Genomic DNA, 57,671 nt, shown 5'->3' with positions numbered 1-57,671 from the left:
ACATTACTGTCTTTTAACCATTCAGTGTTAGGTATTAAGCCAATTTGCACAAATATACCGGCTAAGTTTAACTGTTTGTTCTCACCTGAGGTGCGGTCAGTATAGCTTAAGCCCGTCACTTTTTTACCATCACCGAGTACTTCTGTAGTCTGGGCATTCTTAATAATGGTGATATTCTCTAAGCTATTGGCTTTACGAATAAGGACGTCATCGGCGCGTAACGTATCTGCAAATTCAAGTACCGTAACGTGCTCAACAATATTAGCTAAATCAATTGCCGCTTCTATACCCGAATTACCACCACCAATAACGGCAACAGGTTTGCCTTTAAATAACGGTCCATCACAATGTGGACAATACGCTACACCATGACCACGGTATTGTTGTTCACCAGCTACGTTCATTTCACGCCAGCGAGCGCCCGTTGCCAGTACTAACGATTTAGTACTGAGCACAGCTCCGTTTTCAAGCGTGATTTCATAACCATTTTTATAACTAAGAGCGACGGCTCGTTGATTATGCATGACATCTACATCGTACTCTTTAACATGCTCTTCAAGCTGAGCTACGAGCTTAGGCCCCTCGGTTGCTTTAATAGATATAAAATTTTCGATTGCTAGCGTATCAGCTACTTGTCCACCAAACCGGTCAGCAACAATGCCCGTATTTAAGCCCTTACGTGCTGAATAAATTGCTGCAGATGCACCAGCAGGACCACCACCTACGACAAGCACATCAAATTGTGATTTTTCATTGAGAGAAGCGGCTTGGCGCTCTGCCCCTTTACTATCAACTTTATTTAAAATATCAGTTAAGCTCATCGCACCTTGGCTAAAGGGCTGGCCATTTAAGTACACCGCGGGTACTGCAAGTATATTTCGCTGCTCTACTTCATCTTGAAATAATGCCCCATCAATCATAGTTGCTTTGATGTTGCTATTATTAGCAGCCATTAAATTAAGCGCTTGTACGACTTGCGGGCATGTTTGGCAACTTAATGAAATATACACTTCAAACTCAAGTGGCTGAGTCAGTGACTTGATTTGGTCAAGATCTGCAGCCGACGCCTTACTCGGATGCCCGCCCGTATGTAACAACGCTAATACCAAACTGGTAAACTCATGCCCCATCGGCACACCAGCAAAGGTAATTTGGCTATCTCGAATAGGTGAAGATACCGTTATTGATGGACGGCGTACGCCACTATCTGGATTATCTCGCACCAAAAATTTGTCGCTCAACGACGCAATATCGTTGGCTAAATTGTCAATTTCTATTGATTTTTTGCTGTCATCCAAGGCGATAAGTAGCTCAACAGGATCAGCAATAGCTGCAAAGTGACTTTTTAATTGATTTTTAATGTTGGTATCTAACATGACTTACCCTTGTTTTAGCAAAAATGCCCATCATCACGCTAATGTGCTTAATAAAATTGTGATGATGAGCCTTCAAGCATATTAATGCTTTGTAATAGTAGATTTAAATTTTGCCAACTAAATCAAGCGATGGTGCTAATGTTTCTTCACCTGGCTGCCAAGAAGCCGGACATACTTCACCATCATGAGTCGCAATGTATTGTGCCGCTTGTACTTTACGTACTAGTTCTTTGGCACTACGGCCAATACCTAAATCATGTGTTTCAATGATTTTGATTTCGCCCTCAGGGTTCATTACAAACGTACCGCGAAGTGCTAGGCCTTCGTCTTCGATCATTACACCAAAGTTACGTGTAATACGTCCTGTTGGGTCACCGATCATAGGGTAAGTAATTTTACCAATAGTGTCTGATGTATCGTGCCATGCTTTGTGAGTAAAGTGAGTATCAGTCGATACGGAGTAAACCTCTACACCCATTTCTTGTAATTGCGCGTAGTGATCTGCAACATCACCCAGTTCCGTAGGACATACAAAGGTAAAATCAGCTGGGTAGAAAAAGAAAATAGACCACTTACCTAAAACATCTTGTTCTGATAGTTCAACAAAATCACCATTGTGGTAAGCCGTTGCATTGAAAGGTTGTAATTTAGTGTTAATTAATGAAGTGCTCATAGTATTCCTCATTTGTTTATTTAAAGTGTAAACAACGCAGGTTGCTGCGTTGGCTTGAGTAATACAATAAGGTGTAAATAAAAATTAATAAAATTGATTGTTTAGATTAATTCAATCGATTTTATTGACTGAAGCGGTCATTGTCATCTGGACAGATAGGGCTAAAGCTTTTTTTGCGTCTAATGTTACAATGCTCACTGAAAAATATCGCGAATACGTATTTTTAGTTAATTTTGGGGTAAGCCATGAATAAATTCATCAATCATATCCAGTTAGGCTATTTAGGCTTATTGCCCTTTTTAGCGTGTGTCGGTTGGCCGTTATTAGTCGGTAGTAATAACTTTAATATGCAGTTTTTTACTTTTTATAGTATTGCAATTTTGGCTTTTATGAGTGGTAACTTATGGCACGCTGGACAACAGAGTTATCGAGATGCGATTAAGGCTATACTACCGATTTTACCGCTTGGCTTTTTAGCTTTTTTACCACAACACATAACCTTGGCTTGGTTAGCGGTTAGTTTTTGGCTGGTATTACTATTTGAAAAAACCAGCCCGCAATGGCAAAGCTACCATGCTGATTATCAAAAAATGCGCTTTGTATTAACCTCAGTGGTGTTTGTTTGCCATATATTAGTAATAGGCATTAGTTTATACCCTAACTAGCTCGCCCTTTAAAACGGATTAATGTACCATCCGTGCACTGCTTTTTGAGGAACTAAAATGATAGACCAATTGCGCCAACAGCTTGATCAACTCGGTGAAAACTATGTTGAGAAAAGCGCTCATTTCAAAATTAAAGTGATCCCTTTTTTTTGTGCTATTCAAATCAAGAAAGATCATAAGAGTGAAGGCCGATTATCGTTTTATTCTAATCAATGGCTTGAAATTGCACTCGTGGTACTCTTTTTACTGTTTGGCTTAATGCTCTTCGATCCTGACGCAGGCTTTACTCATGGCCCTATTCATATTGCGTTTGCAGTATTAATCACGTTTAATTTAATTATCAAACAAATCGCGATTGAAGGACTAAAGACTCGCTTAGCGTTTTTACGTTTAATTGATCATGATGCTAAAAACACACCACTAGAATAATTGAATTAATGTATTTAAATCCTAATTGGCGGATCCTTACCGTTGGCGATGGCGACTTATCGTTTTCTCATGCTTTATCTACTGATCTAAAGCCGGCCAAGTTAGTTGCTTCTACCTATGATAGTGCAGCCACGATCACCTCCAAATATGCTGATAACGCACTAAATGCACTGCAAGATCATCACATTACGGTACTTGATAGTTTTGATGTGACTGACCCACAAGCCTGGCAACGCTTAAATGGCGAGCTATTTGATGTGGTGATTTTTCAATTTCCGCTTATTCCTGCTTTTGTCGGGGAGAGTGCTTATCGTGAAAACACCCAAACAACCAGTATGAACACCCTCAACCGGGCTTTGCTACACCAATATATTAAATATGCCACCAGCTATGCTCTTGATAACAATGGCCCAATGTTGTGCTACATCACCTCAAAAGATGTTAAACCATATCGTGAGTGGAATATTGAAGGCAGCTTAAATTATGGCTTAGCATCACGCTATATCGGCCAAATGCCATTTGATATCAGTCCTTTCCCTGGCTATAAAATCCGTAATGTTGATCGTGACAAACACGTAAAAGACACCAGTGGCACCACTTATGTATTCAGCCCCAAAGAAACGACTGAACTCCATAATCGATTAACTATACCAAGCTACTTAGCAGTTGATAGCTGTTCGCTGTGCCGAGTAGGTCCATTTCAAGCCAGTGAAGATAAACAAAAACACCTATTAGCTAAAAAGCACCAACAAATGTTAGGCTTTGAGGCAGACTGGCAAGCTTGGCTTGCACAATTCAACAATCAGGAGTGACCATGAATTTTGTGATAGTCGGCACTAATTTTATTAGCGATACTTTACTTGCAGCGGCTAAAACAGTCAGTGAGTTTTCATTATATGGCGTATGTTCGCGAGCCGAACAAAGCGGTCATGCATTTTTAGCTAAGCACGCTATAAAAAATGCAAAAGTATTTACGACTATTGAGCAAGTATGCAGCGACGACAGTGTAGACGCTGTATATATAGCAGCCCCCAATAGTTTGCATAAAAGCTATGCTGTGGCCTGTTTAAATGCAGGAAAACACGTGTTAGGTGAAAAACCTGCAGCAGCAAATAGCCAAGAATTAGCCGCGATAGTGGACGCAGCAAAACAAAATAATCGCCTTTATATGGAAGCGATGATGACCACTCACTTGCCTAACTTTGCCGTTTTACAACAAGCCATTGCCAAAATTGGGACGCCACGTAAATACATAGGTCAGTATAGTCAATATTCATCACGCTATGATAAATACAAAAATGGTGAGCGCCCTAACACCTTTTTGCCAGCATTCGCTAATGGTGCGCTCGTCGATTTAGGGGTTTATCCGCTATATATCTTGATTGCACTTTGGGGTGCACCAAACACGGTAAAAGCCAGTGGAGTATTACTTGAAACAGGGGTAGATGGTGCTGGTGATGTATTACTAAATTATAGTGATAAGCAAGCAGTGATCAGTTATTCAAAAATATCTCAAGGTGATAATTTTACAGAAATCCAAGGTGAGCTGGGCCGTATCAGAATTGAAGCCGTTTCGTTATTAAAACAGATACAATTTATTGCTAATGATGGCAGTGTTGAAGAATTATCACAGCCATTTGATGAACACTTTATGCGCCACGAAGTTGCCCATTTCATTACAATTGCCAACGCAGGACAACTCGAATCACCTATCAATACCCATCAACTAAGTATCAATGTGATGGCTGTACTTGATAAAGCAAGACAGCAACTTGGTGTTATTTATCCAGCCGACCAACTATAAGCTACAAAATATTATTCACGCAAAACAACGCCTCAATGCTTTGAGGCTTGTCAATGTTGTTGTCACTTTTATCATACTCTTGCAATCTGCTCACTAATTTAATGCGTATCCAAATCTTCCTAGTTTGCAAATAAAATTCATGAATTCTTTAGTTAATTGAAATTATATTCTATAGTTATTTAGCATTATTATTAAATCGCATCAGAGGCAATTTTGACAATAAGATTAATGCTAAGAACTGTTTTTGCTCTAGCAATCACAATTGCAGCAGGGCTACTCATTATCATATTACTGTTAAAAACAGGATTATCTGATAGTCAACAATCAGCTCAGCAACGCTATCAGCTAAGTCATTTTGCTAAGCTGTCGGCCTCCAACTCTATCGAGCTAACAGAACTCGCCCGACAATATGTTGTCACCCTACAACCTAGCTATAAAAAACAATACTATGAACTTGTAAATCAAATTGAAGGAACTGAACCCTGGTTAGACGGTCGTAAAAAATCTTATATTGATCGCTTAAAAGAATTTAATGTAAATGAACAAGAACTTGCTTTGCTAAATAAATCTAACTCGCTCTCTTTGCAGTTAGTCAACACTGAAGAACAAGCTTTTCAATTGGTAAGTAGTTTTGCTGGGCAATCACCATCATTATTAAATACGAGCGAATCAAAACAGTGGGTACAGGCAATAGGACTGCTAACCGATAAGGGATATATGGATGAAGTAGCTAAAATACAGACACCGGTGCAAGAATTTTTAGCTGCGGTAGAAAACAGCAGCTTGCAAGAAGTAATGAATAATAACAATCGTGTTGCTAATTTAAGCCTTATTAGTATTGTGATGGTATTAGTTATAATCACTATTTTAATTTTATGCTACTTACAGCTTGAGAAGCGCGTAATAAAGACAACCACGCTATTAGTCAATGAAGCACAACGAATCGCCAATGGTGATTTAACGCATAAAATTGCTCACTCCGGTAACGATGAAATTGCAGAGTTATCAGCCAGTTTTAATATTATGATCGATAAACTATCTACCTTACTGTCAGAAATTAACTCGCAATCCCAACAAGCCCAAATTGCTGCAAACGAGCTAGATTCTATTGCACAGCAGGCAAGACTGCTTAATGACGAGCAGAGTCAAGCAATTGAGGTGATCTCAAGTTCAGTATATGAAAACTCCACCGCCGTCAAAGAAGTATCAAAAAACTGCTCTGAAGCGGCTCAAAACGCAGGAGATGCAGATGCTAAAACACAAGCAGGGATCGATGTCGTTAATCAGAGTATTCATTCTGTCGAATCGGTTGCTGAAATATTAACCGAGTCAATTAATGATTTAAATGATCTCGAATCTTCAGTTAACGAAGTAGCGGTGATCTTAAATGTGATCAGCAATATTGCTGAACAAACTAATCTATTAGCACTTAATGCTGCAATTGAGGCCGCACGAGCTGGCGAACAAGGTCGAGGTTTTGCCGTCGTTGCCGACGAGGTAAGGACATTAGCGAGCAGAACACAAAGCTCAACAGTTGAGATACAACAAAAAATCAATAGCTTACAGTCTGCAAGTAACGCTGTAACCGAACGGATCCGTAGCAGTGATACGCGGGTTAAAGACGCAGTATCAAACTCAGAAAAAGTGGGCTCAATGCTCAAAGAAATAAGCACCCAAGTGCGCTTAATTTCAGATGCAAACCGAACCATTGCAGCTGCATCCGAGCAACAAGCACAAGTAACCGAAGATATAGCTGAACGCTTAACTGGTATTCAAGATGCCAGTATGCAGTCGAAGTCGCAAACCGCACAAATTTCGTCTTCGTCTAGTGAACTCGCGCAAGTTGCGATTAATTTAAATACACAAATAAATAAGTTTAAATTAAGTTAACGGATCTCTGGATTAAAAACCTCAGGCTTTTATACAGCAACAGCCTAAGGTTTTAGAGTAGCTAAAAACGATAAGTAACTGAAGCACCTAATGTTTGTGGGCTAACAACAGAGACATAACCAGTTGGATACCTGCCACTTACAGGCTCTACACTGGTATAACCTTGTTCATCAAAGGCATTATTAATATAAGCGCTAATTAACCAATTCATTGTGTCATAGCTTATTGTAGCGCGAGTAATAGTGTAATCACCTGCCATGCGCTCTTCACTGTTAGTAAGATCACCGTAATACTCATCGACATAATTTGCACTGACATTGATTTTAAGGTTGTCAGTAAACCAATGAGACAGACCTAAACTGGCTGTAAATGAAGGGGCTGAATTAAGTTCGTTACCAACCGCTTCAGAATACGTTGTAGATGCGTCAATTTTTGTTTTTAACAATCCTAGACCAGCATGTAACTGCCATTGCTCACCTAACATACTGTAAGCCTCAAGCTCTAAACCATAACTATGAGCGTCATCGATATTAGTAATTCTACGATCTGAACTTAATGCCTGATAACCGTCAAAGTTATTGTAAAAGACATTTGCACTGATATTAATGTCGCCGTTATTTAATACACTACGTGTGCCTACCTCATAGGTATTAACAGTTTCTTCATCATAGTAATAATAATCTTCAGCATTAAAGTCGAGTGCACCACCGCCGGAATTATAACCACGCCGCGCACTGGCTGATAAAGTAGTTGCCTCGGTAACTTTGTATTGAATAGCTAAGGTAGGTAATTTAATAGTATTAGAATCATCTAGCTGTTCAGCTAAGGTATCGCCTCTAAATGCCATGTTAAAGTTACGAAGTTGACTTTCATGTTCAACCCGCAAGCCACCTGTTACTATTAACTTATCTGTTAGGTTGAAGCTTGCCTCTGAGTAAATAGCTATCGAATCACTGCTATCATCACCAAAATAATCTGTTGCTCCAGTACTGTCGAAATCTTGATCTCGATCGAAATAAGCTAAGCCAATAAAACCTGAGTAAAAATCACTACTAAGACCGAAGTTTAATTTACCATCAATGGTAATATTTTTTTCATCCATAGTAACATCAGATTCTGCTGTTGCTAGCGGCTCATAAGCATCAAACGCCCAATGATAATCCATATATGCCACCAGCAGATCCACAGAGAAGTTCTCATCAATCTTATATTCAAAATCGATTTGTGTTGTATCTGAATCTGTATCCATTATACGTTGAAACAGTGGTATATAATCAGATGGGTTGTCACCTTCATAATAATGACGACCAGAATTTCCTTTTTCACTGTAGTTTGAATAACTTAGTTGAATTGATAGATCATCAAATGGAGTATAAAGTAATTTTGCTCGGGTGCTTGAGGTGTTTAATTTATTTAGATCGCGATCTGTCGGATTTGTTTCATAGACAGTTGGGTTACTGTAAGTTTCACCATCAACATATTGAGTCGATAACCTAAAAGCAAGTAGATCTTCAACTAATGCACCGGAAACAACGGCTGCGGTGTCAAGGTAGCTATCTTGATTGCGGTAACCGACTCGCACTGCGCCTTCAAAGTCTTGAGTCGGTGCTTTGGTTGTCATATAAACAGCGCCAGCAATGCTATTACGACCATTACTTGTTGATTGTGGACCTCGATACACTGCTATTTGCTCCATATCCCACAAACCAGTATCACCGGTTAAATCAGCGACAAACGGCTGACCTACACCGTCAACTAACGTTGATACTCGCGCTTTAGAGCCACCACTAAACGAATTAAACCCTGTTGCTCCACCGTTACCTGACACACCACGCATATCAGGAACTGACCCCGTTAACACCACTACATTCGCCATTTCTGCAAGCGCTTCTGAAACAGATGCTAGCTGACCATTTTCTAATAACGACTTATCGACGACCGCAACTGAGGTAATAGTGTCTTTAAGTGATTTTGCTATTTTTTCACCCGTAACAACGATAGTATCGATTGATTCGCGATTACCCTCATCATCTGCTAATACCTGAGCTTGAGTAAATAACAGCGCGCTGGCAATAAGCAGTGAAAGCTTATTGCGTTTAAATAAAGCAGCCAAAATAATTTCCTTTTTTTGAGACATTTTAAATTGCGCGAAAAAATACCATATCAACTACAGTATTGCAATTGAGTTTACTTATCATTTAGAATGGCATTAAAAATAAACTATTATTGCTCTTATGTCTCAATTTACCGTTATTGTTATCTTACTCATTGCTATAACTGTGCTCTACTGCAGTAATCGCCATCAAAGATTACTTACTAAACCTATTTCTAAACACTGGCGTACACTTGCGCTAATGCTGTTTATAACTGCAATTATCATTTCTTTTTCTACACTGTCTAAATTAGCAGCAAGCTTCTTTATTATTTTAATACTGATGCTCGCTTTAATGGTCATGCCATTTGCAAGCTTAATTAAAGTGAAAGGGCTAAGAAATGACATCTGAGCAAAGACAAAAAATTCAACCAACTTGGCTTGGTAAAAGTTTAGCTGGTGTATTGCTGGGTTTAGCGCTGGCTTATATTCTGATTGCTTTTTTTGCTTGGTACGGCCCAGGCGGAATTGATGCCCAAGACAAGGTTCAATTTAATATGTGGATGATCCCGATTTTATGGCTCACGCTCTTTAGTTTTACTTATTTATTTAATTCAGCGAGGCAAGCTTGGCTCATACTCGGTGGAGCAAATGTTATCTTGTATAGTTTATTTTTGCTGTTAAGGGGTGGATTATGAAAGTAAGAGCCGATATTTTACGCACCTACCAAGGTGTGCATACATGGACGGGGATCATTGCAGGTTTAGTACTTTTCATCGGCTTTTATGCTGGTAGTTTGACCATGTTTAAACATGAAATCCAACAATGGGCAGAGCCAACTACTGCACCACTTACCGATCCCACTACTACAAACTATCAAAGCTTAGTCGACAAAGCCATCACTGTTTATCCTGAGCAAATGGCAAAAGGTTTTGAACTCGACCTTTTAACAACAGCTGCGCCACTGTCGTGGTATACACAAGGTCAAGCTCGTGGCATGCACCTAGATAATCAACAGCAAACAGCATATCTTGATGAAGATCAAAAGCTGATAATTGCTGATCAAGCAGAACATAAACTTGCTGATTTAATCGATTACCTACACCGTACCGCAGGCTTTATTGGTGAAATTGGCCACGACCAATCTGGCGTTTACATTCTTGGTATTGCTGCAGGACTGTATTTTTTAGCCTTGGTGTCCGGTGTAATTATCCTTTTACCAACACTGGTAAAAACATTTTTTGCGCTGCGAAAAGAAAAAGGCCCGAGTCGCTTTTGGTTAGATAGCCATAACCTTATTGGCGTTGCGAGTTTGCCCTTTCATTTGATCATTGCGTTTACTGTTATTGTATTTGCTTTTCACGACTTAATTTATGATGGTTTGGCCCAGTTTTATGGTGACAAACCACTATTTGAGCGTCCCCCAACCGCAACACACGCTTATAACATCAGCGAACTGAAACGTATTGATACACAAATACTAGCGGCTAAGGGCTATGCTACAGGCTATGAGCCAATACATATTAGCTACAGTCGATTGAATTTAGCGTCCCCTTCCGCTGTATTTAAAATGAGTAATGATTCTGCAGTGGTACGTGGACCTGATACGGATTATTTATTTATGAACCCGTATACTTTAGAGATCAGCGGATCAACTTACCCACAGGGTGAAGAAAGCTTCTGGGGCAATTTTGTCGCGAGTATCTTTTCACTGCATTTTGGAACATATGGCGGTGAGTGGGGTCGCTGGGCTTACTTTATAATGGGACTATTCGGCGCATTGCTTTTTTATTCAGGCAACTTATTATGGATAGACAAACGAATGAAAAAAGATGCAAATAAAACCGGCACACATATTATGGCAAAGTTAACGATTGGCGTGTGTTTAGGATCCATGCTCGCTGTTGTTGCAGTATTATTGTTAGCAAAATGGAGTAACATACTGATAAATAACATTAATCACCATTATATGCAGTGTTATTATGTTGTTTTTTTTATTTCCTTAGCCTACTGCTTTACACTAGGCGCTAATAAAGCAAGCTATACTGGCTTAATAACATTATCGATTTTAACCGTATGTTTACCCATCTCGAGTGTTATTCAAGGCCTGAATAATTTAGCTCTGCTCCCCTATTACGAAAGCTATTCTGTTGATTTTATAGCCACACTTTTCTCAGTTATGTTTTTCTTTATCGCTAAACGCTTAAAGCAAAAACCCATTAAAGATAAAGTAATTCTGGATCACAAAACAATAGAGTTCATAAGGTAAATAAAGGCTCACGCATTGTTTAATACGTGAGCCTGCATCACTTAATGGCTGCTATTTATCGCAAATATATTAAATTGTTACATTAATCTGTACACTCTGCAGATAATTTCCTTTTTCATTTTTTATACGTTATGTCTCGAGTTATTTCTCCTTTTTTCATTGCTGTTATATGTGTATTACTTGCCATGGTGACTATTCAGTCAGGCGCTTCAATTGCTAAGCAACTATTTCCATTAATTGGCCCTGAAGGGACAACCGCACTTCGTTTAGGTTTTTCAGCAACGATATTGTGCTTAGTGTTTAAACCTTGGCGCGCCTTTCCGCCACTGGGTCAACGCATGCCAATTATTGTTTATGGCTTATGCTTAGGCGGTATGAACATTTTTTTTTACTACGCCATTGCGCGTATTCCATTGGGGATTGCGGTCGCCCTTGAATTTACCGGCCCGTTAGCGGTAGCGCTGCTATCATCGCGACGTAAGCGAGATTTATTTTGGGTCGCCTGTGCTATATCGGGGATCGTAATGTTGCTCCCGGATATGAAAGGTGAAGAAAGTCTCGATCTACTGGGCGTGATTCTGGCACTGGGAGCTGGTGCGTGTTGGGCTGGCTATATCTTATTTGGCAAAAAAACGGGTAATCAAAGCTCTGGCGGGATGACTGTTGCCCTTGGTATGAGTGTCGCGGCGCTTATATTAGTGCCTTATGGTGCTATTTCTCAAGGTGGTGCACTACTAAGCTGGGAAGTGATCCCTTTAGGTTTATTGGTTGCTATTATGTCAAGTGCCCTACCTTATACGCTGGAAATGGTTGCACTGCGTAATATGCCTGCACAAGGGTTTAGTATTATGATGAGCTTAGAGCCCGCTATTGCGGCACTTGCTGGCTTTATAATTTTAGGCGAGTTATTAACTCTTTGGCAATGGTTAGCCATTCTTTTGGTGATAGTTGCATCGGTTGGCAGTTCAATGTCTACAAGTAAAGACAGCAACTAACAAACCAAAAAAGACGTAAAAATATTAGTTATAAAGCTAAATGTTGATTTTGATCAAAGGGGAGTAACGTGTTTAGACAATACGATTACCCCCTGCATTTTTTGCAACATACATTGCTTGATCTGCATGTTGAATAAGTTGTTGTTCATTCTCGCCCATTTCAGGATAACTGGCGATACCGATACTGACTGAAAGCTGTAATGAATGTTCATCTATCACAAAAGCTTGTTCGCACTCTTTGCGGATTTTTTCAGCTGTTTTATGTACGTCTGAGCGTAAGCTAATCCCATGAAGTAAGACTAAAAATTCGTCGCCACCTAAACGCCCAACAGTATCAGATCCTCGAATACACCCTTGCAGCCGAGCAGCAATGGCTTGTAATAATCGATCACCACATTGATGCCCATATGAATCATTAACTTCTTTAAAACCATCAAAATCTATAAATAGTAGCGATAATTCAACTTGCTGTCGGTCAGCTTTCGTTAATGTTGATTGAATTCGGTCAAGTAACAGCATGCGATTGGGCAACCCAGTTAACTGATCATGTCCCACCATATGTTGTAATTGCTTTTCAAATTTTTTGCGCTCGGTGATATCATGAGCAACAGCAATTCTGAACTGATGTGAATCAGACCAGCGGACAGACCATAATATATGCACCACTCGCCCGTCTTTTCTCACCCAACGATTTTCAAAGCGCGGTTTAGAGCCCCCAGATAATAACGTATTTACTGCGTCAAGCGTGATCTCAATATCTTCTTTATAAACAAAGTCGAGCATTGGTTTACCAATTACTTCGCAAGGCTCGTAACCAAAAATGTCTTTAAAAGCCGCGCTCACAAAAACAAATACCCCTTGCTTGTCAACCACGCAAACAGCGTCAAGCATCAGTTCAAGTACATCCGAGAGACAAATCACACCACTATTTTTCATTCAACTCCATGCCTCAAACAGTAAAAATACAGTCTTTATTATTTATTTACAGTACCCATCAGTTAAGCAATCAATCATTGCGTAATAGTGTATAACGTATCTTAGGATACGGTTCATTGCTGTTGAGAGCTATAAAGAAATAATAATATATTGCGATAATAAAACTAATCATAGTGCGTTTTATCAAATACCACATTAAAAAACATACAAATATTAGGCCACGTTATGTTTCTCTGTTAATAAACTAGCTTATTTCTTTAGTTTTGTTCTTTCCTACAGCATTAACTACCGCTTCCTCAATCGAATGTAGTTTAAAAGGCTTTGAAATAAACATATCCATGCCAGCTTCTTTGCACGCAACTTTATCGGTAGATGATGTATTTGCAGTTAATGCCACTATTAAGGTATCTGCATAAGGACAAATATGTTGTGCTCGCAAAATTTTAGTGGCCTCAAGTCCATCCAGCTGCGGCATCACGCAATCCATAAAAATAAGATCGTATTTTTTTTGCTTACACTTTAAAATTGCGTCTTCGCCATCAACTGCAAAATCGGCTTTAATATTTAATTTTTCAAGCGAAGCGTCCAGTACCAATCGGTTTATTTGGTTATCATCAACAACTAAAACCGATAAATTAGTTGCCGCTATGACAACGTTTACCCGAGGATTATTTTCGATTTGTACTGCGCCGACTGCAAGTGGGATATCCACGATAAATGTCGTACCCTGATTAAAAGTACTATCAACCGTTATTGTCCCCCCCATAAAATCAATCAATTCTTTTACGATTGCCAAGCCTAAGCCGGAACCACCTTTACTCTTTTTGGCGTCTATTTCTTGTGTAAAAGGTGAGAACAATGAATCTAAAAATGAGTTAGTCATCCCCCTTCCGCTGTCACACACTTCAAGATGCAAGGCTAATTTATCACCGACTACATTCACATCAGCATTAAATTTTACCAAGCCTTCGTCAGTGAATTTTAACGCGTTACTTAATAAGTTTGACGCAATTTGGCTCAGCCGAGCATTATCGCAATAAGCCCAACAGTCATCTGCTATCGTTATATTTGTTTGAAAATCAACCTTACTATCTCTAAACAATGGAATGTACAACGAAGCAAGATCAACAAAAATTGTTTTTAATAAAAAATGATTTGGTTCGAGTTTTAACTCACCGTGGTTTATTTTTGAAAAGTCGAGCACTTCGTTAATTATACTCAGTAAAATATCCGCGCTACGCAAAGCTATCTTTAGTTTTTCAACTCTCTTATCTTCACGGCGCTCACCTAATAGCGTAGTTAACATTCCGGTTATGCCGTTCAATGGTGTCCTGAGTTCGTGACTTATTTTAGCTAGTAGCATGCTTCTATCTTCTAACATACGCTCTGCTTCTGCTTTTTTATTTTTTAACTCTTCGCGAAGCATGACCGATTCAGTCACGTCTTGTAAGGTACCAAATAACCTCACACATCGACCATTTAATAATTCAGCTTCACCAAATGTTGATACCCACAAAGTCTGTCCATTAGCGGTAACAAGTTCGAGGTCGAGATGCCATTTCTCGCCACTTTGTATTGCAGAGTGCACTGCATTAACGATGCTTTCTCTGCTTTCTCCTGCTTTAAAAAATTCAGTCGCAGCATTAAGATCAGGAACATAGCTATCACTAACTTGGTAAATACGTCGTGTTTGCTCGCTCCAAGTGACTTTATCAGTGAGTAAATCAACTTCCCACGTGCCAATATTTGCTACAGCCTCTAATTTTAACAGCGTATTGTTGTTTTTAATAAGCTGTTCATTGGTGATCTTGCGGGCAAACTCAGCACCCAGCCATTGTGCAAATAACTCAACATAGTCATGGGCTTGTTGTGAAAAGGGAGTTGATACAGCCGGTGATGAAAAGTTAACTGTACCGAATACATTTGAACCGACTTTTATTGGCGCCCCAATATAAGATTCGAGCTGGAAATTTAGGTAACATGGGTGGTTTGCAATGCGACTACTCGACGCTTTATGAAAAGTAAGCGCGGCATTTGCTGCGAGTGTATGTACACAATAAGTGCCTTCTAAATCAAACGTTGTACCAGAAGCTAAAGAATTATCAGGTGTTATAACGTAGAGCACGGTATAAATATTTTGTTCAATTTTACTAACAATCGCGATATCTAAATTAAATACATCAAGCCCAAACTTGAGCAAACTATGCGTTTTCTCGTCAAAACTTTGACTTTGATCAGATACAATATCATGGAAGCTTCGAAGGAAATTCAAATAAATACCTCGTATTATTTTGCATAGCGACAGATGCTATAGCTAAAAAATCTTATCTAACCACTTCATATTGGTTAATTATTATAGCGTGTAATTAAATATTTACCTTACTAAGGAGACTGACCTTTCGGGATTAAAATTTGTTCAATTTAGGTTTAACACTTAGAGCATAGTATGTTTGCCAGTTATGCTGCGTTATCGCCTATTTATGGGGAATTACCACACTACATAAGCTCAGCCTAGCCTAAAAGCCAAACACATTGCTGCAAACTTCGAAATAGAAACACACGCTACCCTAACTTTAGAGTAGAAACTTTTCATCAGCAATAGTTTATTTATATTTTCAGTTAGTTATAAAGCTCCATTTATAAAATAAGGCCTCAATTGAGACCTTATTACTTAACCTAAGCAGGGGTTACTAAGTGGTATGCATTAAAACTGCCACCCGAGCGATGCCCAATAACGGCGTCCGTCTTCGACATAACCATATTCATTCTCAGTGATATCTTTATCAAATAGGTTATAAATACCAAAGCCTAACTTTACGCTTTTAGTCAAAACATAATTACCACCCACATCGGCTAACGTGTAGTTAGGTGCAATTAGGCTGCTTTGTGAAGGTCCTGTGGTTGGTTGACTTTCCTCACCACGATAATGCACACGTAACCACCCCCCTAACTTATCGCTTGGCTGCCAGTTTAACGATGTTTGCACTATATGTTTAGGTAACTGATTGAGAGGACTGCCTTTATATTGCCCGGTTTTTTGCTCAGAATCGGTATAAGTGTAATTAGCGCTTAAACCTAAATCGCTGGTTAAGTCGTAAGAAACTGAAAATTCAAACCCTTGAGTCACGGCTTCATCAACATTTACATAGGTTGTCGGATCTGAACCAAACTGATTTTGGCCATCCGTGCATTGCGTAAGTGGGCATGCAATTCGCGTAATTTTGTCATCAAACTCATTGTAAAACACCGTACTTGAGATTGTGTAATCACCACGTGGATCGTAATAAATACCCATTTCATAATTCAATGACTTTTCAGGACTAAGATCTGGGTTGCCATAGATATTGCCGCCTCGACTTACTTGTCCCCAGTCTGCATTTGATTGACGAATATTAGGCGCTCTAAAACCTGTCGAAATACCACCTTTGATAGTGATAGCCTTAGAGGCGGTATAAACACCATATAAACGTGGACTCCAATGGCCTGAAAAATTATCGTCGTGGTCGTAACGCAAACCTGTGGTGAGCTTAAATTTGTCGCTGGTGCTCCACTCATCCTCAGCAAATACCGACCACTGTTTATTTTCTACATGGGTTAACTCGCTGATCCTATTACTCGTGTAATCATCAAGCACTTCTTTTAAGTAGGCTGCACCAAGCGTCGCGTTATGACCGGCAAAAATCGGTAAAGTCCAACTGGTTTGCGCATCCGTGTTTTCAACAAACATTTCACGAGAAGTATTATCGTACTTATCGTATTTTAAATAGCTGCGCGAGTTACCAAAGTCATAATAACCGTTATGGGTTAACGAGTAAGTTTGTTGCTCATACTCTGTTGTCGATGATTCTGGGCAACCTCTTCGGCCACAGCTTTCACCCGGCGCCAATGGTTCAACTGTTTTACCCAGTGTGTTTTCAAATTTTTGCTGCGCGCTGCCAACCTCTAGCATTATTTCGTGATTATCGTTTGGCGTTAAAATAAACTTTGCTTTAAGGTTACTTTGCTCTTTGCCCCTAAAGCCTGAAGTAAAGTTATCTTCGTCACGTTTTGAAAACTGCCCATATAATTGCACACCTAATAATTCTGGGACAAGTCCACCAGCTGCGAAAAAACTACCTTGATTAGTATTACCTGAGTCGCTACTTTGTTGAACTGTACTGTCTAAACGCAGCTCACCATACCACTGCAGGGGTGTTTTTCGAGTAATAATGTTTATCACCCCACCGATAGCGTCTGAGCCATACAAGGACGACATAGGCCCACGTATCACTTCAATGCGTTCAATTGCAGAGATTGGCGGTGTCCATGCACCTTCAACACCTGGTCCATCACTGTTTGGCCTTGTTTCACGTGATGATTGTCGCTGGCCATCAACTAAAATTAATGTGTATTGGCTAGCCATGCCTCGCAAGCTTATATCTTTGCGATCGCCACCGCCGGTAACCACAACTCCAGGAACATCGGTCATTGCATCGGTTAAGTCACGATAAAAGCGTTTTTCCAGATCTGCGCGATCAATCACACTGATGCTTGCTGGCGCGTCCTTTAACATTTGCTCATAACCTGACGCTGATACCACGATAACTTCCATATCTTGTTTCGTTTCATCAGCTAACACTATTGAGCTGGATAAACTAAGCGCGGTTAAAATGGCGCTAGTTAACGGTATTAACTTACAACTTACCGTGTTCATGATTTTTCTCCGTGACAAATGCAGTTTAAATGATAATAATTAGCGTTTGCATGGTAGTGAGATGTTCCTTTTTCTACAATGTGTATTTTCTTAAAACAGTATTAAGTAAGACTTAACCAAATGAATACAAAATTACTTCGCGCATTAACTGTATTTGTGCGCATTGTTGAAACGGGTAGTATGAGTAAAGCCGCAGTTGATCTTGCCATGACCACATCAGCAATTAGCCAACAAATCAAACAAATAGAGCTTGATATTAAGTTGAGCTTATTTAATCGCAGTCCACGAGAACTGACACTCACCGAGGCTGGCGAGATTTATTATCAAAGCTGTGTAACCATCCTCACCGCTGCAAAACAAGCTGGTGAAAAGCTGCAATTTTTACAAAACAGCCCTAGTGGTCAATTAAAGTTAGTAGCACCGGTTGGATTTGGTGGCGGAATATTAAGTGAACCGCTTAAAAAATTAACCAACCAGTACCCTTATTTTGATGTGCAACTGACTTTATCTGACGAACCCCTTGATATAATAAAGTCGGGCGCTGATTTGGCTATAGCGATTGGCCCGCTGGATGATTCAAGTTTAGTTGCTCGGCCTTTGGCGAAGTGGCCACTCGTATTATGTGTACATAAAAGTCACCCATTGGCTGAGCATTGCACACTGTCGCCTTGGCAGTTAAACCATTATACTCGTATCTCGCATTGCACTGCAGATCACCCATTAACGCATAGTTTAAACAGCCAAAAAAAAGCGCTCCCAAAACCACGTATCGTGGTTAATAACATGCACAGTATTATTCAATTAGTGTGTGATGGCGTTGGTTATGCAATTTTACCAAAGCCAGAAGTACAATCATTATTGCTAGAAGGAGAACTCGTTGAGTTATGCACTGACTGGCAACTGCCAACCTACAGTGTGTATGCAATTACCCCAGCAAGAGATATTTTGGCAGGTAAAACCAAAGTGGCTATCGAAATTTTAAAACAGCACTGTGATGAAATCTCAGATTCATTAAAGCAGTCTGCATAAAGCAAATTATCCTAAACTTACTTGTAACTACTGCAACACAGCGGGTCTATATCTTAAAGTAACTTGTGTATATACTTTATGTATTGAATACCAATGATTGATGCATAATGACAGCGGCAAAAAAGAAGAGTAATTTTTTCAGTAATATAATTTTTAATATTATTTTACCTGCGGTGATTTTAAGCCGCTTTAGTACACCTGATACGTTAGGCCCGGTATGGGCAGTAGTGGTAGCACTTGCTTTTCCGCTGTTATTTGGTTTGTGGGAACTTAAACAATCAGGCAAAGTAAACTTTTTCTCAGTACTTGGCATTATCAGCGTACTACTTACTGGCGGTATCAGTTTATTTGAACTTGACCCAGCTTATATCGCGATTAAAGAAGCGATGGTACCAGCAATTATTGGTGTGATTGTATTGATCAGCCAGTACACCCCTTATCCGCTGATCCGTAAATTACTAATTAATCCTGAATTGCTTGATATTGATAAACTTATGCATTCGTTAGAGCAACAAAACAACACCGCGGTATTTGATGCAAAAATGCGTCTTGCCGGTTTTATTGTTGCCAGTGCGTTCTTTTTATCTGCAACACTCAACTACTTTTTAGCAAAAAGTATTGTTGTTAGTATGCCAGGCACCACAGCTTATGCCGAAGAGTTAGGACGTATGACTTGGTTAAGCTACCCAGTCATTGTGGCGCCGACTATGGTGCTATTAGGCGGAGCAATTATTTTCATTTTTAAGCAAATAGGTAAATTAACTAAACAACCTATCGATGAATTTATATTGCAGTAAGTGGTTACTCAAAAGCCTTAGCGATACATTTTAATAAACCGCCTTACGCAATCTTCAATATATGCTGCTGGCGGTACATCATTAATTTTTGCGTGCCCAAGTGCATGGCGTAATTTCCAATCACCTGTGGCCATGCCCAGTAACTGTAACGTGGCAAACTTAGGGTTGTCGATATCAAGCAAGCCCGCCTGTGCAATACTACATAAGCAGACCTCTACCTGCTGCATCACTACTTTAGGGGCAGCGTCATAAAACAATAAGGCCAACTCAGGGTATTCATCCTTGTGCGCTACGCACGTGTCGTATACTTTCAATGCCTCGGGTGAAAATACCAGTGTAATAAAATTAGTCACAACACGTAGTAAGTTTTCCTCAAGGCTTTGCGATGGCTCAAAACGCTCTTTACGTAAGTTTGAGGAGGAACAATGCGCTGTTACAGTTTCAACAAATAGATTATTTTTGTCTTTGAAATGACTATAAACCGTTTGTTTAGATACTTGGGCTAATTTAGCAATTTGATCCATGCTGGTATTAGGAAAGCCTTTATCCATGAACAAGGTCGTTGCAGCTGTAATAATTTGTTGTCGTTTTTGTTCTGACCGACTTAGGGTAGTTATTTCCATTTTCACCTCAAATCAAACTAGACAGTCTAGTTTGATTGATTTATATTTATACAAAATTAGACTCTTGAGTCCAATTCTAAATCATTCTGCGTCTAGCACAAAGCATAACTGTGTTTAATGCACCTGACTAACCACGCTGATTTAACATGGCGATAAATAAGGATATTATAATGAAAAAATATCTGCTTAGTGCATTCATTTTATTCACACCATTTATATGTTACGGCGAAAGTCTGGTTCATGTAGCTGCCTACACAGTACAACAAGAGGCGGGCTATTATCAAACACGTACGCTTAGTGGCAAAGTGATCATACAAAACGATGCAAAGTTGAGTTTTGAATTTCCAGGAAAAATTGCACAAATTTATTTTGATCAAGGCGAGCAAGTAAAACAAGGCGATATTATTGCACGCCAAAATACGCAGCTTTTAGTTATCGAAGAACAAAAACTCCAGGCGCAAAAACAACGAATTCAAGCACAACTTACCTTCGCTGAACTTGAAAAAAAGCGTTTAGCAGAACTTGATAAAAAGAACTACTCGGCCACCTCGGCACTTGACCAAGTTAAAACCAATATCGCTGTACTTAACGCAGAACTAGCCGCAATAGCAGCAAGCTTGAATGAAGTCAGTATCCGCACTGAAAAGGCACATTTAACCGCGCCATTCAACGGTATTTTAGGCCAGCGCTTTGCCTCACAAGGTGAAATTGTTGCAGCCAGTACACCGATTGTGCGTTTAATCGAAAACCAACATGCGCAAGTTAGCATGGGGATCCCACTGACACTGCAAAGCACCATCCAAAATAGCATGGACATTGAGATTGCCGGACAAAACTTTACTGCACAATCTATCAGTAAAGGAGCGAGTATCGACCCACATACACAAACCTTAACAATGCGCTTTGCTTTGCCAAGTAGCGCAGTTGTTTATGCTGGTCAATTAGCAAAATTAACAGTGCAACAATATCAGCAACAAAGCGGTTTTTGGGTGCCTCTTGATGCCCTTGCCGATGGTGTGCGCGGTACTTGGCAGGTTTATCAAATAAAAAACAAGGTACTAAAACCTATCATTGTGCAGCTTTATTATGCCCATGATGGCTATGCGTTTATTGGCGCCCCATTACACAATGGTGCGCAAATTGTTGCCAATGGCATGCATAAGCTGTCGGCCAACATTTCGGTTAATGTTGTTGCAAATCAACCAACCAAGGTGCTGTGATGATCCGCTATTTATTTAATCACGGGCGTGTCCAAGCGCTTTTAGTGGCGTTACTTATCGTTAGTGGTTTAGCTGCGATCAGTGGCTTAGCACGCAGTGAAGATCCTCGAATAACTAATCGTATCGCTATCGTAACCACCGCTTTACCTGGCGCCAGTGCTGAACGAGTTGAGGTGCAAATAAGTGAAAAAATCGAACAAAAACTAAAATCCCAAGCTGAAGTAAAGCATTTATCGTCGATTTCTCGTCCTGGGCTCTCAGTGATCACCATTGAGCTAAAAGACGAAGTCACGAACGTTAAACCCATTTGGTCGCGAATGCGTGATTTATTAGGTGATGTCAACAACCAGTTGCCAGTAAATGCTTCATCACCGCTACTAGATGACGAGCGTGGCTATGCTTATACTCGTATCTTATCGCTTAACGCCAATGACGATATAACCACATTAGCAACGGTTAATCGCTATGCAAAAGAGCTGCAAAATCAATTGCGTAATGTTTCGGGTGTGGAGTTGGTGCATTTTTTTGGCCAAGTTGATGAGGAAATTTTAGTTGCGGTTGATCAACAAAAAGCCAGTTTAGCCGGTATTCCTTTAGCGCATATTCATGCAGCTATTCAAGGTGCAGATGCAAAAGTAGCCGCTGGTACCCTTACAAATGACAAATCGCAAATGCAAATTGAAGTGACCGGTGCGTTTGACTCGATTGCTCGCATTGGCGCAATTCCACTAAGTAGTAATCAAAATGCAGGGCAATATCAACTCTCTGATGTAGCCCAAATTACTCGATCAGTAAAAACACCCGTGAACGAAATTGCATTAATTGATGGAAAACCCGGTATTTATATTGCGATCCGCATGTTACCAAACTTGCGTATCGATACTTTTTCTAAGCGTGTTGATGTCGCCATCGATAACTTTAGCCAAGACTTACCAAGCCAAATTTTACTCCAAGATATTTTTGATCAACGCGGTTATACCCAAACTCGTTTAGCCGATTTACTCAGCAATATTACCGTGGGGTTTGTGCTTATTCTAGTGGTACTATTTATCACTTTAGGTTTTAAAGCTGCTCTAGTTGTCGGCACCGCGTTACCTTTAACCGTATTGTTTACGTTAGTAAGTATGCAGCTCTATGGCTTACCTATTCATCAAATGTCGGTTACCGGTTTAGTCGTGGCCCTGGGCATTATGGTTGATAACGCCATTGTGATCACCGATGCTGTTCAGCGCTTTCGCCAACAAGGCCTAACAGCTTTAGCCGCAGTAGAAAAAGCCGTGGCACATTTTTGGCTTCCACTGCTTGGCTCAACTCTAACAACTATTTTAGCGTTTGCACCGATTGTGTTGATGCCAGGTGCTGCAGGAGAGTTTATTGGCGGTATTGCCTTAAGTGTTATTTTTGCCTTAATTGGTTCATACCTGATTTCACACTCTTTAGTGGTGGTATTTGCAGGGCAATTTATCAATAACGAACAGCGTACTGGTATCTTTTATCAAGGTATACGCACACCTAAACTCAGTAAACGCTTTGAAGCAACGTTAAAACGTAGCCTAGAAAAACCAATACTCACTTTACTACTGGTCTTTATACTCCCTGTTGCCGGTTTTTTTGGGGCAGGACAACTCACCGAGCAGTTTTTCCCGCCCTCAGATCGCGATATGTTTCAAATTGAAGTGCATTTTGCCCCTCATGTGAGTATTACATCAACTCGACAAGCCATAGAGAAAATGGATCAACTAATTCGGCAATCTGAAGGCATTGAAAAGCTCGATTGGATGATCGGAACTAATTTCCCAAGCTTTTACTATAATATGCTCCAGCGTAATCGCGGCGCCAACAACTATGCGCAAGCGATGGTAAAAGTAACCGACTTTAAACGTGCCAACGAGTTAATAAAAAGCTTGCAAATACAACTTGATAAAGCATTTCCAAACGCACAAACTTTAGTCAGAAAGCTTGAGCAAGGTCCACCATTCAATGCACCAATTGAAATGCGTATTTATGGCCCAAGCCTAGATACTCTCTCTGAACTGGGCCAACAATTACGCACGCAGCTCATTGCTCATAACGATATAACCCACACCCGTCCAACCTTATTGTCGGGCTCGCCTAAACTATGGTTAAACACCGATGAAGCAGCGCTGACTCATGCAGGATTAAGCCTAAGTAACATGGCAACCCAACTACAAAACCAGTTCAATGGTGTCGTGGTCGGCAGTATTATTGATAATACCGAAACCGTTCCCGTACGTGTTAGAGTTGCAGATAAGCGCCGAGATGATATTAGCTCGCTATTTAGTACGCAGTTAAATACGCCAGCTAGTTCAAACCAAATAGATACTGCACAACCGCTAGTGGTTGAATCATTTGCCAGTGCAACACTGAGCCCTTCTCGTGGCTCTATCGCTCGCCGTGACGGTGAACGTGTTAATATTATCGAAGCTTATTTAGCAACTGGCGTATTACCGCAAACCGTACTGAATGAAATGACCGCCACCATTGCACAATCAGGCTTTGTATTACCCCATGGCTACAGATTAGAGCTCGGTGGTGAGTCGCAAAAACGCAACGAAGCGGTTGGTAAATTGCTTGGCCAAGTGGGGATTATTGTCGTGTTATTGATCACCGTACTGGTGATGTCATTTAATTCATTTACCACCACAGGGCTAATCTTAATAAACGCCCTGCAAGCTGCAATGCTGGGCTTGCTCAGTGTATTTATTGCTGGCTACCCGTTTGGTTTTACTGTGATCATTGGTTTATTGGGCTTAATGGGACTGGCCATAAATGCCGCCATTGTCATTTTATCAGAGTTAAATTCACTGCAAGCCCTCACTGATAAAAACAAAATCGTTGCCGCTGTGATGACTTGCTCACGCCATATCAGCTCCACGACTATCACCACCGTTGGTGGCTTTTTACCACTCATACTCGCCGGCGGAGGTTTTTGGCCTCCGTTTGCCGTCGCTATCGCAGGTGGTACTGTATTAACCACTGTGTTGTCATTTTACTTTGTTCCTGTGGCATATTATTTAGTATCAAAACGCACGCTACGCACAAAAAAGCATGGAATTAACGCACACTAGTGAATTTAAAATTAATATCTTTATTTTTAAATTATAAAACACCATTGATATAATATTTTTATGAGGTATGATTACTTTAAATAAGAGGAACATCATGTTTATATTAATATCTCACCCACAAAAAACAAATCTCACCTTCGACATCTAAGCCGAGTGTAACCCTTACACTCGGCAGTCTCACTGTATTATTTTAAATTTAAGTTCGGTTCAGTTTTCGTGGAGGTATAGTCCGTGTTTGCTTTTCTGTTCGGGTACAAAACCCCTGCTTTTTATAAGTATAAAAACTATTTAAGCCAAAGTTCAGCATTTTTACATCCGCTGAAACTCGCGCATGTGTTGCAAAAAATAGAGTATTCAAAACGACCTTGGTCAAAGTTTAGCCCACATGTACAAATTGGCTGTACCGTAGTCATCCAGCATACTGATACGGGTTATAAACGCCGTATAAGCTTAGTTCCGGCTGCAGAAAAGGGGCTATGTAATAATGTTGTGTCATTACACTCTTCTATAGGTACTGATCTTTTAGGACATAAAATAGGTCACATTTTTGAGTGTAAAGAATATGGATGTTTTCACTCTTGGCAAATATTAGCAATTAATAGTAAGGAGAATTATATAGAGTAAATCATTTCAATTTTTATTTATTAATTTTTATATATTTAATTGGAGTTATTTATAATGAGTAAAGAAAAAGCTAAAAAACCAGCAAAAATGACGTTAAAAGAAAAGCGAAAAATACGTAAAGAGAAAACAAAGACAACCGAAAAGTAAAGAGTTGTCACTTTACATATAACGTTTCATGGAAACCTTAATAAAGTCCAAAGCTCGGCATTATAAAAATGTCGGGCTTTTATCGTTTAAATATATTAATAAAAAAGGCCTCAATAGAGACCTTTGTTATAGATGAAGTTTAAATAAAACTGAATTAGCTACTGTATTGTTGGCACGGTAATAATTGATACAGAGCCTAGCGGATCTACGTTATAGTCTTCACTCGGTTCGCCTTCGTCAGCGGTGATGATTAATTTACCATCGGGACTGAAAGTTACCATATCTGGCAGTGCTCCGACCGCAGATATCATTTCAAGCTCATAACTACTCGTGTTAAACATAGCAACAACGCCAGTATCAGTTTTCACGCCTGACTCGATCGCAGCGGCAAGTTTTCCGTTTGATACTGCGACAGAATTAACACCTGCACCGTAATAGCTAATATCAATTGCGCCAAGTGTTGCAATGTTATTTGGGTGAGCAAAATCAATCACTTCAATACGAGGAGCGTTAAGCAAGCTGCCGTTATTTACTACGAATAAACGTTTTGTTTGTGCATCATAAGCCGTGATCTCTGCGGCGCCTTCACCACCTTCAATTAACAAGCGTGATGCAAAATCAAACTTGCCTTCGTTGTTTTCACTATAGACGGTGATATTACCACTGTCTTCGTTTGCAACTACCAGCTGCGCTTTTGACGTTGGGCTTTGATCAGCGGTTATAAATAACACCCCTTCTGGCGCATCATCACCTTGGGTAACGAGCATTTGCACAAAACTTACGGCATTAACATCACTAATATCATATACTGCAACCGCATCAGCACGCTCTAAAGCAATAAATGCATAGCGCTTATTGGCAACCATACCTGTTGTTACACTCTCAGGCTCAGTGCCTTTCGCATCACTGCGACCATCTGGGTAAACGCCGGCTTTATTAGCTTCAAAGGCAAGTGATGAACCACTATCAAACACCTGCTCACCGGTATCACCATTGAAGATTGAGAATGAACGTGCACCAAAACTATAGAGTTTATTATGACTTGATGCTGCAGTATCAGAATCAACATATTGCGATACTAATAAACGCCCTAATTCGACGTTGTTTTGTAATATACTTACGTCTGTAAATACCGACTCATCAAGCACGATATCTGCAACTTTCTCACCTTCAGCGAAGTTGCTAAACCAGTCACGTATATCCCCCTCGTTGGCAGTTAAAACGTAATCTATGCCATCTTGTGTAAATGTTGCGATGCCATCAGGTTGATACATACCCACTACGTTTGCGCGGGTTTGTAGTTTGATCATATTATCTTTATCACTGGCATCGATTTCATTGCCAGCCATACCATAATCTTTAAAGCCCAGCGGAAAAATATCAGTGATAGTTTTCGTGGTTAAGTCTATTTTTGCAAGGCCGTTATTCTCTTGCAATGACACCCATGCAGTGCTTGAATCAGCTGATACGGCGACATACTCAGGCTCAACGTCTGCAGCTAAATCTGCACCTTTACCAAATACTCGGAAGCCTTTGCTTTCAAGAGCCGCTTCTTGATCATTAAATGATGTGAAATTTAATGTAGTTGCAGCACCCACATGCATAGGAGTTTTGAAGTTTTTACGTCCAGGGCTGGCATAAAGTTGTGGCGCATTCTCATCAACAAGCTCTATAAATTCCATACCATCAGGAAAACGGCCATAACTATTAACATGGAAATCGCCATAACTGACTTGTTGATGCACTTGGCCTTGGTATTTTAGTTTAATGGTTTCGCCTTTGCCTAAGCCAAAGTCTTCATTATTATTTAAAATAGCCGTTGCGGGTGCACCGTTAGGTAACTGAGCACCCGTAACTAAATTCGGCAATAATACAATAAAGCCGTGGCCAGGAATTTCTGTACCTGCAGGGATAGTTAAACCCGCTTGGTTATTCGCTTCACGGTCTAAATCAACTAACTCCCACTCATTAGCTGCAAAAACAAATGGTTCAGAAGATGTGTTGTACAGCTCAACAAAATCAAAATCGGCGTCATCACGGCCTTTTGAAACCACTTCATTGATCACAATATTAGCGGCAGTTGCACCATCAACCGGCGCTGGTAATTTATTGGCAGCACCAGGCGTTGGCGCGAGCGCTTCATCTTGAGTGTGCCAATTACCACCATCTGGTAAACGCCCCCATGTAGACACATGGCTACCATCACTCCAATGTGCGCTATCTACAATTTGATTGTTGTGCACCAGTAATGCGGTGTCGCCTTTACCTAAACCAAAATCAGTATCGCCAGCAGTGGCAACTAAAGTATCTGTTGGTGCATCAAATGGAATGCTAGTTTGATCTGTGGCAATCACTAAAAACCCACCTGCAGCGATGGTTGTACCTTGTGGAATTTTAATGCCCGGCTCTTTATCAATCTCAAAGCCTTTTAAATCATTTACTGCCCAATTAGCGTCACTAAAGGTAAATGCTTGTTCAGAGTTATTAAACAACTCAATAAAATCATAACCGCCTTCATTTGAACGCACCTCGTTGATCACCACTTGCCCTGCTGATGGTGTCTCAGTAATTTGGCTAAATGTTGCAGTAACCTCTTTATGGTTATTCATTGTAAGAGTTAAAGAAGTCGCGCTATAGTCTGCATTACCAATATCGCCAGACCATGAAACAAATTTATATCCTTGTGCAGCCTGAGCGTTTAGCATAACAATAGCACCTTGCTCATAATCAGCACGCTCTGGACTTATTACTACGTTTCCAGCACTTTGCTCTGTGATATTTAATATCAGTTGGTAACGCAAAGGCTCTAAATCATTATCATCATCTGCTAGATCACAGCCACTTAATAGACCTAGCATTAATAAGCTGCCTACTATCGGTTTCAATTTCATCACATTTCCTTGGTATCGTTTTAGTTTTAATTAATCACGATACCCTAAAGCGTAATATTGACAGCTAGATGTAATTATCATGTCAATGGGATGACATTGCGAACGAGAATAAACTATAAGATCATGATTTAATTTATAATTCACCTCACTCTAAATAACCAAAATTCAGACGTACAGGTAGTAATTTCCAACTCTAACTACGTTGAATTTACTTGCCGTTGCTCTCTAACTAATAGCTGTAGTGATGTACTGAATATCAGGTTGTAACTCTGCGCAATAGAAAAAATTTATAAAATGCTTAAAATTGTGAGGGGCACTTTTTGGCATAAAAAGCGCAGCATAATCCGCGCTTTCAATTTACTCTGATACAGAAGGTTCAGTATTTGCTTGAGCATCGTTTGCAGGAGCTTCGTCAGTTAACAAGTATTTATCCAGCCATTGCTCTTGCTCCCAAAGCACATGCAGTAAACCCTTACGAGCACGATAACCATGAGCTTCGTAAGGTAACATCACTAAACGCGCTTCTTTACCTAAATGAGCAAGGTTTTAGGCTTAACGCACTCTGGTGCGGTTAGATTAATAAATACGCTTGAAAAAGAAGAGCTTGTAAAGAGGCGCAAATCGGTAAAGGATGCTCGCTCTGTTGTTTTATACGTAACTGATAAAGGAAGTCAAAGGGTTAAACGAGTACTAAACAGCCGAGAAACAGCCACCTCTAAAATACTAAATAGCTTTAATGATGAACAAAAACAAAGCTTTTTAAGCTTGATAGAACTAGCGCTTAGCAGCCTAACAAGCGAGCAGATAAAAGCCCGTAAAATATGCAAACTATGTAACGAAGGTGTATGTAGAAAGCGTGGTTGCCCAGTAGAAAATGCAATTAAATAAAGTACACCCCACTTAAAAACTTATCCAATAAGTTAAAGAATGATAACAGCCACTTTAGTCGTTTTTCTTACATGAAATTAGGTAAAGATGGATTCGATTATAGTTATAAAATTCATGCATCTTTTTAAATTGTAAAGGTATTCCCCCCTTGTACCTTTTTTAAAATAAGAAAAAAGAACCGTTTTAATGAGAGTTTTAGCTATAAGGTTGACCCATCTAGTTACAAGTGTTAAAAAGTGAAAATGAACACTAACTTAATAAAGGAATAATTGTATGATAAAGGGAATAAAAATCGCTTTAGTATCAAGTGTAATGCTCTCTGGCTGTGTAGTTACTGAAACTATTAATGGAGGTATTGCTAGTTTAAATAACTCTTTCACAACTGCTGAATTACCTATTACATACACAAAAGCGGCTAAAGAAAGTGGCACTGAGAAAATGAAGCGTCTTGCAGTTATTTCAAATAACAGAAACGCATCTACAGGTATAATTGAAACAAACCTTTCAAATATTCGTGTGAATGGCCAACCTTACTTTACCTTTGTTGATAAAGCTTCTCTTAGTAAAATTATAGAACAACAACGGTTTAATGAAAGTGATATCAGTAACTCAAAAAACAGAACCCGCCTAGGTAAACTTACAGGCGCAGATACACTTATCACTGCTGACTACACTGCTGATGTAGATACCTCTACTTACTACGAAAAAGACAGTGAATGTATACAAAAAGGTGATAAATGGTACAAGTGTGAGAAGTCTAGAGAAATAACCATTAAGTGCTCAGAAAAAATTGCGAAAGTAAATTTTAAACCTAAGGCTGTATCTGTAGAAACAGGGCAAATTGTTTTTACTAAACAATATTCACGCCTATCAAGTAGTAAGGTATGTAAAGGTGACGACCCTCATCCATCTGACTCTGTATTACGAGGCAGAGCACTTGCCGCTGTAATAGAAGAATTAAAACAAGATGTTGCACCACACCAAGTGACTAAAAATGTAAAGTTGATGGAATCTGATGATTCAGATTTAACTGATAAAGCAGAAGAGTTATTAGACCTCGCTGTTGAATTTGCAGAAAAAGACATGCCTGACCACGCCTGCAAAACCTTTGCAAAAGCTCAAAGTCAGTATTCAGAGTCACTGGCTATAAACTACAACAATGGTGTGTGTGCAGAAAGAGCGAATGATTTAGAATTAGCAAAAGCATATTATGAAAAAGCGAGCAACTTAACATTAGACGTTGACGAACTTAAGTTTGTTATTGAAGGCCAAACACGGCTTGTCGAGCGTGAATCGGATAACGCAAAGCTAACTCTAGCAACAACTTCAAACCGTTTGTAATTTAAGTTAAGGCCTACCACTTTTGTGTTAGGCCTTATTGCTGTTGGTAAAACTATGACTACTAGAACATCCTCACTACTATTAGCGGCAATAGCGCTAAGTCCTTTCCTTACTAATGCAGCATCACATTGTAGTTGCAGCTCATACTATGCAAAGAATGCCCAGCCTAAGTGGGTAGGAATAGATATTGTTGATGATGAAAAATTAGCTAGTTCAGGCTCTTCACAATGCTCTGGTTTAAAAACAATTGATGAACGTCGGTCAGCTAAAAATGCGCGTGAAGAGCTCGCAAAATTACTAAATACTGATATTTCAGTGAAAGAAATAATTAAAAACACCTCGTCAAGCACAGTAAGCCATTCTGATTACAAATCGGTGATTGAGTCTCAAACCAATCAGCTATTAAAAAGCGCAAAAGTATATGATCGTTATGTAGACCCTATTAACTGTACTGTATATGCAGCTATTTCAATTAGTAAAGCCGATCTTGAAGAAGGCCAACAAGAAAAAATAAAACAGCAACAAGCAATGCTAGGCGCAAAAAATAGTTGCTTAAAAGTAACGGGCGAAAATAGCTCTCAACTTACAGAGTTACTCACTGAGCAACTTTTACAGCATGGATATAAATTAACAAACTCGGCTTGCGAAGTGACCTATTTAGTTAAAAACTCGATAATAAAAGCACAAAGTAAACTTGTAATTACACAGTTAAAACTTCAAATAGATACACAAAGCAAAAAGTCTATTTGGCAACAACGTTTTGAAGGAAAAGGTTTAAGCTACTCTAAACGCTCAAAAACCGAGTTAATTCATTTAGCCAATCAAGACAGCACAACTAATTTAATAAATAGCATTGTAAAGTTAAAAAATACTGCTATCAATTCTTATTAGCGATTATATTAAGCCATATTTTAAACAGTTATATTTAACACTGATAAACTATATTTTAAGGATGAAAATGTCTGTAGGAAATAACTTAGAGCCTGAGGCTAACACTGAAGAAAATAAATCTTTGTTAGCTAAATTGAAAGGTTACTTTATTTTACTTATGGTTACTTTAATGGGTCTTGGAAATTGGGCCGATAGTAAAGCACTCATAATTGAAGGGTACAACGGATTCATTACTCACTTTACGAACCAAATCGAAGAAAAAAAGATTACTGCGCTAGATATTGGCAACTACTTACCTTACGCTGAAAAAAAAATTGGTATTCCGCAAGTAATTAAAACATCATCTTTGAATACTGATTACGAATATAGGTATTACAAAAATACGAAATATTTACTCACACTTATTAATAAAAATACTCGTATAGTCGGCATCGCCGTACATAGTTTAAAATACGATAAAGCTATGGTACCGGAATTTACACCCTTAATACCTTTTAATAAAAAAATGCTCAGAGTTAATAGTCTAAGCGATGTTATAAAATCAAGTAACGAATTTTATTTTGATTCTCATAATATTAAATATTATATGCAGTCAAAACAGTTAAATGCTCAAGGTATGTTTTTGAACCTTAGCGTTGGCTTTAGTAACTACGCACCATTACTTGATGAAACGCAAAAAGCTTTATTTAAACTTGATGAGTTAATGCTTACTCAAGATGACGAAAAAGCCTTAGCTAAAACAACCGAGATACTTGCTAACACTGCGGCTACATTTTATGCAGTATCTGAGCTATCTAGTGAATACATCTCTGATTCATTACTGACAACGTATGAATTTAACGCTTATTTTTAAGGATAAAAAATGCGTCACACTTTATTATTTTTTGCTTTATTTAGTGCTTACAGCGGGGCTACCACGCCGACGTTCGAAGAATTTAAAAAACAGCAACTTGCAAAACAAACCACTTTTAAAAACGATCATCAGTTGGAATATCAAGCATTCAGACAAGCATATCTCGAGGAATACGATAAATTTAGAGATAGATTATTGCAAAACTGGTCAAGACCTGTACAAAGCTCATTATTAGAACGTGTTGAATATAGTGCGGATAAAAAAACACGTATTATTATTGATGAACAAAATTCGACCGTGACTGTACAAACACTTGAAGGCTCAAATGAAACAGGACTAAAAGCGACTTCTCAAGAAGAAGCATTAACAACAAATCAATTGTTAAATAATGTTAAATTATCGCCGGTTTTAACTGATATTTTTAAAGACCCTAGCTTACTCGATAAAGCAGTAAAAACAGCAAAAGTTGATATAAAAGCACAGCCAGACAAACATGAAAGCGAAGTCGCATTAATTAATGAAATTACTTCTCAACACGAGCAATCATTGAGTAGTTTAGATAAAAACGAGCAATTACCTAAAGCACAAATTGATATCCAAAAAGAGCAGCTTACCAAAGAAAAAGAACAACGTATTAGTAATTTAAATAATGCGCTAAAAAAAACAAAAGAGCAAAACCTTACCTACAAACGCATTAAGTCGCATACTTTCGCTCTACCCGATACTTATTTACAAAAAAAAGTAGCGCCTTTTGTTACTTATTATAGCCAGTTTTCTAAAGATCAATTATCTTTACTATTAGCTATTTCACATGCTGAGTCGTCATTTGATCCTAATGCAAAATCGCATATTCCAGCATTTGGATTAATGCAAATAGTGCCAAACTCAGCAGGCTTAGATGTTGCTCGCAGACAATTTAAAAAGGATATAGCTCCTACAGCTAAAGAATTATTCGACCCAAAAACTAATATAACTTACGGTGCTGGGTACTTAGACATTTTAACGACTCGATATTTGCGCAAAATTAATAATCCCATAAGCCGAAGATATTGTGCCATTGCAGCTTATAATACTGGCGCTGGTAACGTAGCTAAAGCATTTAACTTAAATAGAAGTACGAATATAAATAAAGCGGTAGCCTTAATAAACCAATTAGATAGCGAAGGTGTATACGCACAACTTATAGATAATTTACCGTACGACGAAACAAAAAAGTACTTACAAAAGGTAAGTAAATTAGATATTCAATATCAAAAAAACTTAGAACAATGGAACCTTAACAATAAGGAAGTAAATCATGCGAAATAAACTTTTAATATTGGCAGTTGCTGGAGTTATTACAGCATGTGGTACAACACCACAAAAGTCTCAACCTCTTGCTGAAAACGATTCTGTTCCAAGCTGGGTTTTACAACCTACAGCACCCGAGGGCGGTTTGGCTTCATCTAGCTGTGTAGTATGGACGGGCAATATGGCTGCAAGTAGAGCACAAGCTATTGCCAATGCACGTGCCGATCTAGTAACTCAAATTAGTGCTAAAGCGCAAGTAATGGATACACTAATAAACAAACAAACCCAACAGCAAGACTCAACGACGACTAATTCATCATTTACGCAAATAAGTAAACAGGTAGCTGAGCAAAGCTTAGTAGGGGCTATTGCTAAAGAAATTGGTTTTGCTCGCTTAGATGGAAAGAAACAGTTATGTGCGCTTGTAACTATGGAAAATACTAAGCCTTTATTTGATAAATTAATCGAAACGTCAGGAAAGAATTTAAGCCCTAATGATGAAGATATGCTTTACCGTGAATTCAAATTAAAAACAACAACTGATGAGCTTAAAGCGCTAGATAAATAAGCGTTTCATAACAGCCCTAATATAAGTTAGGGTTGTTATATTAATTAAATAACTACAATAAATTACCCTAGTATTAACCAAACCCCCACTAGCACCATTAAACTCCTAAGAGATCCCCAAAAATAATCTTTAATTTTCAATCGCATCACTCACATCCATATTTTTCCAATCGAGTTTCACTACCACTTGCACGAAATAGGCTAGCCCTTCCAAATAATCTCGCCGGTGCAGTTTAATGGACTGTTTTTTGAAGTATCGCAGCCCAACAAATGCCCATGACACTACTCGCCTGCTTTTGCTTGAGTTAGCTTGAAAAGATCCTGTCTTTCCTGCTTTGTCTATCACTGCACCCAGCATCATTGAGAACCAATGCACCAGTGTTGCGAGCAGTAAAAGTATGTCTAATCGGTAGAGTTTGTTCGTTCTGTGCAGATCTGAGCCTAAGCCGAACCTAACACTTTTTTGATCTCGAAATCCGGCTTCTATCTGCATTCTCATGCCATATAATTTGAGCACTTTTTCGAGAAAGTGGTGCCTTTTTGGAAGTGAAGAAACGAGTAGCCAAGGCTCCTTATAACCACGTTTTTTTATCTCTTTTTAATAACTTATGCCCCTTACCAACCAGCACTGCATGCGTTTGATATTTTGCACTTTTGGTCAACTCGGTCGCGCCAAGATACTGGCTCTTACGTTGATTGCTCTTGAATAGTGACTGGCATGGAACAAACTCATCGCTGCCCTGCGTTTTCAAGTGTGCCGTACCTCGAACTCGGCTAATATAATGCCAGTCATTGTTTCGCACGGCTTTGAGCCAAGGAACTTTAAAGCCAGCATCCGTCACAATAACGGGCCGACAATCACTCGGCAAGATCAGTTTGAGCATCTTCAAGAACCGTTTTTGTACTTTTGGGCAATGATATTGAAAGCTGAATGCACTTTCCTGATACAGGATTAAAGAGCGACCTTCACTGACAATGCTGGCACGCAGAATACAATATTTGGTTTGTGTATCTGCATGACTCCAATCAACCAAAATGACGGGATGCTTTTCAGTGACCACAAAACGGCTTAAGTGAACATAAACCGTTGTTGATTCAAGCAAAAGCTCGTGGTTACTGAGCAGTCGATCAATACGTTTAATATCATGTTTTTTCAGTTGTTTTTGAATTCAAATTGCGACCGATAGACGTCAAGGTGCATTGCTGACAGTGCAATAGAGATTTAACGGCAGCGACTAAGGTATTAAATCTGGCTTTATGAATTGATTTAGGGGTGACAGCGCGGAGCATATTGTGCAAAATAGTAAAAGCATTCATGGTGTTTAGCTCTGTTGTTTTTGACGATTCATAAGATCACAAAACACCATGAATGTTCCCTCGCTTCCCACATTTTTTAATACTGTTAGTTTATTGATATATAAAGGCTAATTCTGGGAATACTTTAGGTCTTCTTCCCCATATAATTAAATTAACAAGCGCGGCATAAACCGCGCTTTGAATTTACTCTGATACAGAAGGTTCAGTATTTGCTTGAGCATCGCTTACAGGAGCTTCGTCACTTAACAAGTACTTTTCGAGCCATTGCTCTTGCTCCCAAAGCACATGCAGTAAACTCTTGCGAGCACGGTAGCCGTGAGCTTCGTAAGGTAGCATCACTAAACGCGCTTCTTTACCTAAACCTTTTAGCGCAGCGTACATACGCTCGCTTTGCATCGGGAAGGTGCCGTGAGATTAAGGGTGGGTCTTCTTCCCCATATAATTAAATTAACAAGCGCGGCATAAACCGCGCTTTCAATTTACTCTGAAACAGAAGGTTCAGTATTTGCTTGAGCATCGCGTGCAGGAGCTTCGTCACTTAACAAGTACTTATCCAGCCACTGCTCTTGTTCCCATAAAACATGTAATAAGCTTTTACGGGCACGATAACCATGAGCTTCGTAAGGTAGCATCACTAAACGCGCTTCTTTACCTAAACCTTTGAGCGCAGCGTACATACGCTCGCTTTGCATCGGGAAGGTGCCGTGAGATTAAGGGTGGGTCTTCTTTCCCATGTAATTAAATTAACAAGCGCGGCATAAACCGCACTTTGAATTTATTCTGATACAGAAGGTTCAGTATTTGCTTGAGCATCGCTTACAGGAGCTTCGTCAGTTAACAAGTATCTATCCAGCCACTGCTCTTGTTCCCATAAAACATGTAATAAGCTTTTACGGGCACGATAACCATGGGCTTCGTAAGGTAGCATCACTAAACGCGCTTCTTTGCCTAAACCTTTGAGCGCAGCGTACATACGCTCGCTTTGCATTGGGAAGGTGCCAGAATTCGGGTCTTCTTGGCCGTGGATCATTAACATCGGCTCGTTAATTTTTTCAGCATGAAAAAACGGTGACATATTGGCGTATACATCCTGTGCTTGCCAAAAATCACGTTCTTCTCCTTGAAACCCAAACGGTGTCAAGGTCCTATTATAGGCACCACTGCGGGCAATACCAGTTTTGAATAAATCACTGTGGGCTAATAAGTTTGCTACCATAAAGGCGCCATATGAGTGGCCTGCAATGGCGATTTTATCTTTATCTGCAATGCCTTTTTCGACCAGCACATCTACCGCAGCTTTGGCACTTGCAACTAACTGCTTTCTAAATAAATCATTTGGCTCTTTACCATCAACACCGACGATTGGCATCTTCGGATCATCAAAAACAGCAATACCTTTTGCGAGGTAAGGCATTGGCCCCCAATAACCTATGTAGGTAAATTCGTACGGCGATTCACGTACTTGCGATGCAACTGCTTTATCTTTATATTCCAGTGGGTATGCCCACATTAATACAGGTAATGGACCTTGCGTTTTATCGTAACCTGGAGGTAAATATAGCGTACCAGAGAGTTCAACACCGTCATCACGTTGGTAACGCACAAGTTCTTTAGTCACCCCTTTAAACGCCGGGTATGGATGCTCAAAGGTAGTGAGCTGAGTCAGAGTGTCGGCATCTAAATCGCGAATAAAGAAGTTAGGTTGTTCGGCCTTAGATTCACGAATAGTAATTAATCGCTCACCTTCATCATCAAGCATGGCACGAACTCGCTCGTAATATGGCGCTTTTGATTGCCATAAACGTTTGGTTGTATTGGTCTTAATGTCGTACTGATCTAAAAATGGCACATTCCCTTGCTCTGACGCACCATCACCGCGCAAAAATATATAACGTCCACCAACCACTTTAATAACGTTTACACCAAGATCATTTCGCTCATAAATAGCGTCGCCCGGATCTTTATAAGCATCGTTATAGCTGCGCTGTGAAAACAATACGCGGTTATTATCCGCATCGCGTGGTTGGATCACATAGGTACGTAACTGGCGATCACTAAAACGCCACTCGGTTAAAAACGCAACGTTTTCATTCGCCCACTCAATATCTGAAAAACGTCGTTCTAGTTTAGCAAATAGTTTTGGTTCACGTTTAAAAGGTGAGCGTAAACTATATAGATGATCATGATACGGCACATCGGTTTTCATATCGCCGCCATCTTGCGCCTGCGCCCAAATGATCTCAGCACCTTGGTCATCACGCCACTGAAAATCACGACGACCCGTTCGCACACTGTCATAACCTTGTGGAATGTTGTCGGCCAGTGGCTGTTTAGACAATTGCGCTAACGTATAACCACGCATGCCAAGCACCTGCCACGTTGTCGCAAAGCGGCTATAGGGTACTTGATACGAAAATGGTTCGTCGATAGTGGCGACTAAAATATTGGTTGAATCAGGCGAGATCGAAAATGATTTAAATAATGCTGGTTTGCCAATCGATAACGCAACACCGCTCAGGGGAATATAAGTTAATTGACCTTGGCCGTAAAACTTAAACTGCAACTCATCAAACGGGCTGGTTAATAAATTTTGGTAAGTCCGTGCTGGCGCTTTTTGACCGCTACTTTGCTGAATAACCGGCACAACGCTATTTGCATCACTAACTAATTTTGGCTTGCCAAGGTTAACCGCTTGGTTAGCAACAATTGCCGTGCTATCTGGTAACCATTGATAAGGGGTAGCTGTTAGCACTGAATTAAGAGCCACTGTTGACAACTGACGTGCTTGTTTAGTTTCGGCGTTATACACCCACAATTGCGCCTGAGTTGGTTGCTCAACAATAAACGCTAAATATTCGCTATTACTTGACCATTTAGGTGAGCGGATCACCCCTTGAGGTAAATTATTAACGGTAATCACAGCCCCAGTCGCAATATGTTTAACTTGTAACGCACTAAATTTAGTGCGAGGACGTGAGCGTGAAAAGTTTGCCGGGTTTAACTTTATACCCGCCAATTTCAATTCTTCTTTTGCTAAATCATCTAATGTTTCAACACGTTTACGCTCAAACAGCGCTAACCATTGACCATCAGCCGATAGGTAGCTACTCGGTGCTAATTTAGCATCAACCAGCGCGGCTAAATCACTTGAAGGGGTTTGATAGCCTTGTGCAGCAAGTACCGAGCCTGAAACACTTACGCTCAGCACTAACGCTAATAACAGCCTGATGCCTTTCATGGTGTATCCTTGATTTTTTATTATTAATAGCTGTATCTAAACATGTTTTGCAACATTCATAAAGTTTTTGCGATTCTAGCTTCAATAACGCCGATAGATGACTTATTAGCTGAAACTACGTTAAACTGGCGCCTTCGTTCAAGCAATTGCTGACGCATACATTAAAATGAAAACAAAAACCGATAAAATAACTATTTTTGACGTTGCCAGAGAAGCTCAAGTTTCTAAGTCAACGGTGTCGTTAGTGCTTACAAACAGTGACAAAGTCAGTGATAAAAGCAAAGAAAAAGTATTGCATGCCATTGATAAGCTTGGCTATGTATATAATAGAGATGCGGCAGCACTGAGAAGTCGCCGCTCTAACTTAGTGGCGTTAGTTATTAATGACTTAACTAACCCTTACTCTGCGCAAATAGCGGTAGGACTTGAAAACCATATTCATGCCCTTGGTATGCTGCCGATGTTAGTGAACACCGCCGAAAATGTTGAGCGCCAAACACAAGTTGTTAAAACACTCAAAGAATATAATGTTGCCGCATTTATCATGTGTCCTGCCCCGGGAACTACCCAGCAGTGGGTTGATGAACTTATCAATAGTGGTTTCCCGGTCATTCACATTATGCGCGAAGTGGCTTTTTGTGCCGCCCCGACAATATTGCCGGACAATAAAAAAGGCACTCATCTAGCCACTAGCCATATTTTACAACAAGGTATTGAGGATATCGCTTTTATAGGTGGAACTGATGATATTTCTGATCATCATGAACGTTTAAGTGGTTTTCACAGTGCCTTAAAGCAGTTTAATATCCATCAACACAAACCAACGATCACCGCCGCCACGAACCGTCAAGGCGGGCGCGATGCCTTTGCTACGTTGTATGCGCAATACCCTGCGACTAAAGCGATTATTTGTTTTAATGATGTTATTGCATACGGTGTCATAGAAGCCATTCGCCAACATGGTTTGATACCCGGTAAGGATATAAAAGTAGTCGGTTTTGATGATTTAGCTGATTCATGTTTAATGTCTCCCTCGTTAAGCAGTGTCACCATCAATGCGGACGATATTGGTAAGCATACTTGCCAAGTACTGCAAGAATTACTTAATCAAGGCACTCCTGCGGTGCGTACCTTAGTCGATGTTCATCTGCAAGTAAGAGATTCAAGTCAATGAAAAAAGTCTTAGTAATTGGCTATGTATGGCCAGAACCAAATTCATCAGCGGCCGGCACTCATATGATGTCGCTATTAAAAGCGTTTAAAAATGAAAATTGGGCGGTTGAATTTGCCAGTCCCGCTCAGAAAACCGAGCATATGGTTAATCTGGATGACTACGGGATCAGCAGCGCAACTATTGCCCTTAATTGTGCAAGTTTTGATGAATATGTTATCAACTACGCCCCTGATATCGTCATGTTTGACCGTTTTATGATGGAAGAACAATTTGGCTGGCGAGTAGATAAACATTGCCCTAACGCAGTAAAAATCCTTGATACTGAAGATTTACAATGCTTACGCAATGCCCGCCATGAAGCGCATAAAGGCAACCGAGCATTTAACCATAGTGATTTACACTCTGACCTCGCCAAACGAGAAATAGCCGCTATTTTACGCTGTGATTTAAGTTTAATTATCTCAAGTTTTGAAATGCAATTACTTGCTGATGTATTTAAAGTCGACAGTAACTTATTGCATCATCTGCCTTTTATGGTCGATTTAAGCTCACTCCCTGAGCAAACTAAATCGTTTGAGCAACGCCAACACTTTATGACCATAGGTAATTTTCGCCACGCCCCAAACTGGGATGCCGTACTCTATTTACAACAAATCTGGCCGCTCATTCGTAAACAACTACCCCAGGCTGAGTTACATATTTATGGCTCTTACCCACCGCCAAAGGCCACCGCGCTTAATAACCCCCAAACTGGCTTTTTAATAAAAGGTTGGGCGCATGATGCCTATCAAGTAATGGAAAGTGCGCGTGTGTGCATCTCACCACTGCGTTTTGGTGCTGGCATTAAAGGAAAGCTGTTAGAGGCGATGATCATGCAAACACCCAGTGTTACAACGACAATTGGTAGTGAGGGTATGCACCATGATTTACCTTGGAGTGGTGTGGTTGAAAATGAGCCGCAGCAATTTGCCGATGCCGCTGTGGCTCTGTATCAAAATAAAAGTTTATTTACGCAGGCACAAACAGCCGGTAATACGATATTAAAAACGCACTACGACAAACAGCTTTTATCTAATAATTTAATCATTAAAATTCAATTGATTAAAGAGAAATTACAAGCTCACCGCGAAGCAAATTTTACAGGCCAAATGCTCAAACACCACACAATGCGTAGCACTCAATATATGGCGCAGTGGATTGAGGCTAAAAACAAATAAAAAAAACTAGACAGGCGGTGATTAGTGTTTAAAATTCCCGCCAAACTAGCTAGGCAAATTTAGATGTATTGTCTATATTTTTTAACTGAATAATTTAAATTTTGGCTCAATACAAATTTGAAAACCGCAACGTTCACAGAAAAGCGCAAATTTATCGTTAAACTGGGTAAGATGCTTCATAAGTATGGCACCCCAGCTTATCGACTCGAAGCTCACTTAATGGAAGTGGCTACTTACCTTGATCTTAAATCTTCATTTGTCATGTCACCCACTTCCGTTACTTTTGTAATTTGGACCGATGGCCATGAAGATGAATATACTCACGTTGCCCGTGTTGATCCTGGCGATCACGATTTAGGTTCGTTAGCCGATACCGATGATCTGGTTAATAAAATGCTCAATGGCGAACTCACGCTACAAGAAGTTGACGTTCAACTCGACGCCATTTTTATTATGCCAAATCCGTATAATCGCTTTACCACAGGGGTTGCCTTTGCCACCTCAGGCGGCGCATTTGCAATGCTGATGGGCACCAGCTGGAATGACGTATTTTGGTCAGCGCTACTTACCTCTGTCGTTTACTTATTTGTACTGTGGTCAGCGCGTTCAAAACGCGTGGGCCATATGTTAGAGCCATTAGTGGCGATAGTCTCGGCTATTTTGGCCTGCGCTGTAAGCGTGCATTTAGACGTCGGGATTAATATTCGTTTAGTGGTATTGTCTGCGATTATTGTGTTTATACCCGGGCTTGCATTAGCACTGGGCCTAGCAGAACTTGCAGCGCGGCATTTAGTTTCTGGTACAGCGCGTGTGATGGATGCTTTTATGCTGTTGTTTAAACTGTATTTTGGTGCCTTCATCGGCATTGCGATTGGTTTTGCACTATTCGGCCAAGCCGATTTCGTACAACCTGACCCTTTACCTAAATGGACGGCTTGGTTGGCAATCTTTTTACTCTGTAGCAGCTTAATCGTTATTTTTAGAACCAAACTAAAACATGCTACATGGTCTATCGCCTCTGGCTTTATCGCTTATGGCAGCAGTATTGGCTCTGCGATGTATTTAGATTACACCTTAGGAACATTTGTAGGTGCATTTGCGGTGGGTGTATTTAGTAACCTATTTAACCGCGTAGCAAACGCTCCTGCCTCAATTGTTGCCATGCAAGGCTTGATTGTATTAGTTCCAGGTAGCAAAACTTACATAGGTCTAAACTCATTAATTGAAGGGCAAGACTTTGTGTATGCGGAGCACATCGGCCAACAAACCTTCCTAATATTTATGTCATTGGTGGCTGGATTAATCTTTGCCAACGTTGCACTCCCACCGAAAAAGAGTTTATAAAGCAATTAAGTGCGGTAGTTACTATCGCGCTTAAACCTTATCACTTTAATCTCTTCATTAAACGCCTACTTGTGCGTATTAATCGCATATTTTAGCATTTAAGGTACACCTTGTTATAATCCTTCGATAATTAAAACATGCGAAGGAAAATTCATGATAAAAACTAGCCTAGCACTGGCTCTTGGACTCTCAAGCTCACTGGCATTTGCAGCCACATCGCTTACTGTAGAAGATATCCCTAAAATTCAGTCAGTTATTCAAACCAGCATTAGTCCAAATGGTGACAATGTTGCATTTACCCGCTCAGTGCCACGTGAATTATACGTCGACGAGAATGGTGCCAATTATAGCGAACTCTATGTCGTCGATGATGAAGGTGTCGAGCGTCCTTTCATTACCGGCTCTGTAAGTATCAAGAGTATTCAATGGTCAAACGATAGCAAAACGATCTACTTTTTAGCAAAACTTAAAGACGACAAGTTTACCGCGTTATATCAAATTCCAGTGGATGGTGGTCAAGCGCAAAAAGTACTATCGCTTAAAGACACATCAATTTCTAGCTATCAGTTAAGCCCGAATAACAAACAACTCGCTATTTTAGCTATGCCAGCGGCTGATAAATCTGAAAAAGAGCTGAAAAAATTAGGCTTTATGGCTGAGGTGTACGAGCTAGGCTTAAAAGATAAACAACTATTTATTGTCGATTTAGCCAAAACAGATAAACCTCTTACACCAACAGCGCTTAACGTTGCAAACTATGTAAGTGATGTAAACTGGGCCGCAAAAGGCGATAAGTTATTAGTAAAAACCCAGCCTACAGCGCTAATTGACGACAAATACACTAAATCACAATGGCACTTATTTGATATTGCGACTAATCAAGTGACGATGTCGTTTGCTACTGAAGGTAAATTAGACGGTGCTGAACTGTCTCATGATGGTCGTTACATCGCAATTCTAGGTGCCGAAGATAAGCATGATCCAGCCGCTGGTCGTTTATTTTTAGCTGACACAAAAACAGGTGAAGTAAGTGATTGGTTACCTAATTTCATGGGTCATATCGTTGATTTTGAATGGTCACATAAACGCAACACGCTTAATTTTATTGCCAATGTAGGTACGCAAAGTTTTGTCGCGAGCATTAAAACCGGCTCTAATAAATACAAAAAAATTATTAATGAAGGCCAATTTATTGCATCAAATCTGAGTATTTCTGATTCAGATAAAACCTTAGCGCTACGTGCAAACACTGCAAAGCACCCAAATGAAGTATTCATTATTCGTGGTTCTAAAGCACAACGTTTAACGGATTCAAACAACTGGTTGAATGACAAACGTTTTGCTAAGCAAGAAACTATTTCACTTAAGGCTCGCGACGGTGTTGAGATTGATGGCGTATTAGTCTACCCATTAGATTATGAAAAAGGCACGCGCTATCCATTGATCATGTCAGTGCACGGTGGCCCTGAAAGCCATGACAAAGACGGTTGGGTAACAAACTACTCGCGTCCAGGTCAAATGGGAGCAGCACGTGGTTATGCAGTATTTTACCCAAATTACCGTGGCTCTACAGGTAAAGGCGTTGATTATTCAAAGCTTGGTCAAAACGACTATGCAGGTAAAGAGTTTGACGATTTAATTGACTTTAAACAGCATCTTGTTGAAATGGGCTTAGTTGATACTAAACGTGTTGGTATTACGGGTGGCTCTTATGGTGGTTATGCATCAGCATGGGCCGCAACAAAATTGACTGAACACTTTGCTGCGAGCGTGATGTTTGTAGGTGTTACCAACCAACTATCTAAATTTGGAACTACTGATATTTCTAACGAAATGAATCTTGTGCATGCACGTTCATACCCATGGGATAAATGGCAGTGGTATTTAGAGCGCAGCCCTATTTACTGGGCAGGCCAGTCTAAAACACCATTACTGATCATGCATGGTAAAGATGATCCTCGCGTACACCCTGCACAATCAATGGAACTGTACCGTTATATGAAAGTACAAGGCAAAGATGTACGCCTTGTATACTATCCTGGCGAAGGTCATGGTAACCGTAAAGTAGCCGCGCAATATGATTACAGTTTACGTTTAATGCGTTGGATGGATAACTATTTAATTGACGGCAAAAAAGACATGCCAGCATTCGAGATTGACCATGCAGGCAAGTTAAAAGCGGTAAAAGACGCCAATAAATAATCCTATTATTTTGTGTTAAATACGCTTTTAGGCCAACATTCGTGTTGGCCTTTTTGCTTTTAAATAACAATGAATATGGATGTAATATAAAGACCTAACTCGGTAATTTTTACAAGAAAACACCTTAACAAGCTCAAATATAAAAAATTAAATCAATATATTACAACAACTTAAAAGTTGGCTTCTGTCTTGCAATATTCATTGTAATTAATGAGTAAAGCAAGGAAAACCCATGAATATTTTTGAAGCACTTCGTAATGATCACGACAAACAACGTTCGCTTGTCGATGCGCTGATAAAAACCCAGGGGGAGTCACCGAATAGACAGTCTCTTATGGATAATTTAAAACATGAGTTAGTAGAACATGCTAAATTTGAAGAGCGTTATTTCTATAATCCTTTGATGTTTGATGATTTAACCCATGAAAAAGCCCGTCATAGTATTGCAGAGCATCATGAACTTGATGAATTGATTGAGCAACTTGAAGAAACTGATATGAGCTCACCAGTGTGGCTTGTGACCGCTAAAAAATTACATCATCTTGTACATCATCATCTGGCTGAAGAAGAGCATGAAGTATTTCAACTAGCCGGTAAAGCGCTAACCGAAAGTCAAAAAGAAAGTCTAGCCGAAAAGTATAATGATGCGATGAGTTAACTGCTATATGTGCCCGCTTTAATTTATAAAGCTCTCTAAATAGCAACAACTCTATACCATTTGCATTTATTAGGCACCTCTAACACGGTCAATACTTGGCTAAGCAAACACTCTTAAATTAACTAAGCCCGGCATCAAACGCTGGGTTTTTTAATGCTCATGCTCCATCCCCACCTTTATTTAATATGAAAATCATTCATTGAATGTAAATATTTCGCAATTGAACATACAACTGATAATTGTTATCATACCTACCTTGGTTGCTTATTAGATTAATAATCTTTATTCTTGTCATGAAGGAAGTACAATGAAATCCCGCCCGCTTTATCTGGCCTCACTGATCAGTGCATTATTAACATCAACAACACTTATTGCTGATGATGACACAGCTGAAAATATGGAAGTGATGGTTGTCACCGCTTCTGGTTATGAGCAAAAATTAATAGATGCACCTGCAAGTGTCTCGGTTGTCTCTCGCGAAGATCTACAAAATAAGCCATTTACTAGCCTTGCTGATGCGCTTCGTGATATCGAAGGTATCGATGTTGGTGCCGGACAAGATAAAAACGGTAATATTAGTATTACCATGCGTGGTTTACCCGCAAGCTATACTCTAGTGCTTATTGATGGCCGCCGTCAAAGTGATGTAGGTAATATAGGCCCAAACAACTTTGGTAACAGCCAATTTATGTATATGCCGCCACTTGAGGCTATCGAGCGAATTGAAGTCGTTCGTGGCCCAATGTCCACTTTATATGGCGCTGATGCAATCGGTGGTGTAATCAATATTATCACTCGTAAAAATCTTGATAGCACCCATGGTAGCGTCACGGTAAGCAGTAATATCCAACAAGACGATCAATACGGTAACGATAATAAAGTCGATATATATTTGACCGGCCCAAGCGGCGTTGAGGGATTAACTTACGGGATCCGTAGTAGTTTTTATGACCGTCAAGAAAGTGAGCCAACTTACAGCGAAAGTTTACCACTTCCAGATGGCAGCATGTGGGTTGATGATGGTAGCTTTGGCGATAAAAAAATCGTTGCAGCACGTAACTGGAATGCCGGCGCAACAATAAACTACCTGATCAATAATCAGAATGAAATTACCTTTGAGTACGACATAGCCAAACAGCGTTACGATAACACCGAAGGTCAAACGGGTACGTTAGATAGCCCAGTCAGTTTATGGCGTGTTAGCAAAGGCATTGTACAGCCACGCGTTGGTTATACTCCATATCAACGTGTTGAACGTGAGCAATTTGTATTTGCACATGTTGGTCGATACGATGTTGGTACGCTTACCAGCAGCATGACCCAAAGCAGCAGTGAAAACTTTGGTCGCTCATTACCTCTTAATGTACAAGAGCGTTTAGGTGTGCAGGCCATTTGGGACCAAGCAGTACAGGATCAAGGCATCGACAAGCCAGAACTAACGGATGCAATTTACGCTCAACTTGATGAGACTTTTTTACCACGCCCAATGCGTACACTAAAACTTGATAACTTAATTATTGATACTAAGTTTGAATCAAATATAGATAACCACTATTTTGTAGTAGGCGCACAATATTTTGATGCCGAAATGGAAGATGGTGTATTTGGTATGTACGGGGATGGCTTCCGTGAAGGTACGACTCAAGATCATCGTCAAACAGCTGTATTTGCTGAAGATAACTGGGAAATTACCACAAATCTAACTGCAACTTTCGGCGCTCGTTATGATCATCATAATATCTTTGGCTCACAAGTTAGTCCTCGCGCTTATTTAGCCTACTCTCCTGCTGATGAATGGACTTTCAAAGGTGGTATCAGCACAGGATATAAAACCCCAGAGCCAAACCAACTATTCTCTGGTATTACAGGTTTTGGTGGCCAAGGTACTAAACCTTTTGTTGGCACGCCAGACTTACAACCTGAAACCAGTGTAAACTACGAAATGGCTGCTTACTTTAATGGCAGTGATAGTTTTAGTGGTAACGTAACGGTGTTTTACAATGATTTTAAAGACAAAATCATTAACCAAGATAACTTACCAAACTGTGAAGTGGCCATAGCTGATGAACCTTGTGTTGAAATTGGCGCAGGTTGGGCAGGCATCGGTAGCACCACCTTTACGCAAGCTGCTAACGTAGATAAATCAGCTACTCGTGGTGTTGAAATTGCTGCTAATTGGCAGATTATTGAACAGTTGTCACTACGTGGTAACTTTACTTACACCGATAGTGAAGTGAAAAGTGGCCGTGATGAAGGACTACCTTTAGTTAATACACCTAAAAATATGTATAACTTAACGCTTGCATGGCAACCATTGGATGATTTGAGTATTTCACTTATTTCTGAAATCCGCAGCGATCGTTACCGTGGTACGGCAAATGTGTCTGGTCCACAGGGCCCTGAAACACAAAAGCTCTACTACAAAGCCTATGATTTATATCATTTAGCAGCAAGTTATAAAATTAATGATAGCCTAGCATTAAATGCCCGTATTAATAATCTGTTAGATGACGACTTATCAAGCCGTACTTGCTTATTAGCAACCTCAGAGGAAGAGTACGAATGTACATCTGATTACAATACCACCCAAAAAGCACGCAGCTTGTGGGTATCAATGAGTTACAGTTTCTAGAATAAAAAGCTATAAAAATAAAGCCCAGCAATAATGCTGGGCTTTTTATTATTACGATTTAACCGTGCCTTTTATACTTCATCACCCAACACAGATCCGTGGCCGAAGCAGATTAAAGCGTATACTCAATAAGGGTTCCCGATGAATAAGCAAAGGAAGCCTTAACTTATAGAATTAAATTTTAGAGTTTATTCGCTTAGTATGTAAAGATATGTTCTGAAAGATTTAATTTAAATCATTGAGGGATCTTATGTATAGAATATGGCTATTAAGTTTATGCTTTGTCTTCGGTGTTGCAAATGCACAAACGCCGCAACCACTGAGTTATGACGCATTATTAAGCAACTATAATTACGATTTTGACGTTAACTATTTTAACCTTGACTCACAAGGGCTGTCGTTAAAAATGGCGTATATTTACTTACCAGCAAAGGCTGGTAAACCCGTTGTGACTTTAATGCACGGTAAAAACTTTAACGCTCATTACTGGACTGAAACTGCACTATTGCTACAAAAAATCGGTTATGGCGTGCTGATACCTGACCAAATTGGTTTTGGAAAATCATCTAAACCACGAGATTATCAATTCTCTTTTGCAGCCTTAGCTAGTCACACCCATGCTTTAATGAGCCAACTTAATATAAATAAATCAATTGTATTGGGTCATTCTATGGGCGGTATGCTGGCAAGTCGCTTTGCGCTTATGTATCCACAAACAACCCAACAATTAATTTTACTCAACCCTATTGGCCTTGAAAATTACCTGCAATATGTTGATTATAAAGACACTAACTTTTTTTATAAAAATGAGTTAACTAAAACACCTGCCGGGGTAAAAGCATACCAGCAAAAAAATTACTATGACGGAAAATGGAATAACCAATTTGCTGCTCTGACGAATTTTATCACCGGACAAATTCAAGGCCCAGATAAAGAGCTAGTAGCGTGGGTTAACGCAAAAACATACGACATGATTTTTACTCAACCCGTTATCACCGAGTTTAAAAACTTCATCATGCCTGTTTCACTAATTATAGGTACAAGAGACAGAACAGGACCTGGCCGTAACTGGAAGAAACAAGGGGTAGATTATGAACTTGGCCGCTACGATCAATTAGGTAAATCAGCCGCGGCATTAATTCCTCACAGCCAACTACTTGAACTGACTGATTTAGGTCATTTACCCCATATTGAAGATTTTAAGCGCTTTAAAGCTGTATTGTTAAAAGCCTTAGAAGCAGGCTCAAAGCCACTAGAGTAATATTTAGGCAGATCAGCGGTTAAAGTTATTAACAGCTGATTTGATTACTCAACGCTGACCTTTGAAAACCAATTAATAAACATAAATGCCTACTATTAGATACCTTTTAGCGATAACAGAAAAATATTGTTAATTAGCATGTGGATTCACTTTTAATATTTTGATGGCACTAAAAAATAACAACTCACTGATATAATTAGACTAAAACCCTATCTCCATTAATATATTACTATTCTGAAGTTATTTAAAAATTAAATAACTTTTCAGTTTAAAACTAAAAAAGCAGGTAATGTAAACTTAAAGTTAAAAAAACAAGCAGTCTGTTGTTGACCAAATTACAACCTTAGCTTACTCTATGTAAGCGCTTACAACACACACATTGATAAATGTAAGCGCTTACAACTTCGTTCGTAGACACAATAACAACCACAACGAAGTACTTTTAAATTTTTGTCGATACTGGGGTTCAACTAATGAACATGACAACAACCAAAGTAAGCCGCCTTGTTGCGGCAATATCCATGACCATGCTATTTGGCTGTGGTGGAAGTGCTGAGACAAAATCTGACTTCACAAAAGTCGATCCACAAAAGCCGGTTTCTGATTGGCAAATGGTTTGGAGTGACGAATTTGATGGCGCAAGTATTGATTCTAACAAATGGAATTTTGAATTAAGTTGTGCCGGTGGTGGTAACAACGAAAAACAATGTTACACCGATAACGAGCAAAATGCGTTTATCAAAGATGGCATATTAAATTTAGTTGCTTTACCGGCCGACGAAGGTGCCGAAAAGCCTTATACATCGGCACGTTTGAACACCCGCTACAACGCAGATTTTACTTATGGCCGTTTTGAAATGCGTGCAAAGTTGCCTTCAGGGCAAGGTAGCTGGCCTGCTTTTTGGATGATGCCAACTAATGAAGTATATGGTACATGGCCGCGCTCTGGCGAAATTGATATTTTAGAAGCTGTAAATTTAAAAACAGTTGCTGAAGATGGCACCGTTGAAGCTAATATTCATGGCACACTTCACTATGGTCGTGAATGGCCTAACAACTCGAACTCTGGTAAAGCATACACATTTGCAGAGGGGATGAACCCTGCTGACGATTTTCATACTTACGCTATTGAATGGCAAGAGGGCGAAATTCGTTGGTACGTAGATGACTACTTATATGCCACACAACGTCGTTCTGAAGTTCGTTATAACTCAAAAGACGAAGCTGTTGGCCTAAAACATAGAGGTTGGTTTGCTGAATACTTTGAACAAGGTAATGGCGAGCTTACAACACATTGGGATAATGCCCCCTTTGATAAAGACTTTTACCTTATTTTAAATAATGCCGTTGGCGGTGATTGGCCGGAAAACGTAAATAACTTAGGCGTTGACGCTGCAGCATTTGCAGAGGGTCAAAGCTTTGAGATTGATTACGTACGCGTTTATCAATGTGCAGCTAATACTGACACAGGTAAAGGCTGTGAGACAGTGCGCCCAGGTTACGACAACTTAGAAGATGCACTTGTTGAAGGTAAAGCGCCTGTACCTACTCCACCAAGTGATGGTGTTGCAAAAAACCTTGATATTTTTAATGGTAGCTTAGACGCAAACTGGATCGCTTGGGATTGTTGTGGCGGAACCACACCAGAAACCATTATCGACGCTGACAAAGGCGACGTGGTTAAATTTAATATCAACGATAATAACGGTACAGTATTAGGTTTTTCAACCCGTGGCGGTCACTTCCCTGATGGCTTTGCAGGGTCATCGTCTCCATTTGATGCTTCTTTACTGCTTGATTTAAATGGTCGTGTATCATTTGATATGAAAGTAGTGACTCCTCCAACATCTTCAACTACTTGGTTATTAAAGGCTGAAGCCGGTGATGGCGGCCCTAATACGGGCGACGTCCCACTTAGCGAAAGTAATGAAGGTGTAACGCCTGTTACTGGCCAATGGCAAACCTATACGTTTCCGCTTTCTTTACTACAAGAAAGAGGCCTCGATATAAGTGCTATTGATGTATTAATGGTATTTCCTACATGGCAAACAGGTGGCGGTGCCGAGTACTTAATTACCAATGTAGCTATTGAAGGTGACTTACCAAAAGTCGATCTTTTCAGTGATGAACAAAACCTAGATTGGCCAATGTGGGATTGTTGTGGTGGTTCAAAACCGGTTGAAGTAATGGATGATGAAGAACACGGTTTAACGGCTGAGTTTACTATTGGCGCAACAGCAACAGTAATGGGCTTTAATAGCCGCACAGCTGCAGGCGGAAGCGGTGAAGCATTCGATGCTACTTCGATATTAGAAAACGGTGTAATAGCGTTTGAGTTAAAGGTGATCTCAAAACCAAATAATCTTGATTCAGTTTGGAATTTCAAAGTTGAGTCTGATAACGGTAGCTCTGCTGTCGAAATTCCATTAACTGACAGCGTCGAAGGTGTAGAACCTACTATTGGTGAATGGCAAACATATACCTTTACCCTTGCTGATTTAGCGGGTGCAGGTTTAGATGTTAGTGCATTAGATGTGGTGATGATTTATCCAACTTGGGACACAGGTGAAGGCGCTGTTTATCGTGTAGATAACGCATTCATTGGCATTCCATAACTAAGAATCACTTTATGGTAGGTGCGTATAAGCACCTACTTACCGTAAAAAATTTAGTAAAAAGCAGAGCAATTATGAACACAAATAAGTTTAAAAAAAGCCAATTAGCGGCTTCTGTGTCACTTATCATCGCTGCAAGCACATTTAACTTCGCTAACGCTGCGCAAGAAAGTACTGCCGAACCTGAAATCGAAGTAATACAAATTAAAGGTATACGTGGTTCACTGATCCGCTCTATGGACATGAAACGCGATGCATCTGGAGTAGTCGATGCAATTTCTGCCGAAGAAATGGGTAAATTCCCAGATACCAACTTAGCTGAATCACTACAACGCATTACGGGTGTATCGGTGAGTCGTGCAAACGGCGAAGGTAGCCAAATTACAGTCCGTGGTTTTGGCCCTTCATTTAATTTGGTAACACTTAACGGTCGCCAAATGCCTGGAACGGGTAACTCTCGTTCGTATAATCTTGAAAACATCGCCTCAGAAGGTGTAAGTGCCTTAGAAGTATTTAAAACTGCCCGTGCTGATGTGCCTAGCGGTGGTTTAGGTGCGACAGTTAATATTTCAACATCGCGCCCTCTGCAAAGACCTGGGCAGCACTTTTCAGCAACAGCAAAAGCAATTCATGACTCATCAAATGAAGTTGGTAGCGATGTAACACCTGAAATATCAGCTATTTACAGCAATACCTTTAATGATGAAATGTTTGGTATTGGCTTTTCATTCTCGCATCAACAGCGCGACTTTCAAAAACAAAGCGCTAATATTCAAGGTTGGCAAGCTAATGTAGATTTACCGACTCTTTCAGAAGATAAATTTATTGATGCTCGCCCAGTTGATGCAGACGGTAATCGCGTAGGTAATCACTTTTTTGCAAAAGACATGAACTACGCTATTGAAGATTTACAACGTGAGCGTACCAATGGGCAAGTAACACTGCAATTTGCACCCACTGATAATTTTGTGGCCACCCTTGATTACACAGCAAGTGAGGCTACAACAGGGTCAAAAACTCTCGGCTGGGGTATTTGGAACGACTTTGGCAGTAATATTAACGGTTACGAGCTAGATGAAAATGGCACCGCTATTTATGCCGATATTAGCGGTAACGATGCGTCATTTACCTCGAGTAAAAACACCACTGAAGTAAAAGCTCGTTCTATCGGTTTAAATTTAGATTGGCAAATTAATGATACATGGCAAATTGAGCTTGACTACCATGATTCTAAAAACGAAACCGACAATGGCGCAGACAAAGGTCTAGGTAGTGATGGGCAAGTTATTTTAGGTTCTGATCAGCTTGTTAATAAAATTTATGATTACCGCACTGGCGAAGTTCCGCATACGCAAGTTAATTGGAAAAACGGCACGAATGTATTAAGCCCAGGTGAGATTGATTCAAACTTTAGTCAGTTTATTCATTCACCGGGGGAATCAAATATTGAACAACTTCAACTACATGCAAGTTGGATAAATGAAAGTTTTGACATTGGTTTAATTGAAGTTAAGTTTGGTGGTTCGCGCACAGAGCAAAACACCGGTGGTTATGAGGCATGGAGTGGCTTAGTTGGTGGCCCTGGTTTTAATCCTTCTTACACTGAAATTTTCCCAGATGGTATGTTTACACTTCATGATACCTCAGGATTATTAGATCAATTTGCCGGTGGCGGTAGCAATTTACAACCAAACTATTACTACAGCTATGATTTTGACGAAGCCGTAGCAAGACAAATGGCATACTTAACCGCTGATGTAACAGGCGGCGATGCTTATGCACCTAATGCCTATCTTGATGGCATTGACAGTCAAAGCTCGGTTGAGGAAATTACCAACAGTATTTATGTTCAATCACGTTGGGAGTTTGACGTTAGTAATTACTACGTTAAAGTAAACGCAGGTCTTCGCTACGAAGAAACCGATGTAACCAGCTCTGTTCGTCAGCGTGTTGAACAACAAGTTAATTGGATCAGCGCTTCAGAGTGGATCACTCAATATTCAGCAGGTGGCGATGATAACTTCTTAGTTCAAGAAGGCAGTTATGATATTTTACTGCCATCAATTGACTTAAGTGTTGACCTAACTGATGACGTGGTTGCTCGCGTATCATGGGGCAAAACAATGTCGCGTGCACCTTTAGGCGATTTAGCTGGCGGTCGTTCACTAACAGGCAGTCCAAAACCGGGATCACGCGTAGGTAGTCAAGGTAACACGGGGCTATTACCGTTTGAATCAACAAATCTTGATTTATCTTTGGAGTATTACTACGCAGAAGGCAGTTATGCATCTGTAGGTTACTTTAAAAAGGACGTTGATAACTTTATTCAAACCACCATTACCCCAACCACCATTGAAGGCTTATATGATATTTTAAATGGCCCGCGCTATTTACAAGCTGTGAGTGATATTGAGGCACGTGGTGAGCAAGCAACAACCGATGCCATTTTTGCACAAATGCTTGCTAATGGTGATGGTAATGCCAATGGTCAAATTGAACCAAATAGTAACGATCCACTTATTACTTGGAACATTAGCCAACCACAAAATACCGATAGCAAATCAGTCGATGGTTTTGAAGTGGCAGTACAACACTTAATTGGCGAAACAGGCTTTGGTGTCGGTGTTAATGCTACATTTGTCGACGGCGATGTTGAATTTGATACAGACAGCTTAGACCAACAAGCTCCGTTAACGGGCTTAAGTGATTCAGCTAACTTCCAAGCGTTTTACGAAAAAGATGGCTTATCAGTAAAACTGACTTACGCATGGCGCGATTCATACCTTATTGGTGTAGGCCAAGCACAAGGTTCTGCTGATGCACCACCACAATATGCGAAAACATATGGCCAGTGGGATATGAGCGTAAATTATGACGTTAACGAGAATGTGACGGTATTCTTTGAAGGTATAAATCTCAATAATGAAACCGAGCAAGGCTATGGCCGTTACGAAGAGCAGTTCTTATTTGCTCGCCAGTATGGTCCACGCTACGCAGTTGGTGCACGCTATACCTTTTAATAAACCTAAGTAATTAAACAGTCCAGCCGCTCACTGAGCGGCTTTTTTTATAGCTGTTTAATTTTTTCTAATAGCTTATCGGTTGTCCAATCAATAGCGTTATAGGCAATATCGGGCTTATAGTAATCGCCCTTTGCTCTTGCTCTATCAACATACACTTTATTAGGGATAATAACTTTACCTAACCCTGAGGGTAACTCGGCTAATCGAACATCCATATACAATGAATCAGCACTGCTTGGCGCGCCAAATAACTGAGTGTTTGAAAACTGTTTAAATACATCAATGGCGCCAAGACAGGCACTTGCACACTGTGGTGGCACAATAACAAAAACCTGTGTTTTAAAGTCACTCACTAGCGATGTATTTTCGCTTTGATTTGATTTGCTTTGCTTTGCTTCTATATAAAATGGCTTATTGTTTTCAAGTGACTTTGCCATACCTGCAGCTATTTCTTTAATCTCTTTATGGACTTCAGGTTGATCTTTCACCACTTCAATTAATGATTTAACATGGTTAGTATTATCTTTTGACGCTCTCCACCAAACTCGGCTATTTTTTGAGTAGTTATCCATTTTTTGTTCAACAACTTGCTCACCCCACAACGCTTTTGCAAGCTTTAAGCTCCAATACGACGAGCCACCTTGGTTGTGACGAAGATCTAAAACCACCGTTTTTGCACTGAGTAACTTAGAACGTTGATCAGTCACTTTTTTATACAGGTTATTGTAATCATGAGTTTGCTTATCGTTATTTGCAAAACTGGGCATAGCAATCCACGCTATGTTTTGCGTAGGCCAAGTTAAATCGGTTGTAAGCTCATCCCCATTATAGGCATGTGTTAAATGCTTACTTACACTCTTTGGCCGAACAGACCAATCAAGGGTTTTACTGTAAGCTTGCCCATTGGCTTTTATTACTCTGCTATTGAGCGGCGCAGCTTTCGCTGAAGATAACTGTTATTTAACAGCTATTGTAAACAATGTATCAACCCCTTTATTACAAGGTGTTGCATCGACATAAGACTAGTAAAAGGGGTTAACCAATTTGAATTAGTATGTACACTAAGTCAAAGTGGTGTATTCACTTTTACTCGCCCTGCACTTAAGAGCTTTTCGTGGCAACAAGATGGCGCATTAAAAGCTCCCTTAAAAACAAATCATGCAGTGCAAAATTATTAGCTAATGCTAGGTGAGTTTGATAAGTATGAGCTAGCAAACATGGCTAACTCAGCTATATTAATCTTTTTTAAATAACACCTGTGGATAAACCATTGTTTTCATTTCTAATACATTACCGTTTGGATCTTCAATAAAAAACGTTTCTTGTTCAAATTCATTGCCAACAAAACGACGGTATGGCTTATCTAAATATTCAAGACCTGCATCTGCAATACGCTTTTTTAATGCTTGAAATTGATCTTCTGATAAGTGAATGCCAAAGTGAGGAACTGCCACCGCGCCCATATCAACATCATGACGAACAGTTGGTAAGCGCTCAACACTTTGATGAAGCGTTAACTCGTTACCCCAAAAATCAATGTCTACCCATCGCCCTGCTTCACTATTGCCCGTTTTACAGCCAAGTACGTCACAATAAAATGTTTTCGCTTTTTCGAGATCACCGGCAGGAATTGCTAGGTGCAAACAGTTGGACATAAATTACCTTTATTAATAACTTTTAACATATGAAATATGCTGCATTATACATAAACTGCAATTTATATAACATTAACAGCATTACTTTTAGTAATTAATTGCATACCACCAAATCTAAAACTAATACTTTATGATGTGTGTGCTATGCCTAAATCCATCTCCTTGAAGTTCATCGCTTTTGTAAACGCGTACAACATTGGCATTATCTATTGTTGTGTCTGCGGCTTTAACTGGCCTCATTGGTTCATTCCATATCCTGCAGATTATAAAAAACATTCTTATGCATCTATTTATACACGTAGTTTTGCCAGTATGTGTTTCACCGTTTTAATTAGCAACTACTGGAAAATTGCTATTATTTCTGCAACTGGCGCTGCGCTCACAACTGCTAAATAAAAGTATTCTAATAAAGAGTAATCCGTTCGCTCTTTGTCGTTTAATAACTAATATAAATATAAATATAAAACTATTAATGACCCTAAACCGCCTACGCTATAATAATTTCATATCTAGCCTTGTTATTTTTTACGTATATCTGTTAATATCCTCCGCGAACTTTATTTGCCCTAAATAAAGAATAATCATATACGGATTTATGAACATGAAAAAACTAATCGCAGTAGCAGCTCTATCTTTACTTCCTTTCTCAAATGCAATGGCTGACCAAGATATTGGTTGTGGTCTTGGTTCAATGTTATTTGCTGGTCAGCAAGGTAAAGGCGTGAAAATTTTAGGCGCTACAACTAACGGTACATCAGGTAACCAAACTTTTGGTATCACTTTTGGTACTCTAGGTTGTGATGGTACTGGTACAGTAACCTCTTCAGAAAAAATTGCTTTATTCATCGACGGTAACATGGAGCAACTTGCTCGTGATATGTCAAAAGGTGAAGGCGAAACTTTAGCTACTCTAGCTGAAGCTTGGGGCGTTGCAGATCAAGATAAAGCAGCGTTTAATGCGCTAGCTCAAGCACAGTATTCTTCAGTATTCACTTCTGAAAATGTGACTTCACAAACAGTTTTAGAAAACCTAAACACTGTAATTGCAAGTGATGCAAAACTTGCTTCTTATACTCTTTCTTAATCAGCTAAATTAGCCGGTTTTTATACGTATAAATAAAGCCGCTGGGGTTTATCTCAGGGCAAGATCACGAACTTTACCTTGACTTAAAAGTATGATCTTATACTCCTTTTTAAGGAGCCCCCATGCCTGATATTCAACTATTTAAATATTTCGAATCAATTGACGACCCTCGCCAGCAG

The 57,671-nt window shown here is 39.8% G+C and carries 41 protein-coding genes and 5 pseudogenes (1 of these 46 running past the window's edge); 30 read left to right on the top strand and 16 right to left on the bottom strand.

Annotation, left to right across the window (positions count from 1 at the left end):
• Window positions 1-1,376: the 5' portion of an alkyl hydroperoxide reductase subunit F gene (ahpF, locus tag H5186_RS12640; RefSeq protein ID WP_182717766.1), read on the bottom strand. 199 nt of this gene lie to the left of the window's left edge; the window shows 1,376 of its 1,575 coding nt (coding positions 1-1,376); the start codon lies at window positions 1,374-1,376; its stop codon lies off the left edge, out of view.
• Window positions 1,377-1,479: 103 nt separating this feature from the next.
• On the bottom strand, window positions 1,480-2,049 hold the full coding sequence (gene ahpC / locus H5186_RS12635) for an alkyl hydroperoxide reductase subunit C (protein WP_145234205.1): 570 nt from the start codon (window positions 2,047-2,049) through the stop codon (window positions 1,480-1,482).
• 245 nt (window positions 2,050-2,294) lie between these two features.
• Between ahpC and H5186_RS12630 the strand changes: the two genes are divergently transcribed.
• The 5 genes from H5186_RS12630 to H5186_RS12610 all read left to right on the top strand — a co-directional run bounded on the left by H5186_RS12630 (window position 2,295) and on the right by H5186_RS12610 (window position 6,837).
• The gene (locus H5186_RS12630; RefSeq protein ID WP_149980032.1) at window positions 2,295-2,714 is read left to right on the top strand and encodes a DUF3429 domain-containing protein; all 420 of its coding nucleotides are present in this window, start codon (window positions 2,295-2,297) and stop codon (window positions 2,712-2,714) included.
• Between the two features lie 57 nt (window positions 2,715-2,771).
• Window positions 2,772-3,143: a hypothetical protein gene (locus tag H5186_RS12625; protein ID WP_145234209.1), complete on the top strand. Its 372-nt coding sequence runs from the start codon at window positions 2,772-2,774 to the stop codon at window positions 3,141-3,143.
• Window positions 3,144-3,151: 8 nt separating this feature from the next.
• The gene (locus H5186_RS12620; protein ID WP_182717765.1) at window positions 3,152-3,955 is read left to right on the top strand and encodes a class I SAM-dependent methyltransferase; all 804 of its coding nucleotides are present in this window, start codon (window positions 3,152-3,154) and stop codon (window positions 3,953-3,955) included.
• 2 nt (window positions 3,956-3,957) lie between these two features.
• Window positions 3,958-4,947 carry a Gfo/Idh/MocA family protein gene (locus H5186_RS12615; RefSeq protein ID WP_182794537.1) on the top strand — a complete coding sequence of 330 codons (990 nt, stop codon included), beginning with the start codon at window positions 3,958-3,960 and terminating at the stop codon, window positions 4,945-4,947.
• A gap of 228 nt (window positions 4,948-5,175) precedes the next feature.
• Window positions 5,176-6,837: a methyl-accepting chemotaxis protein gene (locus tag H5186_RS12610; RefSeq protein ID WP_182767297.1), complete on the top strand. Its 1,662-nt coding sequence runs from the start codon at window positions 5,176-5,178 to the stop codon at window positions 6,835-6,837.
• A gap of 61 nt (window positions 6,838-6,898) precedes the next feature.
• Here the strand turns inward: H5186_RS12610 and H5186_RS12605 are convergent, their stop codons facing one another.
• Complete coding sequence (locus H5186_RS12605) at window positions 6,899-8,974, bottom strand: TonB-dependent receptor (RefSeq protein ID WP_182794536.1); 2,076 nt, start codon at window positions 8,972-8,974, stop codon at window positions 6,899-6,901.
• Between the two features lie 356 nt (window positions 8,975-9,330).
• On the opposite strand from H5186_RS12605, the gene H5186_RS12600 reads away from it, so the two are divergent.
• From H5186_RS12600 to H5186_RS12590, 3 genes are all read left to right on the top strand, one after another.
• On the top strand, window positions 9,331-9,627 hold the full coding sequence (locus H5186_RS12600) for a hypothetical protein (RefSeq protein WP_145234221.1): 297 nt from the start codon (window positions 9,331-9,333) through the stop codon (window positions 9,625-9,627).
• Entirely contained in the window at window positions 9,624-11,198 is a 1,575-nt protein-coding gene (locus H5186_RS12595; RefSeq protein WP_145234223.1) for a PepSY domain-containing protein, read from the top strand. Before H5186_RS12600 ends, H5186_RS12595 begins: the two co-directional genes overlap by 4 nt.
• A gap of 131 nt (window positions 11,199-11,329) precedes the next feature.
• Complete coding sequence (locus H5186_RS12590; protein WP_182717761.1) at window positions 11,330-12,193, top strand: DMT family transporter; 864 nt, start codon at window positions 11,330-11,332, stop codon at window positions 12,191-12,193.
• A 72-nt stretch (window positions 12,194-12,265) separates the two neighbouring features.
• Here H5186_RS12590 and H5186_RS12585 read toward each other — a convergent pair whose 3' ends face one another.
• The 3 genes from H5186_RS12585 to H5186_RS12575 form a co-directional block, all read right to left on the bottom strand.
• Window positions 12,266-13,129 (bottom strand): diguanylate cyclase domain-containing protein, encoded by an 864-nt coding sequence (locus H5186_RS12585; RefSeq protein ID WP_145234228.1) that lies wholly within the window; start codon window positions 13,127-13,129, stop codon window positions 12,266-12,268.
• 244 nt (window positions 13,130-13,373) lie between these two features.
• Window positions 13,374-15,401 (bottom strand): ATP-binding protein, encoded by a 2,028-nt coding sequence (locus H5186_RS12580; RefSeq protein ID WP_182794535.1) that lies wholly within the window; start codon window positions 15,399-15,401, stop codon window positions 13,374-13,376.
• 432 nt (window positions 15,402-15,833) lie between these two features.
• Complete coding sequence (locus H5186_RS12575) at window positions 15,834-17,822, bottom strand: ligand-gated channel protein (RefSeq protein ID WP_182717759.1); 1,989 nt, start codon at window positions 17,820-17,822, stop codon at window positions 15,834-15,836.
• Window positions 17,823-17,942: 120 nt separating this feature from the next.
• On the opposite strand from H5186_RS12575, the gene H5186_RS12570 reads away from it, so the two are divergent.
• Complete coding sequence (locus H5186_RS12570; RefSeq protein WP_182717758.1) at window positions 17,943-18,851, top strand: LysR family transcriptional regulator; 909 nt, start codon at window positions 17,943-17,945, stop codon at window positions 18,849-18,851.
• Between the two features lie 107 nt (window positions 18,852-18,958).
• Window positions 18,959-19,648 (top strand): VC0807 family protein, encoded by a 690-nt coding sequence (locus tag H5186_RS12565; protein WP_149980025.1) that lies wholly within the window; start codon window positions 18,959-18,961, stop codon window positions 19,646-19,648.
• Window positions 19,649-19,665: 17 nt separating this feature from the next.
• On the opposite strand, the gene H5186_RS12560 is transcribed toward H5186_RS12565, so the two are convergent.
• A complete protein-coding gene (locus tag H5186_RS12560; protein WP_182739543.1) occupies window positions 19,666-20,271 on the bottom strand; it encodes a TetR/AcrR family transcriptional regulator in 606 nt (201 codons plus the stop codon).
• A gap of 170 nt (window positions 20,272-20,441) precedes the next feature.
• On the opposite strand from H5186_RS12560, the gene H5186_RS12555 reads away from it, so the two are divergent.
• From H5186_RS12555 to H5186_RS12545, 3 genes are all read left to right on the top strand, one after another.
• Window positions 20,442-21,491 carry an efflux RND transporter periplasmic adaptor subunit gene (locus tag H5186_RS12555; protein WP_182794534.1) on the top strand — a complete coding sequence of 350 codons (1,050 nt, stop codon included), beginning with the start codon at window positions 20,442-20,444 and terminating at the stop codon, window positions 21,489-21,491.
• Window positions 21,491-24,580, top strand: a complete 3,090-nt coding sequence (locus H5186_RS12550) for an efflux RND transporter permease subunit (protein WP_182739541.1) — start codon at window positions 21,491-21,493, stop codon at window positions 24,578-24,580. The genes H5186_RS12555 and H5186_RS12550 overlap by 1 nt, the downstream gene beginning before the upstream one ends.
• 231 nt (window positions 24,581-24,811) lie before the next feature.
• A complete protein-coding gene (locus tag H5186_RS12545) occupies window positions 24,812-25,204 on the top strand; it encodes a GreA/GreB family elongation factor (RefSeq protein WP_182794533.1) in 393 nt (130 codons plus the stop codon).
• Between the two features lie 305 nt (window positions 25,205-25,509).
• Here H5186_RS12545 and H5186_RS12540 read toward each other — a convergent pair whose 3' ends face one another.
• Complete coding sequence (locus tag H5186_RS12540) at window positions 25,510-28,242, bottom strand: choice-of-anchor I family protein (protein ID WP_182794532.1); 2,733 nt, start codon at window positions 28,240-28,242, stop codon at window positions 25,510-25,512.
• A gap of 357 nt (window positions 28,243-28,599) precedes the next feature.
• Window positions 28,600-28,785 (bottom strand): annotated as a pseudogene (locus H5186_RS12535) (hypothetical protein); the annotation flags it as partial.
• On the opposite strand from H5186_RS12535, the gene H5186_RS12530 reads away from it, so the two are divergent.
• The 6 genes from H5186_RS12530 (at window position 28,777) to H5186_RS12505 (ending at window position 34,073) form a co-directional block, all read left to right on the top strand.
• On the top strand, window positions 28,777-29,130 hold the full coding sequence (locus tag H5186_RS12530; RefSeq protein ID WP_259398737.1) for a MarR family winged helix-turn-helix transcriptional regulator: 354 nt from the start codon (window positions 28,777-28,779) through the stop codon (window positions 29,128-29,130). The pseudogene H5186_RS12535 and the gene H5186_RS12530 sit on opposite strands and share 9 nt — an antisense overlap.
• A 273-nt stretch (window positions 29,131-29,403) precedes the next feature.
• Window positions 29,404-30,471, top strand: a complete 1,068-nt coding sequence (locus tag H5186_RS12525) for a hypothetical protein (protein ID WP_145234248.1) — start codon at window positions 29,404-29,406, stop codon at window positions 30,469-30,471.
• Between the two features lie 54 nt (window positions 30,472-30,525).
• Window positions 30,526-31,362, top strand: a complete 837-nt coding sequence (locus tag H5186_RS12520; protein ID WP_220493323.1) for a TonB-dependent receptor — start codon at window positions 30,526-30,528, stop codon at window positions 31,360-31,362.
• 67 nt (window positions 31,363-31,429) lie between these two features.
• Complete coding sequence (locus H5186_RS12515; protein ID WP_145234572.1) at window positions 31,430-32,215, top strand: ETEC_3214 domain-containing protein; 786 nt, start codon at window positions 31,430-31,432, stop codon at window positions 32,213-32,215.
• A gap of 9 nt (window positions 32,216-32,224) precedes the next feature.
• Window positions 32,225-33,523, top strand: coding sequence for a transglycosylase SLT domain-containing protein (locus H5186_RS12510; RefSeq protein WP_182739537.1), 1,299 nt, complete (start codon window positions 32,225-32,227; stop codon window positions 33,521-33,523).
• On the top strand, window positions 33,513-34,073 hold the full coding sequence (locus H5186_RS12505) for an LPP20 family lipoprotein (RefSeq protein WP_145234255.1): 561 nt from the start codon (window positions 33,513-33,515) through the stop codon (window positions 34,071-34,073). The genes H5186_RS12510 and H5186_RS12505 overlap by 11 nt, the downstream gene beginning before the upstream one ends.
• Before the next feature lie 129 nt (window positions 34,074-34,202).
• Here H5186_RS12505 and H5186_RS12500 read toward each other — a convergent pair whose 3' ends face one another.
• The 5 genes and pseudogenes from H5186_RS12500 to H5186_RS12480 form a co-directional block, all read right to left on the bottom strand.
• Window positions 34,203-34,565: a hypothetical protein gene (locus H5186_RS12500; RefSeq protein WP_182794531.1), complete on the bottom strand. Its 363-nt coding sequence runs from the start codon at window positions 34,563-34,565 to the stop codon at window positions 34,203-34,205.
• A gap of 79 nt (window positions 34,566-34,644) precedes the next feature.
• Window positions 34,645-35,175, bottom strand: coding sequence for a transposase (locus H5186_RS12495; RefSeq protein WP_182794530.1), 531 nt, complete (start codon window positions 35,173-35,175; stop codon window positions 34,645-34,647).
• A 397-nt stretch (window positions 35,176-35,572) separates the two neighbouring features.
• A pseudogene (locus H5186_RS12490) lies at window positions 35,573-35,797 on the bottom strand (alpha/beta hydrolase family protein); the annotation flags it as partial.
• Between the two features lie 71 nt (window positions 35,798-35,868).
• Window positions 35,869-36,127, bottom strand: a pseudogene (locus tag H5186_RS12485) (alpha/beta hydrolase family protein); the annotation flags it as partial.
• 37 nt (window positions 36,128-36,164) lie between these two features.
• Window positions 36,165-38,627, bottom strand: a complete 2,463-nt coding sequence (locus H5186_RS12480; RefSeq protein WP_182794528.1) for a prolyl oligopeptidase family serine peptidase — start codon at window positions 38,625-38,627, stop codon at window positions 36,165-36,167.
• Between the two features lie 166 nt (window positions 38,628-38,793).
• On the opposite strand from H5186_RS12480, the gene H5186_RS12475 reads away from it, so the two are divergent.
• From H5186_RS12475 to H5186_RS12435, 9 genes are all read left to right on the top strand, one after another.
• Window positions 38,794-39,801: a LacI family DNA-binding transcriptional regulator gene (locus H5186_RS12475; RefSeq protein ID WP_182717550.1), complete on the top strand. Its 1,008-nt coding sequence runs from the start codon at window positions 38,794-38,796 to the stop codon at window positions 39,799-39,801.
• Window positions 39,798-41,018: a glycosyltransferase gene (locus tag H5186_RS12470; protein ID WP_182794527.1), complete on the top strand. Its 1,221-nt coding sequence runs from the start codon at window positions 39,798-39,800 to the stop codon at window positions 41,016-41,018. The genes H5186_RS12475 and H5186_RS12470 overlap by 4 nt, the downstream gene beginning before the upstream one ends.
• A 117-nt stretch (window positions 41,019-41,135) precedes the next feature.
• Window positions 41,136-42,362, top strand: coding sequence for a threonine/serine exporter ThrE family protein (locus H5186_RS12465; protein WP_149980016.1), 1,227 nt, complete (start codon window positions 41,136-41,138; stop codon window positions 42,360-42,362).
• Between the two features lie 153 nt (window positions 42,363-42,515).
• On the top strand, window positions 42,516-44,564 hold the full coding sequence (locus H5186_RS12460) for a S9 family peptidase (protein ID WP_149980015.1): 2,049 nt from the start codon (window positions 42,516-42,518) through the stop codon (window positions 44,562-44,564).
• A gap of 232 nt (window positions 44,565-44,796) precedes the next feature.
• A complete protein-coding gene (locus H5186_RS12455) occupies window positions 44,797-45,222 on the top strand; it encodes a hemerythrin domain-containing protein (protein WP_149980014.1) in 426 nt (141 codons plus the stop codon).
• 307 nt (window positions 45,223-45,529) lie between these two features.
• A complete protein-coding gene (locus H5186_RS12450) occupies window positions 45,530-47,854 on the top strand; it encodes a TonB-dependent receptor domain-containing protein (protein ID WP_182794526.1) in 2,325 nt (774 codons plus the stop codon).
• A 250-nt stretch (window positions 47,855-48,104) separates the two neighbouring features.
• Window positions 48,105-49,115, top strand: coding sequence for an alpha/beta fold hydrolase (locus tag H5186_RS12445; RefSeq protein ID WP_182794525.1), 1,011 nt, complete (start codon window positions 48,105-48,107; stop codon window positions 49,113-49,115).
• Between the two features lie 473 nt (window positions 49,116-49,588).
• On the top strand, window positions 49,589-51,730 hold the full coding sequence (locus H5186_RS12440; RefSeq protein ID WP_182794524.1) for a glycoside hydrolase family 16 protein: 2,142 nt from the start codon (window positions 49,589-49,591) through the stop codon (window positions 51,728-51,730).
• Window positions 51,731-51,804: 74 nt separating this feature from the next.
• Window positions 51,805-54,750, top strand: a complete 2,946-nt coding sequence (locus tag H5186_RS12435) for a TonB-dependent receptor (RefSeq protein ID WP_182783495.1) — start codon at window positions 51,805-51,807, stop codon at window positions 54,748-54,750.
• 47 nt (window positions 54,751-54,797) lie between these two features.
• On the opposite strand, the pseudogene H5186_RS12430 reads toward H5186_RS12435, so the two are convergent.
• Window positions 54,798-55,667: pseudogene (locus H5186_RS12430) on the bottom strand (S41 family peptidase); the annotation flags it as partial.
• Window positions 55,668-55,988: 321 nt separating this feature from the next.
• Entirely contained in the window at window positions 55,989-56,408 is a 420-nt protein-coding gene (locus H5186_RS12425) for a VOC family protein (RefSeq protein WP_182739529.1), read from the bottom strand.
• A gap of 196 nt (window positions 56,409-56,604) precedes the next feature.
• On the opposite strand from H5186_RS12425, the pseudogene H5186_RS23375 reads away from it, so the two are divergent.
• Window positions 56,605-56,795 (top strand): annotated as a pseudogene (locus H5186_RS23375) (hypothetical protein); the annotation flags it as partial.
• 214 nt (window positions 56,796-57,009) lie between these two features.
• Window positions 57,010-57,492 carry a DUF3015 domain-containing protein gene (locus H5186_RS12420; RefSeq protein WP_149980008.1) on the top strand — a complete coding sequence of 161 codons (483 nt, stop codon included), beginning with the start codon at window positions 57,010-57,012 and terminating at the stop codon, window positions 57,490-57,492.
• Window positions 57,493-57,671: the final 179 nt, after the last annotated feature.

The organism is Pseudoalteromonas sp. SG41-2 (genome assembly GCF_014164535.1).
In the GTDB taxonomy this organism is placed as follows: domain Bacteria; phylum Pseudomonadota; class Gammaproteobacteria; order Enterobacterales; family Alteromonadaceae; genus Pseudoalteromonas; species Pseudoalteromonas rhizosphaerae.
This window is presented reverse-complemented; position numbering and strand designations above follow the sequence as displayed.

What these genes read in the sequence shown, in the direction of transcription:
- H5186_RS12520 (WP_220493323.1), top strand. Translation starts at nt 30,526, where the DNA reads ATGACTACTAGAACATCCTCACTACTATTAGCGGCAATAGCGCTAAGT.
- H5186_RS12470 (WP_182794527.1), top strand. Translation starts at nt 39,798, where the DNA reads ATGAAAAAAGTCTTAGTAATTGGCTATGTATGGCCAGAACCAAATTCA.
- H5186_RS12505 (WP_145234255.1), top strand. Translation starts at nt 33,513, where the DNA reads ATGCGAAATAAACTTTTAATATTGGCAGTTGCTGGAGTTATTACAGCA.
- H5186_RS12515 (WP_145234572.1), top strand. Translation starts at nt 31,430, where the DNA reads ATGTCTGTAGGAAATAACTTAGAGCCTGAGGCTAACACTGAAGAAAAT.
- H5186_RS12480 (WP_182794528.1), bottom strand. Translation starts at nt 38,627, where the DNA reads ATGAAAGGCATCAGGCTGTTATTAGCGTTAGTGCTGAGCGTAAGTGTT.
- H5186_RS12570 (WP_182717758.1), top strand. Translation starts at nt 17,943, where the DNA reads ATGAATACAAAATTACTTCGCGCATTAACTGTATTTGTGCGCATTGTT.
- H5186_RS12625 (WP_145234209.1), top strand. Translation starts at nt 2,772, where the DNA reads ATGATAGACCAATTGCGCCAACAGCTTGATCAACTCGGTGAAAACTAT.
- H5186_RS12510 (WP_182739537.1), top strand. Translation starts at nt 32,225, where the DNA reads ATGCGTCACACTTTATTATTTTTTGCTTTATTTAGTGCTTACAGCGGG.
- H5186_RS12630 (WP_149980032.1), top strand. Translation starts at nt 2,295, where the DNA reads ATGAATAAATTCATCAATCATATCCAGTTAGGCTATTTAGGCTTATTG.
- H5186_RS12575 (WP_182717759.1), bottom strand. Translation starts at nt 17,822, where the DNA reads ATGAACACGGTAAGTTGTAAGTTAATACCGTTAACTAGCGCCATTTTA.
- H5186_RS12560 (WP_182739543.1), bottom strand. Translation starts at nt 20,271, where the DNA reads ATGGAAATAACTACCCTAAGTCGGTCAGAACAAAAACGACAACAAATT.
- H5186_RS12500 (WP_182794531.1), bottom strand. Translation starts at nt 34,565, where the DNA reads ATGCAGATAGAAGCCGGATTTCGAGATCAAAAAAGTGTTAGGTTCGGC.
- H5186_RS12600 (WP_145234221.1), top strand. Translation starts at nt 9,331, where the DNA reads ATGACATCTGAGCAAAGACAAAAAATTCAACCAACTTGGCTTGGTAAA.
- H5186_RS12565 (WP_149980025.1), top strand. Translation starts at nt 18,959, where the DNA reads ATGACAGCGGCAAAAAAGAAGAGTAATTTTTTCAGTAATATAATTTTT.
- H5186_RS12450 (WP_182794526.1), top strand. Translation starts at nt 45,530, where the DNA reads ATGAAATCCCGCCCGCTTTATCTGGCCTCACTGATCAGTGCATTATTA.
- H5186_RS12455 (WP_149980014.1), top strand. Translation starts at nt 44,797, where the DNA reads ATGAATATTTTTGAAGCACTTCGTAATGATCACGACAAACAACGTTCG.
- H5186_RS12585 (WP_145234228.1), bottom strand. Translation starts at nt 13,129, where the DNA reads ATGAAAAATAGTGGTGTGATTTGTCTCTCGGATGTACTTGAACTGATG.
- H5186_RS12420 (WP_149980008.1), top strand. Translation starts at nt 57,010, where the DNA reads ATGAAAAAACTAATCGCAGTAGCAGCTCTATCTTTACTTCCTTTCTCA.
- H5186_RS12550 (WP_182739541.1), top strand. Translation starts at nt 21,491, where the DNA reads ATGATCCGCTATTTATTTAATCACGGGCGTGTCCAAGCGCTTTTAGTG.
- H5186_RS12555 (WP_182794534.1), top strand. Translation starts at nt 20,442, where the DNA reads ATGAAAAAATATCTGCTTAGTGCATTCATTTTATTCACACCATTTATA.
- H5186_RS12615 (WP_182794537.1), top strand. Translation starts at nt 3,958, where the DNA reads ATGAATTTTGTGATAGTCGGCACTAATTTTATTAGCGATACTTTACTT.
- ahpC (WP_145234205.1), bottom strand. Translation starts at nt 2,049, where the DNA reads ATGAGCACTTCATTAATTAACACTAAATTACAACCTTTCAATGCAACG.
- H5186_RS12620 (WP_182717765.1), top strand. Translation starts at nt 3,152, where the DNA reads ATGTATTTAAATCCTAATTGGCGGATCCTTACCGTTGGCGATGGCGAC.
- H5186_RS12475 (WP_182717550.1), top strand. Translation starts at nt 38,794, where the DNA reads ATGAAAACAAAAACCGATAAAATAACTATTTTTGACGTTGCCAGAGAA.
- H5186_RS12590 (WP_182717761.1), top strand. Translation starts at nt 11,330, where the DNA reads ATGTCTCGAGTTATTTCTCCTTTTTTCATTGCTGTTATATGTGTATTA.
- H5186_RS12460 (WP_149980015.1), top strand. Translation starts at nt 42,516, where the DNA reads ATGATAAAAACTAGCCTAGCACTGGCTCTTGGACTCTCAAGCTCACTG.
- H5186_RS12525 (WP_145234248.1), top strand. Translation starts at nt 29,404, where the DNA reads ATGATAAAGGGAATAAAAATCGCTTTAGTATCAAGTGTAATGCTCTCT.
- H5186_RS12445 (WP_182794525.1), top strand. Translation starts at nt 48,105, where the DNA reads ATGTATAGAATATGGCTATTAAGTTTATGCTTTGTCTTCGGTGTTGCA.
- H5186_RS12530 (WP_259398737.1), top strand. Translation starts at nt 28,777, where the DNA reads ATGAGCAAGGTTTTAGGCTTAACGCACTCTGGTGCGGTTAGATTAATA.
- H5186_RS12610 (WP_182767297.1), top strand. Translation starts at nt 5,176, where the DNA reads ATGCTAAGAACTGTTTTTGCTCTAGCAATCACAATTGCAGCAGGGCTA.
- H5186_RS12440 (WP_182794524.1), top strand. Translation starts at nt 49,589, where the DNA reads ATGAACATGACAACAACCAAAGTAAGCCGCCTTGTTGCGGCAATATCC.
- H5186_RS12595 (WP_145234223.1), top strand. Translation starts at nt 9,624, where the DNA reads ATGAAAGTAAGAGCCGATATTTTACGCACCTACCAAGGTGTGCATACA.
- H5186_RS12605 (WP_182794536.1), bottom strand. Translation starts at nt 8,974, where the DNA reads ATGTCTCAAAAAAAGGAAATTATTTTGGCTGCTTTATTTAAACGCAAT.
- H5186_RS12425 (WP_182739529.1), bottom strand. Translation starts at nt 56,408, where the DNA reads ATGTCCAACTGTTTGCACCTAGCAATTCCTGCCGGTGATCTCGAAAAA.
- H5186_RS12435 (WP_182783495.1), top strand. Translation starts at nt 51,805, where the DNA reads ATGAACACAAATAAGTTTAAAAAAAGCCAATTAGCGGCTTCTGTGTCA.
- H5186_RS12540 (WP_182794532.1), bottom strand. Translation starts at nt 28,242, where the DNA reads ATGAAATTGAAACCGATAGTAGGCAGCTTATTAATGCTAGGTCTATTA.